Below are 57,167 nucleotides of genomic sequence, written 5' to 3'. Positions count from 1 at the left end.
TGGCGGCCGCCCGTTCGCTCTCGATGCGCCGCTGCTCGGCGAGCTTGCGCGCGGTGATGTCGATGGCGATGCCGGCAAAGCTGCGCCGGCCGGTGCCGATGTTCGCGAATACCTTGCCGCGTGCATTCACCCACGCGTCCTGCCCGGGGCCCTGCGGGATGCGGTATTCGACGTCGTACAGCGTTTCCGTGCGAATCGCGTGGTCGATCGCGGCAAGCACCGCGGGACGGTCGTCGGCATGGATCTTGTCTGTGAAGCGCGCCAGCGCCCTGCCGGAGCCTGCCGTGGCGGCGTCCATCTGGAACAGGCGCGCGAAGCCTTCGTCCACGAACGTCATGCCCGTTTCCAGGTCGACCGACCAGGTGCCGATATTGCCGGATGCTTCCAGCGACAGCGCCAGCCTTTCTTCCGCTTCCTTGTGCCGGGCCAGCGCCAGCACCTTGTCCGTTACCTCGATCACGGTGCACATCAGGCCGCGCACCACGCCCGCCTCGTCGCGAACCGGGCTGAACGAGAACGTGAAGTACGTTTGTTCCGGCACGCCGTTGCGATACAGCGTGGTTCCGTAGTTCTCGAAGAAGAACGACTCCCCGGCAAGCACCCGCGTCACATAGGGGCCCAGATCGCTCCACACCTCGCTCCACACTTCCTCGTATGGCTGGCCGAGCGCGCTGTCGGCCTTCTGGCCGAGCATCGGCAGGTAGGCGTCGTTGTGGAACAGGTGGTTGGCCGCACCCCAGGTCACGAACGTGGGGAACGACGAACCGAGCACGATGCCAAGCGTGGTGCGCAACGCGGATGGCCATTGCGCCAGGGGCCCCAGCGGATGACCGGACCAGTCGCGCGAGCGGATGCGTGCGCCGGTGGCGCCGCCGTTGAGGGTGAAGGCGAAGAGCTGGTCTGTCACTGGAGTGGAGATTTACGGTGGAGCCCGATTCTACTGGACTATGCCGCCTGGGGCCCGCAGTGCTCACTCATCCTTCGCGCCCGCCCCGAACAACCGGTCCTTGGCGGACAGCAGTTTCTGCACCTTGGCCCCCATCCTCATCAGCTGCGCCATCGACTCGGGCGACAGCCGCTGCAGGTCGTCGAACCAGGTATTGGCCATGTCGACGAGTTCGTGCATCTCGCGCATGCGCTGCTGGGCAAACGCATCCTCGGGCGTGCCCGCCTTCACGAGCAGCGATTCGCGCAGCACGGACAGGGTCGGCAGCACCTCGCGCCGGCGCCGCTCGGCGGCGACGACGCGGAAGATTTCCCACACGTCGCCGAGGGACGTGAAGTACTCGCGCCGGTCGCCCGGCAGGCGGCTCTGGCGCACCAGGCCCCAGGCCTGCAATTCCTTCATGCCGATGCTGACGTTGGAACGCGAGATACCGAGCTTTTCACCGATATCGTCGGCATTCATCGGCTGTTCGCTCACGTACAGCAGCGCGTAGATTTGCCCAACCGTGCGGTTGATGCCCCAGCGGCTGCCCATTTCACCGAAATGGCTGACGAAGGTTTGGACGAGTGGGGTCACGTTGTCGACTTTTCGAAGTTTCAGGAAATCCGATTATCTCACGCCGTGCCGGCGCCGGCGGTTGCCTGACAGCTCAGCAATTCCCGAGCACGCGACTGGGGCTTCCTGACAGCAATGAACAATTGCGGCATAATTTCACTGTTTTCTGAAAATTCAAAAGTTTTTGTCATTTCCGAACAGTAGGGAAGTTTGTTATGCGTGCCCGTGCGACTGTCGCTGTACCCCGGCAACCGGCCTTTCCGGGCGCCTCCCGCCATGCCACCTGGACGCTTGGCGCCGCGGCACTGCTGTGGATTCCGCAAGCCGCCCTGCTCGCCTTCGCCGTCCAGCGCCTCGCCGATGGCGCCGGCCTCTCGGCAATGTTCGCGCCGGCCGCCGGCTACCTGCTGCTGGGCCTGGCGCGCGCGAGCGCCGAAGCCTGGGCGGGCCGCAAGCTCCACGCCGCCTCGCGTGAACAAGTGTCGACGCTGCGCGCCTTGGCCGTGCGCGCGCTGGCGACGCGCTCGCCGCTGGACCGCGCCCGCCTTGCTTCGGGCGCCGCCGCCAGCGTGCTGGCCGAGCAGGCCGAGGCCGTGCTGCCATGGCTGCTGCGCTACCAGCCGGCGCGCCAGCGCGTGATGCTGGTGCTGCCGCTGATTGCCCTCGTGGTGGCCACGCAGTCCTGGGCGGCCGCGCTGATCCTCGTTGGCGCCGCCCCCCTGATTCCCCTGTTCATGGCCGTTGTCGGCTGGCGGGCCAGGGCGGCCAGCGCGGCGCAACTGGCCATCGTCGGCGGCATGAACGGCTTCCTGCTCGACCGCCTGCGCGGCCTCTCCACGCTGCGCGCACTGGGCGCCGTCGACGCCACGGCGCGGCGCCTGCGCGCCACGGCCGAAGCGGTGCGGGCGGGGACGATGCGCGTGCTGCGCATCGCCTTCCTTTCCTCCACCGCGCTGGAACTGTTCTCGGCACTCGGCGTGGCCCTCGTGGCCGTGTACGTGGGCTTCCACCTGCTGGGCCAGATCGGCCCGGGCAGCTGGGGCCGGCGTCTCACGCTGCAACAGGGCCTGTTCATCCTGCTGCTGGCGCCCGCCTTCTTCGAACCGCTGCGCGAGCTGGCCGCCGTGTGGCACGACAAGGCGGCCGGCGAGGCCGCTTTCGCGGCACTGCAAGGCGTGGCACGCGATGCCGTGCCGCTGCCTGGCGCGCTGCCGGAAGCAGCGCTGCTGCGCGCCGCGGGTGCACCGTCGCTCGACATCGATACCCTGCACTTCCGGCACGAGGGCGAAGCCGCCTTGTTCGCCGGGCTGTCGCTGCACGTCGCGGCCGGCGAGCACGTGGCGCTGGTGGGCCCCAGCGGCAGCGGCAAGACGACGCTGCTGGCGCTCGTCGCCGGCCTCGTGCCCGCCACCGCCGGCACCGTGCGCATCGGCGGCACGGAACTCGATGGGCACAGCGCGGCCGCCCTGCGCGAACGCATGGCCTGGATCGGCCAGAAGCCGCATGTATTCGCCGGCACGGTGCGCGGCAACGTCGCGCTGCAACGCCCCGGCGTATCGACGGTGGCCGTGAGCGCCGCGATTGCCCGCGCCGGCCTGGGCCACGTACAGCACGCCATGCCGCACGACAGCCTGGGCGAAGGCGGCACCGGCCTGTCCGGCGGCGAACTGGTGCGCCTGGCCCTCGCCCGCGCCGCCGTACAGCCGCATGCCGGCCTGCTGCTGGCCGACGAACCCACGGCCCACCTCGACCGCGACACGGCGGCCGGCGTCATCGATGCCCTGCTGCACCTGGCCCAGGCCCGCACGCTGGTCGTCGCGACGCACGACCTGGCGCTGGCGCGCCGTATCGGCCGCGTGATCGACCTGGCCACCCTGAACATCGCGAAGGAAGCGGCATGAAACACCACGACGTATTCGCCGTATCGGCCCTGTTCGCCCGCAGCGGCGGGCGCCGCCTGGCCTTGGGCGCCTTCCTCGCCACGCTCGTGGTCCTGGCGGGCATGGCGCTGCTCGGCACCTCGGGCTGGTTCATCACGGCGACCGCGCTGGCCGGCCTGGGCGGCGCCGCGGTGCTGTTCAATGTATTCGTGCCCAGCGCCGCGATCCGCCTGCTGGCGCTGGGCCGCACCTTCGGGCGCTATGCCGAGCGGGTCGTCACGCACGACGCCACGCTGGCCGTGCTGGCTGCCCTGCGCGAACGCCTGTTTCGCGGCTGGGCCAGGCCCGCCGCCGCGCGCGCCCTGCTGCGCCGGCCGGCGCGCCTGCTGTTCCGCCTGACGAGCGATATCGATGCCCTCGAATCGCTCTACCTGCGCCTGCTGGTGCCCGTGGTCGCCGCCTGCGGCGCGACCTTGCTGGCCGGACTCGTGCTGGGCGCCCTTGACTGGCGGCTCGGCGCCGCGCTCGCCGCATGGCTGCTGGCGTTCGGCCTCGGCACCGCCTTCGTGGTGGCGCGGCGCGCCCGCCCGGCGGCGCTGCGCCGCGCCCGCGCCCTGGAACGCCTGCGTGAGCACGCCATCGATCTCGTCGCCGGCCAGGCGGACCTGGCAATGGCCGGACGCCTGACCGCGCAGTGCGAACGCCTGCAACATCAGGATCTGCGGCTGGCCCGCGCCGACGATGCGCTGCACCGCCTCGACACCCGCGCCGGCTGGGCCTACGCGGCGGCCGGCCACGCCACCGTCGCCGCCGTGCTGCTGGCGGTCGGCGCCCTGGCGCAGGACGAGGCGCTCGGCGCTCCCGCCGCCGCGCTGGCCCTGCTGATCGCGCTCGCCGCGCTGGAACCGTTCGCGGCGCTGCGCCGTGGCGCCATCGAAGCGGGCCGCAGCTGGCTGGCCGCGCGCCGCGTGGCGCCCCGCCTGCGCGAGGAAACGCAAACCTGCGCGGCCGCCACGGCGTGCACCGATGCGCTGCACCTGGAAGGCGCCACCGTGATCCACCCCGGCCGCGCCACCGCCGCGCTGCATGGCGTCAGCCTGCGCATTGCCGTTGGCGAACGCGTGGCGGTGGTCGGCACCAGCGGCGCCGGAAAGTCGACGCTGCTGGCGCTGGCGGCCGGCGAACTGCGGGCGCAAGCCGGCACGGTGGAAGCACAGCCCTGCACCTGGCTGACGCAGCGCACCGAACTGTTCCAGGACAGCCTGCGCGACAACCTGCTGCTGGCCGCGCCGCTGGCGACCGACGGACAGCTGTGGGACGCCCTGCGCGCCGCCGGCCTGGAACACGATGTGCGCGGCATCGCGCAAGGGCTCGACACGCCGCTGGGCGAAGGCGGCCTGGGCCTGTCCGGCGGCCAGTCGCGCCGCCTGGCGCTGGCCCGGCTGCTGCTGCGCGACGCGCGCTTCTGGCTGCTGGACGAACCGACCGAGGCGCTCGATGGCGCCACGGCCGCCGACGTGCTGGCCCGCCTGGCCGCGCACGCCGACGGCCGCACGGTGCTCGTCGCCACGCACCTGCGGCGCGAAGCGGAGCTGGCCGACCGGCTGCTGGTGGTGCGCGATGGCCACATCGTCGCCGACGTGCGGCGCGGCACACAGGAATTCACCGCGGCGCTTCAGGCGCTGCGCCCGGATTGACCTTACCGATTGACCTGACCTGAAAGGAATCACCATGGATCTCGACGTTGTCGGGCTCTCCCGACTGCAGTTCGCCCTGACGGCGCTGTACCATTTTCTGTTCGTTCCGCTGACGCTCGGCCTGTCGATGCTGCTGGCCATCATGGAAACGGTGTACGTGATGACCGGCCGCACGATCTGGCGCCAGATGACCAAGTTCTGGGGCGTGCTGTTCGGGATTAACTTCGCCATCGGCGTCTCTACCGGCCTCGTGATGGAATTCCAGTTCGGCATGAACTGGAGCTACTACAGCCACTACGTGGGCGACGTGTTCGGCGCTCCGCTGGCCATGGAGGGCTTGATGGCCTTCTTCCTGGAAGCCACCTTCGTGGGCCTGTTCTTCTTCGGCTGGGACAAGCTGACGAAAATCCAGCACCTCGTCGTGACGTGGCTGACCGCCATCGGCACCAATTTCTCGGCGCTGTGGATCCTGATCGCCAACGGATGGATGCAGAACCCGGTCGGCGCCGCCCTCAACCCGCAGACCATGCGCATGGAAGTGACGGACTTCTCCGCCGTGCTGACGAACCCGGTGGCGCAGGCAAAGTTCGTGCACACGGTGTCCGCCGGCTACGTGGTCGCCGCCCTGTTCGTGCTCGGCGTGTCCGCATGGTACCTGCTGAAGGGCCGCCACGTCGAGGTGGCGAAGCGCTCGCTGACCGTGGCGGCGTCGTTCGGCCTGGCCGCCTCGCTGTCCGTCGTCGTGCTGGGCGACGAGAGCGGCTACCTGTCGACCGAACACCAGAAGATGAAACTTGCCGCCATCGAAGCCATGTGGCATACCGAAAAGGCGCCCGCGCCATTCACCGCCTTCGGCTTCCCCGACCAGGAGGCCCGCGAAACGCACTACGCGATCCACATCCCCTTCGTGATGGGCCTGATCGGCACGCGCTCGCTCGATACCGACATCCCCGGCATCCATGAACTGGTGGGCGTGGCCGAGACGCGCATCCGCGAAGGCATCCAGGCCTACGACGCGCTGGAACGGATCCGCGCGCTGGGCGGCAACGCCACGGTGCCGGCCGAGCTGCAGGCGCGCTTCGAGGAGCACAGCGCCGTGCTCGGCTACGCGCTCCTCCTCAAGCGCTATGTGGACGACCCGCGCCTGGCCACCGAGGCGCAGATCAGGCAGGCCGCCAACGATACGGTGCCGCGGGTGGCGCCCCTGTTCTGGTCCTTCCGCGTGATGGTCGGGCTGGGCCTCTTCTTCATCGTGCTGACCGCCACGTTCTTCGTGCTGTCGGCGCGCCGCAAGCTCGATGCCTACCCATGGCTGCTGAAGGTCGCCGTGTGGTCGATCCCCCTGCCCTTCATCGCCGCCGAGGCGGGCTGGATCGTGGCGGAACTGGGCCGCCAGCCCTGGGCCATCGAAGGCGTGCTGCCGACCGCGGTGGCCGTGTCGAACCTGGGCATCCAGACGGTGCTGGGCACGCTGATCGGCTTCGTGGTGCTGTACACGATCCTGCTGGTGGTGGAAATGAAGCTGATGCTGAAAGCAATCCGCAAGGGCCCGGAACCCGAGCTGGCGGCCGCGCAGCGCCCCGCGCCCGCCGTGCCGGCATCCCATGCACAACTGATGACTACGGAGTAACACCATGATTCTTCATACCCTGCTCGACTACGACACGCTGCGCTTCACCTGGTGGATCCTGCTGGGCGTGCTGCTCGTCGCCTTCGCCGTGACCGACGGGTTCGACCTCGGCACCGGCATCCTGCTGCCCTTCGTGGGCAAGACCGACCTGGAACGCCGGGTCGTCATCAACGCCGTCGGCCCCGTGTGGGAAGGCAACCAGGTGTGGCTGGTGCTGGGCGGCGGCGCCATCTTCGCCGCCTGGCCGCAGCTCTACGCCGTGTCGTTCTCCGGCTTTTACCTGGCAATGGCCGCCGTGCTGCTGGCGCTGATCCTGCGCCCCGTCGGCTTCAAGTACCGCAGCAAGCGCGACGACCCGCGCTGGCGCGCCGCCTGGGACTGGGCGTTGTTCGTCGGCGGCTTCGTGCCTTCGCTGATCTTCGGCGTGGCCATGGGCAATGTGCTGCAGGGCGTGCCGTTCCGCCTGACGCCGGACATGCAGATTTTCTATGAAGGCAGCTTCTTCGGCCTGCTGAACCCCTTCGCCCTGCTGTGCGGCCTGGTGTCGGTGGCGATGCTCGTGATGCACGGCGCCGCATGGCTGTCGCTGAAGACCGAAGGCGCCGTGTCGGCCCGGGCGCGCGCCTCGGGTATCGTGGCCGCCCTGGCGACGATCGTGCTGTATGCCGCGGCCGGCGCCATGCTGTGGAGCTTCGTCGACGGCTACCAGGTGACCAGCCACGTCGTCACCACGGGCGCATCGAACCCGCTGTTCAAGACCGTGCAGGCGGCGGCAAGCGGCGCCTGGTTCGCCAACTACGTGAACCATCCCTGGACGCTGGCCGCCCCGGTCGCCGGATTCGCCGGCGCGTTGCTGGCCATGGCCGGCCTGGCGCGGCGCTGGGAACGCGCCACGATGCTCTTCTCCGGGCTGTCGATCGCCGGCATCGTGCTGAGCGTCGGGGCCTCGATGTTCCCGTTCATCCTGCCGTCGTCGCTGCAGCCGCAGGCCAGCCTCACGGTATGGGATTCGTCGTCCAGCCACCTCACGCTGTTCATCATGCTCGTCGGCTCGGCGATCTTCCTGCCGCTCATCGTGGCGTACACAACCTGGGTCTACAAGGTCCTGTGGGGCAAGGTGAACCCGGCCGAGATCAGCGGCGGCCGGCACCACGCCTATTGAGCACCCCTGTCAAACACTGAACTGGAAAGGAATCATCATGTGGTATTTCGCCTGGCTCCTCGGCCTGCCCCTCGCCGCCGCGTTCGCGGTACTGAATGCGATGTGGTTCGAACTGGTCGACGATGCACGGCGGCGGCCGGTCGTGCCCACGTCGCCCGCGCCGCTGGAAGAGGAACCGCGGCGGCGGCAGGCCTGACGCCGCGTCTCAACGGCGCGCTGCCGCCCCGAGCTTGCGCATGAAGCCGTCGACCAGCGCGGCGGTTTCATCGAGCCGCCAGCGACTGGTGCGCGGCGGCGCAGCCGCAGGAAACGCGTCCAATCCGAACCCGGCGCATAATGCCTGAGCATCATTCCCCCCAACGAAAGGAGTCCGCATGAGCAGCATCGAACCCCGTCCTCCCCTGCCCCCGTTCACCCGCGAAAGCGCGATCGAGAAAGTGCGACTGGCCGAAGACGGCTGGAACGCGCGCAACCCCGAAAGGGTCAGCCTTGCCTATACGCCGGACAGCCGCTGGCGCAACCGCGCCGAATTCGTCAACGGGCGAGCCGAGATCGTGCAATTCCTCACGCGCAAATGGGCGAAGGAACTCGATTACCGGCTGATCAAGGAACTGTGGGCGTTCGAAGGCAACCGCATCGCCGTGCGCTACGCCTATGAATGGCACGACGATTCGGGCAACTGGTTCCGCTCCTACGGCAACGAGAACTGGGAGTTCGACGAACAGGGGCTGATGGCGCGGCGCTTCGCGTGCATCAACGACTTGCCGATCCGCGAGGCGGACCGCAAGTTCCATTGGCCGCTGGGCCGGCGGCCGGATGACCATCCGGGGTTGAGCGAGCTGGGGCTGTAGGCACTTCCCCTCCGGCGACGACGCCCGCCGCCACCCCGGACCGGTCGCCTACCGCGGCCGCAGACTCTTCCTCACATACCCCGGCAGGTTGGGATTGCCGAGCAGGCGTTCGATGAAGCGCTCATCGTCCACGGCGGTGATCGGGTCCAGGGACATCGGCCGCACGGGAACCTCGGCTTCCGGCGCCGCCGCACGCAACGCAAAGCCCATCGGCGCGTGCCCTCTGTCGTCGTGGCCGTTGCCGTTCCGCCCATGTCCATTGTGATCGACGCCATGATCGCCATGATCATGATCATGCCCCTCCATGTCGAGCTCCAGTCGCCACTGCGGGGCGGCGCTTGCCGCCATGAGGGCGGCAGGCGGGCGTGCCGATTCCTCGGCGAGCCGCGGCAGGTTCTGCAAGCCGTATGTCAGCTTGCCGACGGCCTCCGCCAGCGACATGCCGCCCATCGCGTCGTCGCCCTCTTCCACCAGGTCGATGTGGTATTCCTTGCCGCCGATGGTGAACGACTCGCTCGTCAGTGGATCGCCCACGGTGAAATCGCCGGCCTCGCCGACGCGGATGCGCCCGTCGATGAGGATGGCGCGGATCGCCGTCTCTTCCGCGTCGACCAGGGCCGTGTACGGGTCGGCGTGCGTGCCTTCGATGACGAGCAGGTCGGCGCGCAGGCCGGCGGCGATGCTGCCCACGTGCCCATTCCAGCTCAGCATGGCGGCCGGCACCGCCGTTACCATTTCCACCAGTTCGCGCGGCGAGAACAGCCCGCCCAGCTTGCGGCTGACGGCGCGCGCCACCTTCAGTTCGCCCAGCAGGTTCTTGCAGCCGCTCGGGCTCCAGTCGGCACCGAGCGCGATGGGCACGCCGCGCGCCTTGGCGGCGGCCACGTCGGCCGTGCGGCCGTACAGCAGCAGGTTGCTGGTGGGCGACCACACCATGCCGGCCGTGCGGGCCATCACGTGGAAGTCGCGCGACTTCAGGCCCACGCAGTGGATGCAGATCATCGACTTGCCCACGGCCCAGCGGCCATCGTGCAGCAGCAGGTCGCGGAAGCGCTGCCGCGCACCGCGATCCGTGCCTTCGCTCAGGTGGTAGAAGAACGGCATGCCGGTCTTCAGCGCCGGCATCAGCTTGGTCGCGATCTCGTCCGGATGGTAATCGAGCGTCTGCCCGGCCGCCACGGGCCAGCCCTGCTCGATCGGCTGCTCGACATTGCGCACCAGGCCCTCGAACAGCTTGCGTGTGCCGTTCGTGGACGACAGCGACATGCCCTGCGCCGTGGTCACGCCGCCGAACAGGCTGCGGCACTCGGCATAGCGGATGATCGCGCGGGTATAGTCCGCATCCGGATGACGGGCCAGCAGGCTGGCCGGCCGCGCCACGTCGGACTGGTAGCTGGCCTCCTCGGTGCGCCACTGGTTGCGGTTCGTGTAGCGCTTCGGTACCTGCCACAGCGGCAGCATATTGTAGGTCAGGTGGTTGTGCAGGTCGATCAGGCCGGGGAAGATCGTGCCCCCCGTTTCCGTCGCCCGGATGCCCTCGAAGCCGGCTGGCAGCGGCTCGCCGGCCGCCAGCACGGCCGCGATCCTGGCGCCGTCGACGCAGACCCGGCCCTGCCGCAGGATCGTTCGCCCGGCATTCATCGTGACGATGTCGCCAGCCAGGATTTTCTTGCCGTGTTGCCGGCTGCCGTTCGGCTGGCCGGGGCCCTCGTGCAGCTCCTTGCCATGCAGCTGCTTGCCATTAAAGTCAATCATCGTGCCCTCCTCACGCTGTTGGCTATGAATAGCGTGCGAGCATTGCACAACATCCCGCCCGAAAAATACCGGAGAATTGTAATTCGATTGTCTTTATTTTGTTGCAATAAGGATCAGCAGCTATCCGATCCGGTAGAAACGCCCGGCATTGGCGCCGAAAACGGCCTGCCGGCCCGCCTCGTCCATATGGGCCAGCAGCGCCTCGCTGGCGGCGGCCCAGCGGCGGTAGTCGGCGGCCAGCTCGAGCACGGGCCAGTCGCTGCCCCACAACACGCGGGCGCTGCCGAACACCTCCAGCACATGCGCCACGCACGGCCGCAGGCGCTCCACCGTCCAGTCCGGCCCCGCTTCGGTGACGACGCCGGACAGCTTGCAGTGCACGTTGGGCAGCGCGGCCAGCGCGGCGATATCGCCGCGCCACCGGGCCGTGTCACCGGTGGCGATCGCCGGCTTGGCGATATGGTCGATCACGATCGGCAGCCCGGCGTGGCGCCGCGCGAAGGCCAGCAGCGCCGGCAGGTGGCGCGGCAGCACCAGCGCATCGAACGCGAGGTGATGCCGCAGCATGGCGGCCACCGCCGGATCGAGCGCGGGATCGGCGATCCACGCTTCGTCCAGTTCCTGCAGCATCGGCCGCAGGCCGCGCAGCTTCGGATGCGCCGCCAGCGCGGCGATACGGCGCGGCGCGTCGCTGGCCTTCAGGTCAGTCCAGCCCACCACGGCGCCGATGCAAGGGTGCCGGTCCGCCAGGCCCAACATGAACCGCGTATCGGCCTCGCTCGGCAGCGACTGCACCAGCACCGTGGCATCGATGCGATGCTCGCGCAGCAGCGGTTCCAGGTCGCCCGGCGCGAAGTCGCGGTAAATCGTCGCCAATTGCGGCGGCGGCCAGGCGCCGTTGCGATCGGCCAGGCGCCAGAAGTGCTGGTGGGCGTCGATCCTCATGCTTCGTCCAGGCGCGGGGCGGCGTGCAGCCGCGGCTGCGGCAACGCCGGTGCCAGCTGGCGGGCCAGGTCGATCACGGGCAGCAGGCGCCGCCGCTTCTTCTGCGCATGGTTCTGCGCGATGCGCCGCACGCTCTGCGGGTTGCCCGTGGTCTGCACCACCGCGATCCGCCCCGGCGCTTCGCCACGCTCGGGCGCTTCGCCGATGAACAGGTCGACGTGCGCCTGGAGGAACCGGCTCGTGCCGAACTGGAGGACGGCGATCGTCATGCGGACGCGCCGGGGCTGGCGAAAGGCATTCGATGCATGGCGTCTCCGCTCGGTTGGCTGCGGTCGAGTGTACTTCATGTATTTTGAACAAACAACCGTTCCCGGTGCTTCACGACCGCCCCGGCCGAGCGCGAAAAGTCACCGATTGTCACGCCCGCGGGCACGCGCGGAAGAACTGCCGCGCTACCACTGGAGTTATCAGAAACGTAATGATAGACTGCCGCCCCTGCCAGCTCATCCATCGCGCGATCCATGGGTTTTATCCGGAACATTTCCTGCACCGCCGCCCTCCTTGCCTTGCCATTTGCAAGCCTTGCGGAGGAAGGAGCGGTGCTTGCCTCCCTGCCCGCCCTGCTGCTCGAACGGCACCAGCTGATTGCAGTGGACGGCAAGCTCGATGAAGAGACATGGGCAAAGGCGCCCGAGTTCGGCACCTTCCACCAGTTCCTGCCGGAGAACGGCAAGCCGCCGCCCGCGGGCTTGCGCACCACCGTGCGCCTGCTGATCGACAACGATGCCCTGATCTTCGGCATACGCGCCTGGGACGGCACGCCCGAAAACATGCGCAGCTCCCTGGCGCGGCGCGACAAGGTGGCGCAGGACCAGGACTTCATCGGCATCTGGCTCGACCCCACGGGCCACGGCCGGGCCGCGCAGTTCGTGCGCGTGAATATCGACGGCGTGCTCTCGGACGGCATGTATCGCGCCGACGAGGACGAGGACGACCTGGGCCCCGATTTTCCCATCGACGCGGCCGTGCGCCGCCTGCCGGACGGCTACACGATGGAAATCCGCTGGCCGCTGTCGAACCTGCGCTTTCCCTACGAAGACGGCAAGACGTGGCGCCTGATGGTCGAGCGCGGCGTGCCGCATGCCGGCGGACTGCGGCTCACCAGCACGCCGCTCAAGACGGGTTCGCTCAGCTACATCGATGCGCTGCAGGAGATCGGCGGCATGGGCGGCACCGTGCAGGCCGTGCGCGACCGGGCCTTCCTGGAGCTCAAGCCCGAGGTCACGGTGCGCGCCAACCGCGACGAGGACGATGCCGGGCGCCGCCGCGGCAACCACGGCAGCGTCGGCCTCGAGATCAATGCGCGCCCGCGCGCGGACTGGGTATTCAATGCCACCCTCAATCCCGATTTCTCGCAGGTCGAGATCGACGAACCGATGCCCACCGGCGCCAGCCGCATCGCGCTGTCGCTGCCGGAAAAACGCGGCTTCTTCCTGGAGAGCGCGGACGTGCTGGGCCTGCCCCTGTCGGCGTTCTACTCGCGCACGATCGCCAGCCCGCAGTGGGGCTTGCGGGCGACGTGGCGCAAGGCCGATGCCGATGCGACCGCGATGAGCCTGCGCGACGAGGAAGGCGGCGTGGTGATGCGCGGGCGCGTGTACGAAACGGCCGAGTACGCGCAGACGCGGCGCCCGCTGGCCAGCCTGGTGCGCGCCCGCTGGCACGGCGAAGGAGCGCTGCTGGGCGCTTTTGCCTCCCGCCGCGATTACGGTGATGCCGGCAGCAACGAAGTGGCCGGCTTCGACGGCCAGTGGCGCGACGGCGGCAACCAGCTGTCGTGGCTGCTGATGCACTCGCGGAACAGCGCCGCCTTCGTCGAGGACCCGCAGCCGCGCACGGTGCGGGTGCCGGCGCGCAGCGGCAGCTACGCGCAGGGACGCTATGTGCACATCAGCGACGACTGGTGGAACGAGGCGAAGCTCGAGGCGATCGGGCCGGGCTTCGTCAACGACAACGGCTTCGTGCCGCAGGCGGGCGTGGTGAAGACCGATATCAACCTGAACCGCCGGCTGGGCGAGAAGACGGTTCCCCTCGGGCCGTTCGGCGACGAACCGCTGAGGCTCTACGAATTCGAGGCACACCTGGGGTTGCACGAAATCCGCACGCTGTCCGACGCGACGCTGGGCCAGCAGGCCAACGAGATCGTGCAGCGCAAGATACAGCCGGGCATCTGGTACCGCACCGGCCGGCAGACCGACCTGTGGGCCAACCTGGGCTTCGACCAGCAGCGCGCCCACCGCAACGGCAAGCTGCACGACACCCCGGCGGTGCACTTCGGCTTCGCCTCCTCGCCGCTGCCGTGGATGCCCGTGCTGAAGGCCGAGGTCACCCTGGGCCGTCAGCTCGACGTGGATGCCGACCGGGTGGGCGGCGGCGGCAATGTCGTCATGGACATGGGCTTGCGGTTTCCCCTCGGCGCGCGGGGCTGGGCGATGGAGTCGGACGTGCGCCTGAACCGCGCATGGATCGATGGCACCCGAGGGCGCCCCGCCTTCGCCGACAACGGCTGGCGCTGGCTCGGCATGCTGCACTTCACGGCCAGCGACTCGCTGCGGCTGCTGGCGCAGAACACGTCGTCGTCGCGGCGCGACGATGGCGTCTCCGGGCTGGCTCCGTGGGCCGAACGGGGCTCGCACCGCTCGGTGCTGTTCCGGCACCTGTGGCGGCACGGGCGTTCGCTGTCGGTGGGCTGGTCGCGCGACCGGGCGAGCGAGGCGAATACCGTCAACACATCGCTGACGGTGAAGATGCAGTGGGAGGTGTAGAGCGCCCGGCAAAGCGACGGCTTCTCCCTGCTCGATCGTGCGCGAAGTGGAAGGCCGCACCGCAATCGTTCGCTCGTCTGTCGCGCTTGCGTTTAGTACCGCACAGAGGGCGACTCCTTAGTCCTTATACTTGGTCAGTGTAGTCCTAAAGCGTGCCCAGCGAAGCGCTTCGGCATCGTTGCTGATCAGATGAGGAAAAGATGGCCAATACCGCCCAGGAAATGCATGCTGCCGAAACCGACCTTGCCGCCGCCGCGCGGCGACTGAAATCGAAATCCTCCGACATGCTCTCTTCTCCCTATGTGCTTGGCGGGGCCGTGCTGGGGATCACCGCCGCGGGCTACGCGCTCGTCAGGCGCAGGAAAGCCGTGCCGTACACCGCGGCACCGAAGCGCAGCGAGGGCCCTGCATCGGAGCGCAGCGACGGCCCTGCATCGGAGCGCAGCAAGGCCCCCCCACGGGAGACCAGCGAGGACTTTGGCGACATCCTGAAACTGGTCGGCGTGCTTGTTTCACTTGCAGCGTCTTTTGCTCCGGCTGGCAAGACCACGAAGGTCGACGCACCCGCGAGCAAGAACGACACGAAGGTTGTTCCGGTGCGTCCGGATGAACACCCATCCGATGTGAAGGTTGAGCAACCAGGCAACACGGCGCCCGTGCGCCCGAGGTTCGAACAAACCTCGGCAAGCTGGGTTGGCAGGCAGTGGCAAATATTCCTGGCCGCGGGCAATGCATGGATCGATGACTACGCACCCAGCATGGGAGCGGCGCTTTCGTATTACATGCTGTTCTCCCTGGCACCTTTGCTGGTCATGGTCATCGCCATCGCCGGCGCGGTGTTTGGGCAGGATGCGGCGCAAGGCGCGATTATCGCGCAGCTCGGAAGCATCATGGGAGAAGAAGGGGCGACTGCAGTGCAAGGCCTGCTCCAGGCCGCGCGTGAACCGTCGACCGGAATTGTTGCAAGCATCGTTGGAGGGTTGCTCCTCCTGCTGGGCGCGACCGCGATGTTCGCCGAACTGCAAACGGATCTGGACCGCATCTGGGAAGTGCCGGAAAAGGATAAACCGTCGGGTATCTGGGGGTGGTTGCGCAGCCGCGTTCTATCCTTCGGGCTGGTATTGGGAGTCGCCTTCATGCTGATGATTTCGCTCGTCGTCAGCGCTGCGCTCGCCGCGGCGGGAGAATGGTTGGGCGGTGCTTCGGGAGCGGAAAGCGTGATAGCGAATGTATTGAATTTCGCTGCCTCACTGGTCATCTTCACGGTGCTGTTTGCGATGATTTACAAGATCATGCCCAGCGCGACGATATCCTGGCACGACGTGTGGATGGGGTCGGCGGTAACAGCGTTGCTCTTCAACGTGGGGAAATCGCTCATCGGCTTGTACCTGGCGAAATCGGACGTGGCCTCCGGCTTTGGCGCAGCCGGCTCGGTTGTGATCCTCGTCGCGTGGTTCTACTATTCAGCCCAGATCTTCCTGTTTGGCGCTGAATACACATGGGTCTACGCAAACAGCAAAGCACGGGGCAAGGGCTGATTTTCCGCATCCGGGCGCTGGCGTGAGGCCGGTTGCGCGCCGGACGTCGCCGGCAACCTGGCCGTGCCCCGACAACCTGACATCGATCCGCGAATGGAGACCCGAATAACATGAACTTGCCCCTGCCCGGCCCTGCCACCACTTTCTCGCTCACCCTGCTCGTCTGCGCGGCCGCTCCAACGGCCGCGCATGCGATGGCCGGTGCCGCGGCCACCGCCAGAGCGCCATTCGAGGTCAAGGCAGTCGGCACATTCAAGAGCCCATGGGCGATGGCCTTCCTGCCCGACGGGAATATGCTGGTGACGCAAAAGGAGGGTTCGATGATCCTGTTCAATCCAGGCACCGGTGCCAAGCGAACGCTGTCCGGCACGCCCGCCGTCAGCAGCAGCGGCCAGGGCGCGCTCATGGACGTCGTGCCCGCTCCCGATTTCGCGGCCAGCAAGCTGCTCTACTTCAGTTACTCCGAACCCGGTCGCGGTGCCGGCAGCCGGGTCGTGCTCGCCACCGCGACACTGGACCAGGCAGCCGGCGCGCTCAGGGATACGAAGGTCATCTTCCGTGCCCAGGATGCATCGACCGGCGGGCACTATTCGGGCCGCATCGCCTTCTCGCCGGACGGCAAGCATCTCTTCTTCACCAGCGGCGACCGCCAGCTTCTCAATCCGGCACAGGACCCCAAGTCGACGCTCGGCAAGGTGCTGCGCCTCGACCTCGACGGCACGCCGGCCGCCGGCAACCCGCTCGCGGCCAGGGGCTTTCATGCCGCCGTCTGGTCCTACGGCCACCGCAATCTGCTGGGCATTGCCTTCGACAGGCAGGGGCGCCTGTGGGAAATGGAGATGGGGCCGCGGCATGGCGACGAGATCAACCTGATCAAGCCTGCCCTCAACTATGGCTGGCCGAGGGCATCGAACGGCAGCCACTATGATGGGCGGGACATTCCCGATCACGCGCCCGGCGACGGCTTCGAGGCGCCGAAAGTGTCCTGGAACCCTGCCATCTCACCGGGCGGCCTCGCCTATTACGATGCGAACCTGTTCCCGCAGTGGAGGAATTCCCTGTTCATCACCGGTCTCTCGGGCCAGTCACTGGATCGCATCGCCCTCGACGGCGAGAACGCTACGAAGGCAGAACATTGGGACATGGGGGAACGCATCCGCGCCGTGCGCACCGGGCCGGATGGCGCGCTATGGCTGCTGGAGGACGGTGGGCGCGGCCGGTTGCTGATGCTGACGCCGAAAAAGTAGTCAACCGTCCCGAATCGGAGATTCCGAGGGAAAGCCCGGCGTTCGCGAACAGTGCCCAAAAAAAAGCCGGCGCTGGGCCGGCTTGAAGTCCATTCTCAGTAGAGAGAGTCTGGAGGAGACAGGTGCATCATCGCACCGCTCGCGCGATAACGCCAATTGATTGTTCCCATACTGCTCATCACCACGGTGAATGGATGAGCGGGTGCACGGTCCGCGTCATGTGCGTGTCATATGCCTGTCATATTCCTGCCCTAGGCTAGCCTTTCGCAGGGTGCCCCGCCGAGGCGGGCCGCCCTCCTCAACCGATGAGGCAAGCCAGCATGAACGCTATCCGCGGTATTCCCGATCTGTTCGCCGGCGCCACGGCCGCGTGGCTGGCGCTGGGCATGGTGGCGGCGGCGGCCGCCTGGCTGTTGCGCGATGGGCTGCGGCTGATCGCCCACCTGCGCGCGGCGGACCAGCTGATCGCGGCGGGCATGCCCGAGCGCGACGCGCTGCGCACGGCTGGCTGCCTGTTCTGGCAAACGCCGTGGTACCGGCGTATCTTCAGGCGCTACCCCGCATTGCGGGCGTGAGCTCCCATGCGCCCGCCCGAAGGAGCTGTTCGGGCGGCGCCGCGCTGAGAGGCCCGCGGCCGCGTCAGACGAGGTTCACGCCCAGCACGAAGGAAATCTTGCCCACGTCCGCCCCCTTGCGTTCGACGGATACCGAGCGCAGGACCGGCACGACGAGCGCACTGCCGGGCTGGTGCACTTCTCCATGATTGAGCAGGTAGCGAAGGTCCGTTTCCGCCACCTGGAAGGGTTCCACCGAATAAGGCATGTCCGCGACAACGCATCCCGCCGACTTCAGCCTTTCCATCACCTGCCTGCACGCCTCGTCCACGGGCGCTTCGGCTACTGCCACATCAAGAACCATATTTCCCATCTTCTACACCTCACCAGCGAGCGACCCGGCGGCGGCTGCACGAAGCTGGCCGCATGGCGCGCGAATCTTCCGGATGGCCACGTCGGAACCGTGGCGATAGCGTTATCACTGCTGCGTTTGGAGCATTACCTGAGGGCCCGAAGTATGACGGATTTATGACAAATTGTAAATACTTTGAAGCAACAGACCGCGCAGTACAGTTTTGGACCGCGCTTCGCCCGTCACAGCCACCCTGCCTTCTTGAACTTGCGGTACAGGTAACCGCACACCAGCGCCATCGTGGCGAGCGCGCACGGGTAACCATACTTCCACTTCAACTCCGGCATGAACTCGAAGTTCATGCCCCACACGCCGGCGAATGCCGTGAATACGGCGAAGATCGCCGCATAGGAGGCGAGCTTCTTGCTGATGTCGTTTTCCTCGATTGCCACCATCGAGAGCGTGACCTGGATCGCCGTGTTGATCGTGTCGCGCACGGCGTCGAGCCGACCGGCGATGCGGAACAGGTGATCGTGCACGTCGCGGAAGTAATCCTGGGTTTCCGCCACCACGGCGGGCACGCGGCCGCCGTGCAGGCGCCCCACCGCATCCATCAGCGGGATCACGGCATGGCGCAGCACCAGCGCCTTGCGCTTCAACTCATACAGCCGTTCGATATTGGCGCGCTGCCCGTTCTTCTGGCTGAAGATCTGGTCCTCGATCGATTCCAGGTCCGATTCGAGCCGGTCGACGATGGGAAAATAACGGTCGACGACGGCATCGACCAGCGCATACAGCACGAAGCCCGCGCCCTTGCCCAGCTGGTGCGGTTCGCGCTCGGCGCGGGCGCGCACGCCGAGGAAGTCCTGGCGCGAATCGCTGCGCACCGACAGCACGTAGTTCGCGCCCGCGAACACGGCCAGCTGGCCGACCTTCAAATCGTCGCCCTCCATTTCCACGATGTGCACCACGACGAAGATGTTCGACCCGTACTCCTCCATCTTGGGCCGCTGGTGGCCGCGCGCGGCATCCTCGATCGCCAGTTCATGCAGGGAAAATTCGTCCTTCATGACCTCGATCTCGTCGACACCGGGGTCGCGCAACGCGACCCACACGAAGGTGTCCTGCTCCTTCAGGTATTCACTGATGTCCTCGACGGGAATGTCGGACAGTTTCTTGCCTTCCTGGTAGGCGACGCAATTGATCAGCATGTTGACTTGCAATGACGGTGGGACAAATGCATGAGCTTACAGCATCCGGGCTGTAGCAAAAATGCATCACCTGCGCGGACGGCGATTGGTAGCGGTTCCATCGCCAATGTTTGCGCTATTCATTTTAAATCAACGCCTTCGAAGCAAGCGCCACCACGATGGTGAGTGTCCATACCCATTTCGGCATCGACAGCCGTGAAAAAGTTATTGGATCGACCAATTGCGCCGGGCTAGATTGCATTCAGCGCGCTGATATTTCAGCTTCCCGCGAGCAGTGCCAACGATTTTCGACAGGCTGATCACGGAATTGATTATGGTAGCGCTTATCACCAGTGTTACAGACCGTGTTTATCAACGCCCTGGAAAGGAGGTCCCGCACCACCCTCTACGCTAACGAAATGCTGTTGTTTATTCCAGTAAAAACACCTGGCACGGTGCGACCGGCCGGTACGGCCCCAGAGGCCAACAATAATGGAGACATGGATGAACAAGAAGTATGCAAGCGCCCATCGGCGTTCGCTGGGTCGCGGGCGCGATGCGCTCGTGCTGAGCGTTATCTCGGGAATCGTCGGCAGCGCATGGGCGCAGGCGCAAGCGGAGCCACCGTCAGGCCCCGTTCCCGCAACCACCAGCAGCGCCGCCACCACGGCGACGCAGGACAAGCCTGTCACGATCACCGTCAGCGGCTATCGCAGCTCGCTGGGCCTGTCCGCTGCCGAAAAGCGCGACAACATCGGCCTGTCGGACACCGTCTTCTCCGAGGACATGGGCAAGTTCCCCGACCCCAACATCGCCGACGCGCTGTCGCGCGTGCCCGGCGTGCAGGTCACGCGCGCCTCGATCGACGGCGAGGGGATGAACATCTCGATCCGCGGCATGGGCCCGGCGTTCACGCGCGTGCTGCTCAACGGCGCGCCGATGGCATCGGCATCGGCCGGCAGCTGGGGCGGCACCATCAGCGCCAACCGCGAAGTGGACATGGACTTCCTGCCCTCGGAGCTGTTCCGCAGCGCCAGCGTCTATAAAAGCCAGATGGCCAGCGTGATCGAGGGCGGCATTGCCGGCACGGTCAACATGCGCAGCGTGCGCCCGTTCGACAAGGCCGGCCTGCGCTCGGCCTTTACCCTGTCGGGCAATTATCGCGACCAGGACGGCAAGTGGGGCAATACCGGCTCGGGCCTCATCAGCAACACGTGGAACAGCAGCACGTTCGGCCGCTTCGGCATCCTGGCCGGTGTGGCATGGGGGAACACCAAGTACAAGACCGACGCGTTCCAGACCGTGGACATGCGCAACCTGCAACTGAAATCGTTCCAGGCCAATGCTTCGGACAAGCCGAACAGCACCGGCGGCGGTTCGCAATCGACGCCCGACACGGTGCCGACCGGCCTGCCGCTCGCTTCCCTGCCCGACTATGCCCGCTCCGTGCTCGTGCCCGGCGCCCAGATCGACCGCAAGATGCTGCTGGCCCTGAACCCCGGCGCCACGCTGCAGCAGATCGACAACGGCCTGATGGGCCGCCTGGGCCGCCACGTGGTCTACCAGGGCGAGCGCAAGCGCGCCGGCGAAGTGATCAGCGTGCAGTGGCAGCCGAACGAGCACTGGGACATCTACCTGGACACGCTGTTCGCCCAGAAGGAAAACAGCATGCTCTCGGAAGGCATGAACGTGGGCACGCGGGCCAACACGCCGATCCCCATCGGCCTGGAATTCGACCGCAGCGACTGCACCATCGGCTGCGTGATCACCAAGGGCACGTTCGCCAACACCTTCTGGTCGCTGGAATTCCGGCCCATGGAAGAAAAGACCGTGTTCCGCAGCTTCAACCCCGGCTTCGAGTGGCGCCCGGCCGACAAATGGACGATCGACGGTCACGTGAACTACACGAAGAGCACGTTCTGGCGGGACATGCCGACGGTGCTGCTGGCCACGCCGTCGGCCAATTCGGTGATCGCCTATGACAACACGACACCGGGGCAGACGCCGACCTACACCGGCAACCTGGATGTGAACGATCCGCGCAACTTCGGCTGGTACCAGGCCGGCCAGGGCCTTTCCGGCCTGCGCATGGACCTGTACGAACGCACCAACACCACCAAGGGGTCGCGCCTGAACGTGGCATGGGGCGACGGCGACCTGACGCTGAAGGTGGGCGGCGCATGGGACGATATCGAACGCCGCTACCGCGGCTACAGCGTGGCCGACGCGTGGATGAACGTCACCTGCGGCAATAACGTCAACGCCCGCCTGTTCGCCCCGAACACCCAGCTGCGCACGCCCGGCTGCGACGGGCGGAGCACACCGGGGCCGATCCCGGACGCCGCCACGGTCTACCCGGGCTACGGCACCGGCGTCACGGCCGGCGGCCCGCCGCTGGCCTACCTGGGTTCCGTGATCCCGAATGCCGCGGTGCCCAATTACGCGCGCCCCAGCAACCACGGCTTCATCACCGTCGACTGGCCGAAGTTCGCGAAGGATACGGACTACCAGTTCTTCCGCGACAATATCTACCAGGGCTTCAACAGCGGCAGCGGCGGTTACATTCGCGAGGTGGTGACCTCGGCCTATGCCGAGGTCACCGGCCGCACCGAGCTGTTCGGGCGCACGCTGCGCTACAACGCCGGCTTGCGGCACGCGCGCACGAAGCAGACGATCGGCGACCTGTCCTACGTGGCCGATCCGCGCAACGCCGGGCTGCAGAACGGCGGGCTGTATCGGAACCTGGATTCGTGGGCTTATGAAACCATCCACTACAGCAATAACCTGCCGTCGGCCACGCTGGCCTACAACATCACGCCGAACACGATCTTCCGGCTGTCCGGTTCGAAATCGCTGACGCGCGCCAATCCGGCCGACCTGCGCCAGACCCGCCTCTCGATCGGCGACCAGGGCGCGCGCCAGGCCAACCTGACCAATCCGAACCTGAAGCCGTTCGCGGCCAACAACCTCGACGTCGGCCTCGAGTACTACTTCAGCCGGGAAGCCTATGTGGCCGCCAGTGCCTTTGCCAAGGACATCACGAGCCGCCCGGGCCGGCGGGTGCTGCTTTACACGCTGGCCGAACTGGATGCCCTGTACGGCGAGATCGGCCTGACCGATGCGCAGCAGCAGGCGGTGACCGCGAGCGGCGGCCGGGCCAATCACGTGGTCGAGGTCACGGAACCCTACAACATCGACAGCAAGCTGAAGGTGCGCGGCGTGGAACTGACGTGGCAGCAGCCGCTCGACATGCTGCCCGTGAAAGGCTTCGGCTTCACCGGCAACTTCACGTACACGAAGCAGACGGACGAGGCGCCGAACGCCCCGCCCGTTGCCGGCGTGCCGCCGCGCACCAACAACTTCACCTTGTACTACGAGCGCAACGGCCTGTCGGCCCGCGTGTCGCGGCAGTACACGGCTTCGCACGTGGTCAACACGAGCACGGGCCTGTCGGTGGAGGGCGGCGCCTACGCGTACACGACGGAGCGCAAGCAGGTGGACCTGTCGGTGGGAATGAACCTGAAGCGCATGTTCGACTTCCGCTACAACACCGACCTCACGCTGTCGGTATGGAACCTGAACAATGCGATCAGCCAGACGTACACGCAGTTTTCCAACGCGATCTACGACGAGTACAAGCCGGGGCGGAGTTACACGATGTCGCTGCGCACCGCGTTCTGACGCGCGGAGGCACGTAACGATTCATGGTCTCGCTCCGGCGAGTTTTGGCGGCCCCGCCACCCGGGGCCGCGTTTTTCTTTTTTGACGACGATGAGATATCCAACGGCATTCCTTGCAGCCCTGTTCCTCGCCAACGCGGCCCACGCGGCGGACAGCGCCACCGCGCGCTTCGAGCGCTTCAGCTATTCGGGCCAAACCCAGGAGCAGGCCAAAGCGCGGCCCGGAGAATACGTGAACCCCATCCTCGCCGGCTACTACCCCGATCCATCGGTGGTGCGCGCCGGCGACGACTACTACGTGGTGGCCTCCTCGTTCACCAACTTCCCCGGCCTGCCCGTGATGCACTCGAAGGACCTCGTCACGTGGACCCAGGTGGGCAATGCCCTCGAGCGGCCCGGCCAGATCGATTTCACCGGCGTGCGCGGCTCGCAAGGCATCTTCGCGCCGGACATCTCGCATCACAAGGGCAAGTTCTACATCATCACAACCTGCGCCAGCTGCCCCGGCGGCGTGGGCAACTTCATCGTCACGGCCGACAACCCGGCCGGGCCATGGTCCAACCCGGTCACGGTGAAAGGCTTGAACGGCATCGACCCGTCGATCTTCTGGGACGGCGACCGCGCCTATGTCGTGCACAACGACGCACCCGAGGGCACGCCCCGCTACGACGGCCACCGCGCGATCTGGATCACCGAGATCGATCCCGTGTCGCTGCAGCGTATCGGCCAGCCGAAGGTGCTGGTCGACGGCGGCGTCGATCCCGCGAAAAAGCCCATCTGGATCGAGGCGCCGCACATCCTGAAGAAGGACGGGTGGTACTACCTGATCTGCGCGGAAGGCGGCACCGCCGACAATCACTCGGAAGTGGTGTTTCGCTCGAAGGACGTGATGGGCCCCTACACGCCCGGCCCCGTCAACCCGATCCTCACGCAGCGCGACCTCGACCCGAAGCGCCCGAATCCGGTCACGACCGCCGGCCACGCCAAGTTCGTGCAGACGCAGAACGGCGAATGGTGGGCGGTGTTCCTGGCTACGCGCCCCTACCCCGGCAATTTCTATAACATCGGCCGCGACACCTTCCTGCTGCCCGTGACGTGGAAGGATGGCTGGCCGATGATCCTCGAACAGGGCAAGACGGTACCCTACGCGCACGCGAAACCGAAGCTGCCCGCGCAGCCGGCGCCGAAGGTGCCGATGAGCGGCGATTTTACCTATGTCGATGAATTCGACGGCCCCCTGTCGCCCGCCTGGATGGGCCTGCGCACGCCGCGCGGCGAGCTGTACGAGATCGCCAAGGGCGAACTGGTGCTGAAGGCCGGGCAGCCGCTGGGCGACCTTTCCGGCGTGCCGGGCTTCGTCGGCCGCCGCCAGCAGCACCACGACGCCACCGTGTCGACCGTCGTGCAGTACGCGCCCGGCCGCGACGGCGAGCGCGCCGGCCTGCTCGCCATGCAGAACGACGGCGCCTGGATCTTCCTCGGCCTGGCGAGCGTGGACGGCAAGCGCGTGGTCGCCCTCTACAAGTCCGAGGGCGGCAAGGAGACCTTGCTCCAGACGGCGGCCGTGCCCGACAATCGGGTGGAGCTCGTGATGGAAATGCGCGGCGGACGCTCGTCGTACCGCTATCGCAGCGGCGGTGAAATGAAGACGCTGAAGGAGGACGTGGACGTGACCTTCCTGTCCACGCAAAAGGCGAAAGGCTTCGTGGGTGTCGTGATCGGCCCCTACGTGCAGGCCGCCCGTTGAAAACAACGACAACCATGGAGATACCAATGAAAGCAATACACCCCTTCGCGCGCGTGGCGCTGGCCTCGCTGTGCGCGGCCGCCCTCGCCCTGCCGGCGGCGGCGCAGGTGAAACCCGGCACCGCACCCGGCTCGAATCCCATCATCCGCGACAAGTTCACGGCCGATCCCGCCCCGCTGGTGGTCGGTGACACGCTGTACCTGTACGTGGGCCACGACGAGGCGCAGCGCGACGAAATGTTCAATATGCGCGAATGGCTCGTCTATTCGACGAAGGACATGAAGACGTGGACCGACCACGGCGCCATCATGAACGTGAAGGATTTCAAGTGGGCCAAGGCCGATGCCTGGGCTTCGCAGGCGATCGAAAAGAACGGCAAGTTTTACTTCTATGCCGCCGTGGAGCACGACGGCACCCACCCCGGCAAGGCCATCGCCGTGGCGGTGGCGGACAAGCCGACCGGCCCCTTCAAGGATGCGCGCGGCTCGGCACTCGTGACGAACGAGATGACCCCGAAGGGCACGCACAGCTGGGAAGACATCGATCCCACCGTGTTCACCGACGACGACGGCACCACCTGGCTCGCCTGGGGCAACCGCCAGTGCTATATCGCCAGGCTGAAACCGAACATGATCGAGATCGACGGGCCGATCCGCGAGATCACGCCGCCGCACTTCGAGGAAGGCCCGTGGCTGCACAAGCGCGGCAAGCTGTACTACCTCACGTATGCCTCGCTGGACCGCAAGACCCAGCGCGACGAGCACGTGTCGTACTCGACGGCGACCAGCCTGGACGGCCCGTGGACCTACCGGGGCCTCCTGACCGGCTCGGGCAAGTACAGCTTCACGATCCACCCCGGCATCGTGCAGTTCAAGGATAACTGGTACCTGTTCCTGCACAATGCCACGCTGGCTGTCGGCGACATGAACGGCGCGATCGGCCGGCGCGCCGTCACCGTCGAGCACCTGCAATACAACCCGGACGGCACGATGAAGCCGGTGGTGCAGACCGAAGCCGGCGTCAGCGCGCCGCCACCGCGACGCTGAGTTCGCGGCAGCGGCATGGGGGCCGCGTCAGGCCCCCTTGCGCTGCAGGTAGCCGTGCATGCCGAGCCAGCGCGCGAAGCCGTCGAACCAGCCGGTGCTGGTGGTGGTCTTCGGATACATGCCGAAGCCATGGCCGCCCTGCTCGTACAGGTGGAACTCCACCGGGCGCTTGGCGGTGCGCCAGCTGTCGATCAGGCCATAGCCGGCGTTGGCGAAGAACGGGTCGTCGGCCGCCAGCGCCACGAACAGCGGCGGCGCGTCGGCCGGCACCGTCACCGGTGCCAGCGGGCCGTAGATATTGGCGATGAAGGCCGGCTTCGCATCCTCGCCATACAGGGTGGTGGCCATCGTCAGCATCGCGCCGGCGGAAAAGCCGGCCATGCCGATGCGGTCAGTGTCGACACCCCATTCCTTGGCGCGGGAGCGCACCAGCCTGAAGGCGGCCCGGGCATCGGCGATCTGCGGCGCCAGTTCCACGGCGGGGTTCTGGTGCAGCCGGGGGCGCGAGGCGCCGGAGAACATCTCGGCCATCGCCTTCTCGAACGCCGGCATGTCGGCTGGCGTCTGCACCAGCCGGTACTTCAGCACGAAGGCGGCCACGCCCTTGTCGGCCAGCGCGCGCGCCACGTCCCACCCTTCGTTGTTCATCGACAGCGTGCGGAACCCGCCGCCCGGCGCGACGATCACGGCGGCCCCGGTTGCCTTGTCCCGCGCGGGCAGGATGGGCGTCAGCGTGGCGACGGTGACGTTGCGGGCAAACGTGCTGCCATACTGCTTGTGCCACGATTCCTGCACCGTGGCGCCGGGCAAGGCGCCCGTGCCCAGCACGATCGCATCCGGCTGCGGCGGCGCCGCGATGGGCGTCATCTTGTCATTCTGCGCCAGTGCCGGCGCGGCAAGCGCATAGACCAGCGCCAGGGCACCGGCAAGCTTGCCGGCGCAAATGCCCATGCGGGTAAGGCCGTGTCTTTCCATGCAAATCTTCGGTTGCATTCGATCTCCTCCTCAGTTCGGAACATGTCCGGGTGGACGATAGTGTCGGCGGCAGCGGTAGCGCAAACATCGCCACGCTTCCGGACGCTATCGTCACATATTCCGCGCGCTGAAGATAGCGCAAACATCGATTCCTGCGGAGATCAGGGCAGGAGCCTGCGTCAGCGGTTCTCCACGCTCGCCACCAGCCCCGGCCGGCCGTTGCGGTCGAACGCGGCAGCCTTGATGATGCCCCGCTCGGCGATCGGCCCGGTCACCGCCTTGCTGGCCCCCGTGGGCGTCGTGCCATCGCTCGTATAGCGCAGGGTCATTCCGGGCAAGACGTGGTTCACGAGCACTTGCCCGCCCTCGACCAGCAGGCCAGGCGGTGCGATACGGTAGTCGACGCCGGCCCGCTCCAGGTCGAGCCGCGGCAGCACGCGCTGGCCAAGCGCATTGACGAAGCCGGACCACGCGGCGCGGTGCAGCGCGGCCGCCGTCGCCGCATCCGACTCGAGGGCCCAGGCGGGATCGGGCGCCCAGGCCCGTTCGGCGACCGCCAGCAGGCGCGGCATCACCAGGTAGTCGATGCGGCGCGGGTCGCGCACCGTTTCCGTGAACAGCGTCGCTTCGAGCCCGCGCACGCGACGCCTGCCGTAGTCCGTCAAGCCATCCTTGCCGGTGCGCGCCTTGTCGCCGGCGTTCTTCAGGTAGTCGAACGGGATGAAGTCGTACACGTCGTCCAATTCCACGTAAGCGCCCCAGTTGACGCCCGGCTCCTCGGGGTTCGGGTTGTGCGCCATGTCCATGTACATCTTCGTCACCGGCGCCAGCACGATGTCGTAGCCGGCGTTGGCCAGGCGGTAGGCCAGGTCCTCGGCGCCTTCGGTGTTGTTCCATACCCAGGCGGTGAAGCCGCGCTGGGTGAACAGCGGGTTCGGGATCAGCTTGTGCTTGCCGTGCAGCGTGGTCTTCCTGGCCGCCATTTCTTCCCAGCCGGAAGCGAGCAGGCCGTGCTTTCGAACGATGCGGTCGACCCGGTCGTAGAAGTAGTCCCACAGGTCGGCGCTCGTCTCGAGCTTTTCGCGGTCCATGCGGGCGCGGCTCGCCGGCGACTTTTCCCAGGCGCCGTCGGGCAATTCGTCGCCGCCCATGTGGATGGTGCGCAGCGGCACGCCGGCGGCGCGGTGCAGCTTCGCGACCTCCCCCACCACGTGGTCGATGAAGGTGAAGCTCGATTCGAGACCGGGGTTGATCACGTGGTCGTCGTACATCTGCGGCGACTTGTAGACCGAGCGGTCGTCGGCATCGTGCAGCAGGTACTTCGACGCGTCCCTGCTTCCGGCCGCCCTCAGGCGCTTGTAGCGCGCCTCCATCGCCTGCACGGCGGCCCGCGCGTGGCCGGGCATCTCGATCTCCGGGATCACGTCGATGTGCCGTGCCGCCGCGTAGCGCAGGATCTCGATGTAGTCGGCGCGGGTATAGTGGCCGGAGCCGTGCGGGTCCGCCGGGTCGGGGCCGGAACCGTAGGCCGGTTGCAGCCGCACGCCGGGCTTCGCGCTGTGGCCGCGCACGGCGCCGATGGCCGTCAGCTCGGGCAGGCCGGCGATCTCGAGGCGCCAGCCCTCGTCGTCCGTCAGGTGGAAATGGAACTTGTTCAGCTTGTAGCGGGCCATCAGGTCCAGCCACTTGAACACGACTTCCTTGCGCTGGAAGTTGCGCGCCACGTCCAGCTGGAAGCCGCGGTAGCCGAACCGTGGCGCGTCGACGATCGCCAGCTCGGGCAGCGCCTGCTCGGCCGCGCCCGGCAGTGGCATCAGGTCGCGCAGCGTTTGCAGGCCATAGAATACGCCGGCCGCGCCGTTGCCGGTGATCGTGACGCCGCTATCGGTGTCGATCGTCAGGCGGTACGCCTCCGCCGACGCCTGGCCTTCCACGCTGCCGATGGCGAGCCTGACCGCGGCGCCACCCGCCGGGAACAGGGAACGCGCCAGCGCCGCTTCGGCGGCCAGGCCCGCCGGTGCGGTCACTTGCACCTGCCCCGCCAGGAGCAGCTTGCCGGGCCCCGCTTGCAACTGGATCGGCGTCGGCAGCACGGGCGGCACGGCCGACGGCGGCAACCGGTCGGCCCGCAGGTTGCGGCGGTACGTGTCGGCCGGCGTGACCACGGGCTTCAGGCCGCTGCTGCCCACCTCCACCTGCTCCGGGCGCGTCACCGGCAGCAGGGCAAAGTCCGGAATGGCCACGGCCTTGTCCGGCGCCGCGTCGTATACCAGATAGGGGCCGGTAGGCGCCTTGTCGAGCTTGACGATCGCGTACGGGTACAGCAAACCCACTTCGAGCGACTGCCCCGGCGCCAGCCCGCCGAAATCCGGCCCCGGCCGCAGGCGGAAATAACCGCCGGCCACCTGCTCGACCACCAGGCCGCCGGTCGTGGCGCCGGGCTCGATGGCATCCATGCTGTTGAAGTACAGCGACCAGCCCCGGGGTGGCAAGGGCTGGCTGTCGTGATTGGCCAGGGTGAGGCGCGCCTGCGTGCGCCCGCGCGGGTTTTCCGCCGTGAACAGATTGCGTTGCAGTTCCCAGCGCAGTTGCAGTCGCTCCGCGCTTGCGTACGCCTCCGCCACGGCCGGCGCGGGCTCCTTCGCGAGCGGCGCGACCTCGAGGGCCGGCACCGGCGGCGCCAGCAATGCCAGCAAAAGCGGCGCGGCGAGCACCCCGCTCCAGGCCCTGTTTCGATCAGCCAAGCTTGTCTCCTTCCAGTTCGATAGTCTTGTCAGCGCCAGCTGCGCAGCTTGTGGCCGTGGGCGGCATACCAGAAGATCAGCAGGTAGCACGGCAGCAGCAGCCAGTAGGCCGCGCGCGGGGTGGCCAGGTCCGACAGGTGGCCATACAGCAGCGGCAGCACGGCCCCGCCGCAGATCGCCATGATCAATACCGCCGACCCGCTCGCCGTGTGGCGCCCCAGGCCCTGCAGGGCCAGCGGCCAGATGGCAGGCCAGACCATCGCGTTGGCCAGGCCGAGCAGCGCCAAGCACATCACCGAATCCGGCACCGGCGCAATGCCGGCCCACCCCAGCAGCGCCTGCGAAATGCCGTCGGCCCGTGTGGAACCGGTGACGACGCCGATGGTGAACAGCACGCCGGCCAGGGCCGACAGCAACAGCGCGCGCTGCTGCGACAGCCAGCGGGGAATCGCGACCACGCCGACCAGGTAGCCGAGCACCATGCACACCATCGTGTACGAGGTGAGCACGCCGAAATTGGCCACGCTCAGCTCATGGCCATACAGGCCGATCGTATCGGCCGCGATCACCTCCACGCCCACGTAGGCGAACAGCGCCAGCGCGCCCAGCACCAGCTGCGGGAATTGCAGCACGTCGGGGCCCCGTACGGCGGCCCCCCGTACGGCGGCACCCGGTTCATCGCCCTCGGGCGGGATGTCGCGCAGGCTGGAGAAATGAATGAAGACCATGATGGCGAACAGCAGGCCCGCCATGCAGCCGTACGGGAAGGCGAGCCGCCGGCCCAGCGCGGCACGGGTGGCCGCGTCGAGCGAGGCCAGTGCCGTGTGCGAGAAATCGTCGATATCGGCCAGCATCAGCGACGCGAAGATGAGCGGCACGATCACGCCGGCGCCCTTGTTGAACAGGCCCATGATGCTGATGCGCATGGCGGCGCTGTCGCGCGGGCCGATGCACACGATATACGGGTTGATGGCCGTCTGCATCAACGTCATGCCGGTGGCCAGGGTGAACAGCGCGGCCAGGAACAGCTCATAGCGCGTGCTCTGCGCCGCCGGGATGAACAGCAGCGCGCCCAGGCCCATGACGCCCAGCCCGATCGTCATGCCGTTCTTGTAGCCCGTGCGCCGCAGCACCGCCGCCGCCGGCAGCGCCATCACGGTATAGGCGATGTAGAACGCGAAGGTGACCCACAGCGCCTGGAAGTTGTTCAAGCCGCAGACGATCTTCAGGAACGGCACCAGCGAGCCGTTGAGCCACGTGACGAAGCCGAGGATGAAGAACAACAGACCGACGAACAGCATGCCGACCACCACGTCCCGCGTGGCGTGGCTTGCCGGGCTTCCGGGTTCCTTGACGCTCATTTCCATGGCGCGCCCGCGGATGCATCCGGAACGGCTGGGTGAAGCGTGATCGGTTGGCGCATGCGACTCCCCTGTGTTGTCGGTAAGGCATGCTAGCAGTCGGTTGCTTCGATGGCCAGTAGCAAGTGGTATTACCCCATTCGTACTGTCGCGATACCGATTTGGTTATTCCAGGTTCATCAAATGTTATTGGCGCCGGCGCCGCCAGCGATGGCACACTCGCCGCACAATAACTATTCGAGATGCCATGCCCTATCGTGCCCTCCCCGTGCTCGCCGCCTTCATTTTCTCGCTGCCGGCCGCTGCCGCCCCCGTCTTCGACAACCCGCTGGTGCCGCAGCGCGCCGACCCGCACGTGACGCTGCAGGCCGACGGCCATTACTACCTGGCCGCCACCGTGCCCGAATACGACCGCATCGAGGTGCGCCGTGCCCGCGACCTGAATGGCCTTGGCAAGGCCGAGGCGAAGGTCCTCTGGCGCGCGCCGGCAAACGGCCCGATGAGCCGGAACATCTGGGCGCCGGAAATGCACCGGATCGACGGCAAGTGGTATGTGTACTTCACCGCGGGCAGTTCCGAAGCGCCCCTCGATATCCGCCTGTACGTGCTGGAGAACGCGTCCGCCGACCCGCTGGAGGGTACGTGGAAGGAACGCGGGCAATTGAAGACGGGCTGGGAAATCTTCGCGCTCGATGCCACGACCTTCGCCCATGGCGGCAAGCGCTACCTGCTGTGGACGCAGCGCCCGCCCACGGCCGACAAGCACATGACCGGCGTGTACATCGCCGAAATGGACACGCCGCTGTCGATCAGGGGCCCGGCCACCCTGCTCACCGTGCCAGAGTACGACTGGGAAAAAGTGAAGTTCGACGTCAACGAGGCGCCGGCCGTGCTGGTGAAGAATGGCCGCGTGTTCGTCACGTATTCGGCCAGCGCGACGGACGCCAATTACGCGCTGGGCATGCTGACGGCCGATGCCGGCGGCAACCTGCTCGATGCGCGCTCGTGGACGAAGTCGTCGCAGCCGGTGTTCAGGAGCAGCAAGCGTACGGGCCAGTACGGCCCTGGGCACAACTCGTTCACCACCACACCCGACGGCAAGACCGACATCCTGGTCTACCATGCGCGCAGCTATGAGCAGATTCCGGGGGATTCGCTGAACGACCCGAACCGGCATACGCGTGCGCAGGCGATCAAATGGCGCGCCGACGGTACGCCTGACTTCGGGGAACCGGTGGCGGACAAGTGATCGCCGATGCATGGCCGGTCGATCGTGCAAGCACCCCGGACCATCCGGCAATCGCCTGGCGCGGCTGGTGATGCAAGATGGTGCCCTGCTCTTTCAATTCGGGAGGATCACGGCATGTCGACCAATACGACTTGCATCCATGAAGCGGCGACGAACCGCCGCCGCTTCGCCCTCGGCCTGCTGGCGGTGGCGGGCGCCGGTGTCGCCGCCGATGCACAGCCATTCAACGCACAGGCCAACCGCCGCTTCATCGACGCCGCCTTCGGCCGCTGGGCGGCCGGCGGCACGGGCTTCTTCAACGAGGTGCTGCGCGAGGATGCCGTGTGGACGATCATCGGCAGCGGCCCGTCCGCCGGCACTTACCACGGTCGCCAGGACTTCATCGATCGCGCCATCGCTCCATTTGCCGCCCGCATGGCCACGCCGGTCAGGCCCGTTTCGCGGATGGTGTGGGCCGACGGGGAGCATGTGATCGCGCGCTGGGATGGCGAGGGCGTGGCCGGCGATGGGCGGCCATACCGGAACAGCTATGTATGGATTTTCCGCATGCGCGACGGTCGTGCTGCCGAGGTGACGGCTTTCCTGGACCTTGCGCTGTACGATGAGGTGCTGCGGCGCGTGCCGGCGCGGCCTGCAAGCCCGCCGCGCAGTCAGGGGCGTGACTGAACAGGCACCGCCATCAATCGGTTCGCATACTGGAGGTGTATATGAAACGTGCTGTCGTAGTTTCGGCGGCAGCCGTCCTGCTGCTGATGCTGGCATTCGCATACTTCAGGGGCGGGAACGCCCCTTCGCCACGTGCGGCCGACACGGCGGCGGATGCCGACCAGCTGCCCATCGGCGCCGCCCGGATGCTCGACGACGGCACCATCGTGATGGACCTCTACATGAGGCACGGGGAAGCGGTGGGCCACGGCCAGGCCACCTACCGGAAGGATCATCCCGAGTATGCCCGCGTCCTGAAGCATCTCGGGGGCCTGCGGCCGGGGGAGGAAAAACTCGTCCCGCCCTTCCCGGACGAATAAGGTGGGCTGGATCACGCGTGGGTGGCAAGGCGCCGCTATCTTACCGCCGGCCCCGCCCCTGCCCCACCGCCGCCCGTGCTTCCTCCGCCAGGGCGAGGAAATTGTCGACCATCGCCGACGGCTCCGCTTCCCGCGACGCCAGCGCCAGGTTCGTCACCACCTTCGCATCCGCGATATCCAGATACACCACACCCTCGGCGCGGATCTGGCTGACCGACGCCGGCACGATCGACACGCCGAATTCGGCGGACACCAGGTTCACCACCGACGACAGCTGGGGCGCCTGCTGCCCCGCCACGGGCTCGAAGCCGGCCTGGCGGCAGGCGTTGTAGATCTCGTCGTGCAGCATTGGGCTTTCCTCGCGCGGGATCAGCACGAAGGATTCGTGCGCCAGCGACGTCAGGGGGATGCGCCGGCTCTTCGCCAGCGGGTGGCCGGCCGGCAGGACCACCTTCATCGGTTCGCTGGCGATCTGGTACAGGGCGATGCCGGCGAACGAGTGCGTGCCGGGGCGCATGAGCGCCAGGTCGAGGCGCCCTTCTTCCAGCAACGCAAGGAGCTGGGTCGTGGTGCCCTCCGTCAGCGTGAGCGCCACGCCGGGGTAGGTGCTGCGGAAGGCACGGATCAGCGCGCGCACGATCGGGTGGAAGGCGGCGGAAGCCGTCAAGCCCAGGTGCAGATGCCCTGTCTCGCCGCGGCCGGCGCGTTGCGCGTTTGATACAGCTTGCTGGGCATCGTTCAGCAGGCGCTTCGCGTCGACGAGCAGCGCCTTGCCGGCCTCGGTGAGCGACACGCCGTGGCCCGTGCGATGGAACAGCGGCACGTCCAGCTCCCGCTCCAGCGTGAGGATTTGCTGGCTCAGCGGCGGTTGGCCGATGCCCAGCCTTTCCGCCGCACGGGTCACATTGCCCTCCTCGGCCACGGCCACGAAATAGCGCAAACGCCTTAATTCCATTACAACACTCCGAGCTGGTATCTGATTATCGTCTGGATTCCAAACGTTCTATATATTGGACAGTATATCGCCATCCGCCGATAATGCGTGGCTTGCAACCCGCGTTGGCTGTAGGGAAGCACAGATTTGCTCATGGCGGCGATCTCAGCCCTGAGAAAACGCGCCCAGCTGCGTCACAAATGCCCCGCCATACCTCGGTATGACGGGAAATTTGCTCCTTGCTGAGCACGTTTTTCAGGACTGATCTCATCCACCAGCTGTAAATCAGTGCTTCCCTAGGAATGGTCGCGCGCGGGCCTAGAAAAACAATCCAGGTGAGAGAGGTCTCCAATGGCTGTACAAGAAACCCATAGAAAAGCGCGACGAGAGTTCCGCAACATCCACGTTACCGAGCTGTCGAACTACCGGATGCCGTTCTCGGCCATCGTGTCGATCCTGCACCGCATCAGCGGCCTGCTGCTGTTCGTGCTGCTGCCCTTCATCCTGTACCTGCTGCAGGAAAGCATCCGCTCCGAAATCTCCTTCGCCCACTTCCAGGGCATCGCCTCGCACCCGTTCTCGAAACTGGTGATCCTGGCGCTGGTCTGGGGCTATATGCACCACTTCTGCGCCGGCATCCGCCACCTGGTGATGGATACGCACATCGGCCTGGACAAGGATTCGGCCCGCCAGACGTCCGTCGCCGTGCTGGTCATCAGCCTGGCCGTGACGTTCCTGGTCGCCCTGAAACTGTTCGGAGTGTTCTAAATGAAAAACAATATCGGACCGAAGCGCATCGTCGTCGGCGCCCACTACGGCCTGGGCGAATTCCTGGCCCAGCGCGCCACCGCCGTGGTGATGGTGGTGTACACCCTCGTGCTGCTGATTGCCTTTTTGACCGGTTCCAACTTCAGCTATGAAGGCTGGGCCGGCCTGTTCGCCAAGACGTGGTTCAAGCTGTTCACCCTGGCCACCCTGATCGGCCTGTTCTATCACGCGTGGGTCGGCGTCGTCTCCGTCTATCAGGACTACATCAAGAACGTGGGCGTTCGCTTCCTCATCCAAACCGCGTCGGCCATGTGGCTGATCGCGTGCGCCGTGTGGTCGGTGCAGATACTCTGGAGTGTGTAAATCGTGGCAGCAATCAAATCTTCCCTCCCTGTCCGCCGCTTCGACGCGGTGATCGTCGGCGCCGGCGGTTCCGGCATGCGCGCCTCCCTGCAACTGGCGGAAGCTGGCCTGAACGTGGCCGTGCTGTCGAAGGTATTCCCGACCCGCTCGCACACCGTGGCGGCGCAGGGCGGCATTGGCGCATCGCTGGGCAATATGGCCGAGGACAACTGGTTCTGGCACATGTTCGACACCGTGAAGGGTGGCGACTACCTGGGCGACCAGGACGCGATCGAATTCATGTGCCGCGAGGCACCGAAGGTCGTCTACGAGCTCGAACACTTCGGCATGCCGTTCGACCGCAACCCCGACGGCACGATCTACCAGCGCCCGTTCGGCGGCCACACCGCGAACTTCGGCGAGAAGGCCGTGCAGCGCGCCTGCGCCGCGGCCGACCGTACCGGCCATGCGCTGCTGCACACGCTGTACCAGCGTAATGTGCGTGCGCGTACCCACTTCTTCGTCGAGTGGATGGCGCTGGACCTGATCCGCGACGCCGAAGGCGACGTGATCGGCGTGGTCGCGCTCGAAATGGAAACGGGCGACGTGATGATCCTGCAGGCGAAGACGACGATCTTCGCCACCGGCGGTGCCGGCCGGATCTTCGCAGCATCGACCAACGCGTTCATCAACACCGGCGACGGCATGGGCATGGCGGCACGCGCCGGCCTGCCGCTGCAGGACATGGAGTTCTGGCAGTTCCACCCGACCGGCGTGGCCGGCGCGGGCGTCCTGATCACCGAAGGCGTGCGCGGCGAAGGCGGCATCCTGATCAACTCGCAGGGCGAACGCTTCATGGAGCGCTATGCGCCGACCTTGAAGGACCTGGCGCCGCGCGACTTCGTGTCCCGCTCGATGGACCAGGAAATCAAGGAAGGCCGCGGCGTGGGCCCGAACAAGGACCACGTGCTGCTCGACCTGCGCCACATCGGCAAGGAGACGATCGAGAAGCGCCTGCCGTCGATCCTGGAAATCGGCCACAAGTTCGCCAACGTCGACGCGACGAAGGAACCGATCCCTGTCGTGCCGACCATCCACTACCAGATGGGCGGTATCCCGACGAACATCCACGGCCAGGTCGTGGTGCCAAGCGGCGACGGTTCGCAGAAAGTGGTCAACGGCCTGTACGCGATCGGCGAATGCGCCTGCGTGTCGGTGCACGGCGCGAACCGCCTGGGCACGAACTCGCTGCTGGACCTGGTGGTGTTCGGCCGCGCGGCCGGCAACCACGTGGTGGCATCGAACCTCAAGCAGAAGGAACACAAGGACCTGCCGAAGGATGCCGGCGACTTTGCGATGGACCGTCTGAACCGCCTCGAAACGTCGACCGGCGGCGAGCGCGTGCAGGGCGTGGCGAACGACATCCGCGCCACGATGCAGAAATACTGCGGCGTGTTCCGTACCGACGACCTGCTCAAGCAAGGTTTCGACGAGATCATGAAGCTGGACGAACGCCGCAAGCACGTGTCGTTCAAGGACAAGTCCAAGGTGTTCAACACCGCCCGCGTCGAAGCGCTGGAACTGGACAACCTGATCGAGACGGCCAAGGCGACCATCACGTCGGCCGTGGCGCGCAAGGAATCGCGCGGCGCGCACGCGCACAGCGACTTCCCGAACCGCGACGACGAAAACTGGATGAAGCACACGCTGTGGTTCTCCGAAGGCTGCCGCCTGGAGTACAAGCCAGTCGTCACCAAGCCGCTGACGGTGGAAACCTTCAAGCCAAAAGCACGTACTTTCTAAGCAAGGGCCTTACAACATGGCACGCACTCTCAAATTCAAGATCTACCGCTACGATCCGGACAAGGATGAAAAGCCGTACATGCAAGACCTGACGGTCGAGCTGAAGGACACCGACAAGATGCTGCTGGACGCGATCCAGCGCATCAAGTCCGACGTGGACGATTCGCTGGCCCTGCGCCGCTCGTGCCGTGAAGGCGTGTGCGGTTCCGACGCGATGAACGTGAACGGCAAGAACCGCCTGGCTTGCACGACGAACCTCAATGAGCTGACCGAACCGATCATCCTGCGCCCGCTGCCTGGCCTGCCCGTGATCCGCGACCTGATCGTGGACATGACGCAATTCTTCAAGCAATATGATTCGATCAAGCCGTTCCTGATCAACGACTCGATTCCGCCGGAGAAGGAACGCCTGCAGACCCCGGCCGAGCGCGAAGAGCTCGACGGCTTGTACGAATGTATCCTGTGCGCCTGCTGCTCCACGTCCTGCCCGTCGTTCTGGTGGAACCCGGACAAGTTCGTGGGCCCGGCTGGCCTCTTGCAAGCCTACCGCTTCATCGCCGACTCGCGCGACGAAGCTACAGCTGCGCGCCTGGATAACCTGGAAGATCCGTACCGCCTGTTCCGCTGCCACTCGATCATGAATTGCGTGGACGTCTGCCCGAAGGGCCTCAACCCGAACAAGGCCATCGGCAAGATCAAGGAACTGATGGTTCGCCGGGCGATCTGATCGTTTCCCGCATTACCCGAAAGCCGGTGCCCTGCACCGGCTTTTTTCATTTCGACGGCACGGATCAACACGTTGATCGAATGCCGTCCACCGGATGCGCACCACGGCGCGAGCGGCTACACTCGGCCGTCGATTGCCCCGGAGACGATATGAAGACCCGCCCCCTCGCCCTGGCGCCCATGCTGGCCGCGCTGGCACTGCCCGCCCTCGCCGGCGAGCTCACCATGCCCCACATGCCGCTGCACGACCCTTACGTGGTCGCCGACCAGGCCAGCAAGACCTATTACCTGTACACGTCGAACGTGCCCTCGGTGAGCGGCGAATGCGGCACCGGCATCATGGCCTACACGAGCCGCGACCTGAAGACATGGGCGAAGCCGAAGGTCGTGTTCAAGCTGCCGGCAGGCGGCTGGGCCAATGGCGGCGCCTGGGCGCCGGAGGTGCACACGTGGCGCGGCAAGTACTACCTGTTCACCACCCTGCACAACGAAGGCGCCGCACTGGACAAACCGTCCGACTCCGGCTGGCCGGCCTACCGGCGCGGCACCGTGATGGCGGTGGCCGATACGCCGGATGGGCCGTTCACCGTGGCCAACGGCGGCGAGCCAGTGGCACCGCGGGACCTGATGACGCTGGACGGCACGCTGTACGTGGACAAGCAAGGCAACCCGTCCTACGTATACGCGCATGAATGGATACAGACAGGTGACGGCACGATCGAGGCGCTGCCGCTGACGAAGAACCTGAAGCCGGCCGGCCCGCCGGCGCTGCTGTTCAAGGCATCGAGCGCGCCCTGGTCGAACGGCCAGCGTCCGGTGGCACCGAACGGCACGCCCGCGAAGACGAATGTGTACGTGACCGACGGCCCGCAACTGTATGCGTCGAACGATGGCAGCCTGCTGATGCTGTGGTCCAGCTACGACAGGAATGGCTACGTGCAATCGGTGGCCCGCTCGCCATCCGGCAAGCTGGCCGGACCTTGGGAACAGCTGGAGCCGATCGTGCGGCGCGATTCCGGGCACGGCATGCTGTTCGACACCTTCGATGGCAAGCGCATGCTGGTCGTGCACCGGCCGTTCAAGAACGCGCGCGGCAAGTTGTACGAAGTGCGCGATGCCGGCGGCCGGATCGAGATTCTGAACCAGCGCGTGGACCTGGATGGAGACCACGTGATGGCCGCGTCTGCGCCGCCGGAGCGGGACCATTGCGGGCCGCCGGCTGCCTAAGAGCGCCTAACAAAACCCCCATGGCTGCGTTGCAGCGTCTCGCCGTACAGGTGTACTGTCTTCAACGCCGCGCCTTGCCCTGCGGGTTTTGTTAGGCGCTCTAAGCCCTGCGCGTTGGCGTTACGCAGGGCCCGGCGCTTCGTGGCCCTGTGCCGTCTCCGGCCGCAGCACGAGGCGCAACCGCACCACGTCGTCGTCGCGGGTCACCTCGAAGCCGGAGGCGCGTGCCAGCGCCAGCATGCGCACATTGTCCGGCAATGCCGTGCCGACGACCTCCGCCAGGCCGCTGGCGCGGAAATGGTCGAGCATCGCCTGGCGCAGCGGCAGGCCGCCCTCGCCCGGCGCGTCCAGCCCGGCGGAGAACACGACCGCCGCACGGGTGCCGGCGCGCCGTCGCGCATGCTACCGACGACGCCTCGATCAGTTCTTCCCTTCGATCGCCGCCAGCTTCGCCCGCAGCGTCGCCGCCGACAGCATGCCGATATGCGTGTCGGCCAGCCGCCCCCGCTCGTCATAGAAGAACGTGGTCGGCAGGGCCAGCGAACCGACGCTCTGGCCGAGCGCCTTCGGCTGGTCGAGCAGCGAATGGTCCAGCTGCAGGCCGGCACGCCCCAGGTAGGCGGCGACCGTGCCGGCCGCCTCGCCCTGGTTGACGAACACGAAGGCGACTTCGGGATGATCGCGCTGCGCCTGCGCGAGCACCGGCATCTCATGGCGGCACGGCGGGCACCACGTGGCCCACAGGTTGACGACCAGCGGCTTGCGCGCCGCCACCTGCGCCAGCGTTGCGGCGCTGCCGTCCATCGCCGTCAGCGCCACGGCCGGAACGGCTTGCTGCTCGCCCATCGTGGCGACGGAAGAAGCGCCGGACATGAACCACGCCAGGGAGCCTGCAATCACGCTTGCCGCCAACGGCTCGGCCAGCGCCCGCTTGCGCGTCACCCGCCAGGCTCCGTACAGCGCCGCCCCCACGAGGCCCGGCCACATCATGAAGCCCTGGTCGCGGATGTCGAGGATGGACAGCGGTTCCCTGGCGTACTGGTCGAACCAGGCCGCCACGAAGGCCAGCCGGGCCACTACCAGGCAGACCAACAGCATGTCGGCCAGCACGCCCGCCGCGTTCACGCCCTTGCGCCGGCCATGCCAGTGGCCGATCGCGAGCGCGACGAGAAACGACAGCGCGAACAGCAGGTGTACGGCGTTGAAGACCAGCGGTCCCAGGGTGATGTTCATGGCGGCGTGCGGGCGTTGGAGGCGGGCCACAGCATACACGAGGGTTGGCCCGAATGCGTCGACATCTGGCCCTCGTCCGGCTCGTGAGGGCCGGGCCGCCCGGCGAGAATGCCGCAACGGGGTGATGGGCACCCCGCCAACCACAGAATATCGAGGCAAGCACCATGAGCAAGCAAGCATTGATCGTCGTCGATCTCCAGAACGAATACCTGCCGACCGGGAAACTGCCCCTCGCCGGCATCGACACTGCCCTGGCCAACGCAGCCCGCGCCATCGCGGCCGCCCGCGAACGGAGCGAACTGGTGATCCATGTGCGGCATGAAGCCTCCCAGCCGGGCGCGCCATTCTTCGTGCCGGGCACGGACGGCGTGCGGATCCACGCCGATGTAGCGCCGCAAGGGGATGAAACCGTCATCGTCAAGAACCATCCGAACGCCTTCCTGGAGACGGACCTGAAGCGCGTGCTCGACGAGCGCGGCATCGAGGCGGTGACGATCGTGGGCGCGATGAGCCATATGTGCATCGACGCGGCCGCGCGCGCCGCTTCCGACTTCGGCTACCGCACCACGGTGCTGCACGACGCCTGCGCCACGCGCGACCTGGAGTTCGGCGGCCAGGTCGTGCCCGCCGCGCAGGTGCATGCGGCACAGATGGCGGCACTGGCATTCGCCTACGCAACCGTCGCTTCCACCACGGAATACCTCGCCCACTAGGGCGAGCCTCCAGGGCCGGGCAGCAGGGTCCGCACGGCCAAGATGCCCGGCATCGGCGGCGCGCAGCCGCCGATGCCGGGCCATCAAACGGCACACGGGGGACGGCTTTTGGGCCAGAATTGCAACCGGAGGAGTACGGATGGCGCTGGAAATCGAGCGCAACAAGGGCAAGGACAGCAGCGGCTGTCCGGTTGCCATGCCTCTACGTGAAGAGTCACAAGGAGCAACGAACGATGACCAAGTACCTCATTTCCTTTCCCGCCGATGCGATGAACGTCCCCGCCGCGGACATGCCCGCCGTCCGCGAGGCATCGCACGCCGTGATCCGCGAAGCCAAGGCCGCCGGCGTCTACGTCTTCGGCGGCGGCATCAATGCCGCGGTCGCGCCCGCGATGGTCGCGGCGGACGGCAGCTGTACCAACGAAACCTATCCGCGGACCAGGGAGTTCGACGGCGGCTTCTGCGTGCTCGAACTCCCTTCGAGGGAAGCGGCGGTGCAGTGGGCCGCGAAGCTGGCCGCATCCTGCCGCTGCGCGCAAGAGCTGCGCGAGTTCCACCACGACCCGGAAAGCTGACCTGGCGGGCGGCTTCAGTCCCGCCCGATCAGGTGCCGGAACGTCGGCTCGATATTATTTGCGTGCAGGAAGCGCACGATATCCTCCAGCGTTGCATCCTTCAGCAGGAGGTCGGGCGGCACCCCGTCCACGGCTGGCGTGGAGCGCGGCGCCGGCTGCACGCTTGGCGGCTGAACCGATGGCGGCTGCACCGGTTCGCGCTCCAGCACGTCCAGCGCCTGCTGGAGCTGCGCCGGCGTGATCGATCGCAGGTCCTGCAGCAGCGCGGCCTGGGCGGCGGCCGGCGGCGCGATCTCCAGCGCCGGTTCGTCGGCGAACGCCGCGCCCATGCCGGGGTGGATGAAGGCGGCCCATTTGCCGGTTGCCGGGTGGAGGCGCGGCGGCAGCTCCAGCGGCGCGCGCACGCCCTGCTCCGGCAGTTTCGCGTCACTGAAATAGGCCGCGCGCAGCAACGCGAGGAAGCGCTGCGCCCGGTCCACCGGCACCGGCTGCGCGAACGACAGCCAGAGCCGGAAGCCGGTCGCGCCGGACACGCTCACGGCCGGCGCGGGGAGGCCGAGTTCCGCCTGCAAGGCGTTGGCCACCTCGCACAGGCGCTCCCATTGCCGGGCGCCGTCGCCCTCCCCTTTCAGTTCGAATGGAATGACGATGGCGCGCACGCCGCCCTCCCGCACTGCATCGGCGGTGCCCGGTTCGGCCGGCGGCGGCGCGCCCACCGGCAAGTACAGGCGGACCAGTTGTTGCATCAGTTCTTGCATGGCGTTGCTTCTCCTCGTCAGGCCCGCATTATCGCGCCTTCGCCGCCGGCACGGAAGATGGCGCGCGCCGCGCCCGGCAGCTCGACATTACAATCGGTCGATCCCATCACGAGAGCCGCCATGCCTTTCCGCCTTGCCACCCTTGCCTTCCTGCTCGCGCCCGCGCTGCTTGCCGCGGGCGCATCCGCCCAGACCGTCGTGAAGATCGGCACCGCCGCGCCGCTGTCCGGCCCCACGGCGCACCAGGGAAAGGACGTGGAAAACGGCGCACGCATGGCGATCGACGACCTGAACGCCCAGGGCATCGTCATCGCCGGCAGGAAGGTCACGTGGGTGCTGATGCCGGAAGACGATGGCGGCGACCCGAAGGCCGGCACGGCCGTCGCCCAGAAGCTCGTCGACGCGAAGGTGGCCGCCGTGGTCGGCCACCACAATTCGGGCACCACGGTGCCGGCCTCGAAGATCTATGCCCGCGCCGGCATCCCGCAGATCTCGCCGGCCGCCACTACGCCTGTCTACACGAACCAGGGGTTCAGGACGGCATTTCGCGTGGTGGCCAACGACGGCCTGATCGGCCGCACGCTGGCCACGTACACGCTGCGCACGCTCAAGGCCAGGCGGATCGCCATCATCGACGACCGCACGGCATTCGGCCAGGGCCTCGCGGACGAATTCGCCAAGAGCGTGCGCGCGGCCGGTGGGCAAGCCGCGATCGTCAGCCGCCAATTCACCAACGACAAGGCGGTGGACTTCAACGCGATCCTCACACAGATCCGCGCGAAAAAGCCGGACGCGATCTTCTTCGGCGGCATGGACGCGGTGGCCGGCCCGATGCTCAAGCAGATGAAGACGCTGGGTATCGGAGCGAAATTCGTGTCCGGAGACGGCATCTGCTCCGAGCGCTTGCCCGTGCTCGCCGGCGACGCGCTGGCCGACGACCAGGTGGTATGCGTGGTGGCCGGCGGCATCGACGGCCCCCAGGAAGCGAGCCACGCCGCCTTCACGGAGCGTTACCGCGAGCGCTTCGAGCTGCCGGTCGAAACCTATGCCCCCTATGCCTACGACGCCGTGATGACGTTCGCCGCCGCGATGCGGCAGGCGCAATCGACCTTGCCCGCGCAATTCCTGCCGGCGCTCGCGAAGGTGCGCCATGAGGGCATCACGGGCACGATCGCCTTCGATGCGAAGGGCGACCTGCGCGACGCGGCCATGACCTTGTTCACTTATCGCCAAGGCAAGAAAACGAAACTGCAGGTGGTGCGCGGCCGTTGATGCACTAATTTGGTGCCCTGAAACAACGCCCTGTATTGTCCGGTAACTTCGTTCATGCTACCGTTGATCCTCGGGCTGGCCGGTCGCACCTCCGGGCGCGACGCGGCCATATTCAAGGCAGTCATGACGACAGGTGGAGGCAGCATGCGCGCGGCGGGCTCGCACTTCGGTGCGCAAGGCATGCATTACCTCACCGTGGCAATGATCGTGCTGACGGCCGCCCTGCTGTGGTGGCACCGGTACGGCATGGTGCGCGTACTGGAACTGTCGGCGGACAGCGGCCATGCGATCGAGGCGCGCGACGACCGCGGCGATGGCGGCATCTCGCGCGCCGAGCTGGCACGGCGCGACGGCCTGGACCTTACCTGCACGCTGGCGAAAGGCGCGTACGCCTGGCCCTACTGCGGCTACCACATCCTGCTCGGCGAGGGGGAATCCGGCGTCGATCTCTCGGTGTACGACCGCGTGACGATCGAACTCGACCACACCGGTCCCGGCGAGCACTCGCTGCGCGGCTATATCCGCAACTTCGAGCGCGGCTTCTCGACGGTGGCGGACTACCGCACGCAAAAGGTGAACGAGATCGAATTCACGCTCCCGGAGAGCGGCGCCATCACCATTCCGCTCGGCCTGTATCGCAGTGCCGCGTGGTGGAATTCCGCACAGCACGTGCCCCTGTTGCGCACCGGCGCAAATATCGACAATGCGACGGCCGTGGAACTGTACACCGGCAGCCTGAGCGAGATGGGCACGCATCGCCTGCGCCTGAAGGCGGTCCGCTTCGAGGGCAAATGGATCAGCGAGCGGGAGCTGGCGCTGGGTTTGCTGGGGGCCTGGTGCGTGTATGGTGCGCTGTGGCTTTCGCTCGGCATGATCCAGTACCGGCACCAGTTGCGGCGCGAGAAGGCGCGCGTGGCAACGCTCACCGTGATCAACCGCGCCTTGCAGCTCGAATCGCGCCAACTGGCCGACCAGGTGATCCGCGACCCGCTGACGGGTGCGCTGAACCGGCAAGGCTTGCGCGACGCGCTGGTGGCCGACGAGGAAAGTGGTGCGCACGGACAGTTCGACGCCGTGCTGTTCATCGACCTCGATCACTTCAAGACCATCAACGACACGTGGGGCCATGAGACGGGCGACCAGGTGCTCAGGCAGTTCGCCGCCACGGCAAAGGCCGTGATCCGCGATGCGGACAAGCTGGTGCGCTGGGGCGGCGAGGAATTCCTGATCCTGTGCGCCGGCATCGGGGCCGGCAACGCGGCGGCGCTGGCGCAGCAGCTGTGCGACCGGCTGCCGCTGCTCGCCTGGCCGCAAGGCTTGCATGTGACTGTATCGATCGGCGTGGCCGACATTGCAGGCACGGCGGACATCGGCGCGGCGATCCGGCGCGCCGACGCGGCGTTGTACGTGGCCAAGCGCAATGGCCGGAACCGCGTGGAGCGGGCGACGGGCGAACCTGCGCCCGCCTGACGACCGGCTCAGGACTGTCCGGCGGCGCTCCGTACCGCCTCGATCAATTCGCTGCCGGAGACCGGCTTGTTCATCACCCGCACGCCCGCCAGCCCGGCCGCCACCTCGCCCGCGTAGGCCGTTACGAGCAGCGCCGGCACGCCGGGGCGGTTGCTGCGGAACCAGCCGATCAGCGCGTCGCCGGGCATGCCGGGCATGCGCTGGTCGGTGACGAGCACGTCGACGCGGCCGGCATGCGCGGCTGCAATGGCTTCGTCGCCCGTGCCGGCCGTGCGCACCGCGTAGCCGGCGCGCGCCAGGTACTTGCCGAACACATAGCGCACCGCCTCGTCGTCGTCCACCACCAGCACGTGCACCATGCGCTAGCCCTCGTGCTGGAAGCCGGCAGCCGCGCTCCTGCGCATATCCACTTTCAAGGCGAGGCGGATGCGTTCGGCCAGTTCGGTGAGGCGGTAGGGCTTGGCCAGGATCGGGAACGCCGGCGCGTCGCTCACGGCCGTCGGCAGCTGGTCGATATAGCCGGTGGCCAGCAGCACCGGCACGTCCGGCTGGCGCTGGCGCACGCGCTCGGCCAGTTGCAGGCCGTTCATCCCGCCCGGCATGATGATGTCGGTGAACAGCAGGTCGATCTCGCCGTAGCGGTCCATCAGCTCGATCGCCGTCTCGCCGCTTGAGGCGCCGAGCACACGGTAGCCGCTGCCGCGCAGGTGGTTCTCGGCCAGCTCGCGCACCTCGTCGCTGTCGTCCACCACGAGGATGGTGCGCTTGCCCAGGATGGCTTCGGGCGTCCATCGGGCCGCGCCCTGCCCCTTGCGCTCGGCGAGGATTTCCAGCCCCGACTGGGCCGCCTGCGGGAAGATCATGCGGATCGTGGTGCCCCGCTGCGGCGCGCTCTCGATCTCCAGCCGGCCGTGCGACTGCTGCACGAAGCCGTGCACCATCGCCAGCCCCAGGCCCGTGCCCGGGCCCTTGGTGGTGAAGAACGGTTCCGTGGCCCGCGCCGCCACCTCGGGCGACATGCCCTCGCCCTCGTCGATGATGCACAGCACCACGTAGCGGCCCGGCTCCAGCCGGTGCCGCTCGATGCGCTCGGCGTCATCGAGGATCGAGGTGGCGATGGCCACCTTGCCGCCGCCGGGCATCGCGTCGCGCGCGTTGATCAACACGTTCAACAGCGCCATTTCCATGTGCGTGGGGTCGAGCGTGCAGGATGGCAGGCCCGGTTTCAGGTCCAGGTGCAGGTCCACCTTTTCCCCCAGCGTGCGCACCAGCATTTCGCTGAACTCCACCACGAGGGAATTGAGGTTCAGCCGCTTCGGCTCCAGCCGCTGCTTGCGCGCGAACGTGAGCAGCTGCTGCGTGAGCTTGCCCGCCTTCTCGGTGGCCAGCCGGGCACGGTCGACGGCCTGCTCCACGGTGGCAGGATTGTCCAGCGCCCCGGCAGCCAGTTCGAGATTGCCGCCGATAACCTGCAGCAAGTTGTTGAAGTCGTGCGCCAGGCCGGCCGTCAGCTGGCCGATCGCCTCCATTTTTTGCGCCTGCAGGTACGATTGTTCGGACACGCGGCGCCGCGTGATATCCATCTGCGAAGCGAAGAAATACAGCAGCTTGCCGCCTTCGTCGAACACGGGGCCGATGTACAGGCCATTCCAGAACGGACGACCGTCGGCCTTGTAGTTCAGGACGTCGACGGCCACGGCCCGCTGCTCGCGCAGCGCGATGCGGATCTCCTCGATGGTGTTCGGGTCGGTCTGCTCGCCTTGCAGGAAGCGGCAGTTGCGGCCCAACACCTCTTCCTCCTTGTACAGCGTAAGGTCGAGGAAAGCCCGGTTGACGAAGGCGATCGGATTGTCCGGCTGGTTCGGGTCCGTGACGACCATCGGCATGCGCGTCATCTCGATGGCGGCGAAGAAGATATTGCCGCGCTCGTCGAAGCCCGGCTTCGAGATATGCCCGGCCTGCCAGTGCCGCATGCCGGGCTCGCCCAGCGGGTTGAAGCTGCTGCCCTCGACCGAGCCCGCGCTGGGCACGCCCGAGCTCTGGCCCTGGCCGCTCTTTTCATCGTGCGGCAACTGCTCCCGCTCGTCCTTCGTATTACCGATCGTCATCCAGCCTCCATGAACCAGCGAAGACCGGACCGAGCATGGCGCTGGACTTCGGGCGGATTATAGCGAAGCCGGCGCACGTTTGGCGGACGGATCGCCGAGCCCTAGGCATGGACCCAGTACCGGCTCGTGTCCCCGAAGCCCCATTTGCCCGCTTCTTCCCGCGCAGCGATCTCTTCGCCCAGGCCGGGCAGCGACAGGTCCACCTCCTCGGGCGGAATATACCCCATCGAGCGGGCCGAATAGAATACCTTGACGATGGGCTTGAGCAGTGACTTGCTGTTGTCCACCACCACGCCGAGACGACTCGATTTCAGGCGCAGCAGCGTGCCCACCGGATAGATACCCATGCATTTCACGAAGGCCGCGAACACCATCGGGTCGAACTGCCCTTCCTTCGTCCATTCGGCCATGCGCCGCAGCGATTCGGCCGGGCACCAGCCGGCCTTGTAGGGCCGGTTCGACGTGATCGCGTCGTACACGTCGCAGACGGCACCCATGCGCGCGTGAACGCTGATTTGCTGGCCGCCCAGCCGGTGCGGGTAACCCCTGCCGTCGAAGCGCTCGTGATGATGCAGGCAAACATCGCGCGCGATCGCCGGCACGTCCGGCCAGCCGGCCAGCGCCTCGAAGCCGGCCACGGGGTGGCGCTTCACCTGTTCGAATTCCTCGTCGGTGAGGCGCCCGGGCTTGTTCAATATCGCGGCCGGCACGGCCACCTTGCCCAGGTCGTGCAGCAGGCCGGCCAGCCCGCAGTCGCGCACCTCGGCATCGGGCAAGCCCAGTTGCCGGGCCAGCGCGATCATCATGGCGCACACCGCCACCGAGTGCAGGTAAGTATAGTCGTCGGCCTGCTTCAGGCGCACCAGGTTGATCAGCGCTCCCTGGTTGCGCATGACGGAGGCGGCAACATCCTCCACCAGCGTCACCGCGGCCGCCACATCGCCCAGCCGGCCCATGCGCGCCTCGTTAAACATCGTCATCATGGCATCCTTGCCGCGCATGATCACCTTGGTGGCGCGCTGCATCTCGTCGCGCGTCGACACGCACTGCACGGGCGCGAACCGGAATGGCGCCGGTGCCTCGGGCGCGGCCGGCCGCGCCGGCGCGACCGGCTCGGCCGGCTCCGCGACATCCAGGCCGCGGGCGGTATCGATCCAGATCTCCCGGATGCGCGCGGCGCGCATCTTCGCCATCACATCGGCAGAATCGACAGGGAACGCGTTCTGCCAGAACGGCGAATCGAGCCACGACGCGCCCACCTTGTGGACATACATCCCCTTGCGGACCTGTTCGGGAGTGATCTTCTTGAGCATGGCTGCACCTGGAATAACGGCACTGAATTGACGAAATTAACGATCTACCCAACAATTCTCCCTTCGAAGTTTCCACATGTCAATTAAATTGCCGACCAATCGCCGCAGGTGTCGTCAAATTGCTCAATACCCGGCGCTCCGATCGCCAGCCCAGGCTGCCGGAGCCAGTCGATGTACGGTGCGCCCGTGCCCACCTGACCGAGCCGGTGGGGCTGGCCGCTCCAGGAACCATGGCGCGCTCGACCAGGCGCGCAACGGCGCGGCGCGGGCGTTCAGCCGGCGCCGGCCAGCTCTTCGGCGTCGACGATGCGGTAGCTGCCCTGCCGCTCGCCATCGGCCACCTCGACGAAGTCCGCCTTGCCCCGGCCCGGCTGAGCCAGCGTGAACAGCCGCCCGGCGCCGGCGGGCACCAATGACCGCACCGCGTCGACCACGCAGGCCGCGTGAGCCGCGCCGTGGCGCACGATCATCAGGTGCCCTTGGCCGCCGCCCCGCCGCCGGTCCACGACGGCGATCGCCCGGCCCTGCCACGGCATCGTGGCGGGCGCCGCCTCTTCGGCCCCGGTGAACGGCAGCACCTGCTCGACGGCGGCGGCGGCGATCGCCAGGGTGGCACCGGCATCGAACAGCAGCAGGGGCGCGGCATTGCCGGCGCGCGTGTCGCGCCGCGCGCCCGGCTGCCCGCCGGCGCAGCTCAACGCCGTTTCCGGGTAGCGCGCGAACAGCGGCTCGACCGCCACGAACACCAGCGCCTCGCCCGCTTCGTCATACACGGTCGGCACCGCGGCGCCGGGCTCGGGCGGCGCCAGCGGGCGCATGTCGCGCACGCCGTCGATGGCCAGGCCGAGCAGCCGCCCCGCGTCCTCGACGACGGCCAGCAGCGGCCGCGCGGCCGGGCTTCCCTGGCCGGTCGCCGCCAACGCGTCCACCACGGGCACGTGGCGCCCGCGCCACGCGCAGAACGCCGTGGTGCCCGGGCCGATCCGTTCGAGCGCCGGCAACGGCTCCACCGCGGCCAGGCGCATGGTGGGCAGCGCCAGCAGAACCTTCCCGGCGCGCAGCACGGCGCAATTCACGCGCTCCACCACCGCCGCAGGCAACGCCTCTTCGCCGGCCACATCGCCGCCGGGTTCATCGGCGCCGGCATCGATCCAGGCGCGGGCGAGCGCCATCAGCCGACCCGTCTCCAGCACGCCGAGCAGCGCGCCGGTGGACGGTACCGTGACCATCGCCTGGAAGACCTCGTCGGGACCGTCGTCGTGATGCAGGCGCGCGAGCGCGCCGGCCGGCACGTCGGCAAAACCGTCGATCGCATCGACGAGCATGCCGAGCCGGCGGCCGCCTTCGCGCAGCACGAGGATGCGCCGCACCGCGCCGGGAGGCCCCGCGCCGGGAGGCGCCACGCCGACGTCCACCCAGCGCGCCAGGTCGACCACGGGCAACGGCGCGCCATCGCAATCGGCCACCCCGGCCAGGGCGCCGGCGCGGCGCGGCAGCGGCGCCAGCGCCGCCGGCAGCGGCAATGCCTGCGCCACGGCTGCCACGTCGATGCCCACGGCGGTGCCGCCCACCACCACGATGGCCAGCCGCACGCTGCGGGACCGTCCTTCCATGTCAGCGCTCCGTCGCCACGCGTTCCAGTTCGGCCAGCAGCGCCGATACGCTTGCCGTCGAAGCGGTTTGCGCCTGCGTGGTGTCGTGGATGCGCGCGATCGATTCGGAAGTCTTTTCCACCGACCGCACGATGCGGTCGAACGCCCCTTCCACGTCGCCGTTCAGGCGCGTGCCCTCGTCGACCCGGCTGACCGTCTGCGCGATCATCTTGCCGATCTCGCGCGCGGCCAGCGCCGACTTCTCGGCCAGCTTGCGCACTTCATTGGCCACCACCGAGAAACCGGTGCCGTGCTCGCCCGCGCGCGCCGCCTCGATCGCCGCATTGAAGGCCAGCAGGTGCGTCTGGCTGGCGATATCGCTGATGGTGTCGATGATGTCGCGCACGTCGGCCGACGATTGCTGGATCGCCAGCATCGCTTCCTTCGAGCGGGCCAGCAGCGTGCTGCCGGCACCCGCCTCCGTCTGCGTCTGGCCGGCCAGCATCGAGGAATGCTGGGCCGATTGCGCCACGGCGCCGATCGATTGCGTCAGTTCGGCCAGCACGCCGGTGATGTCGGAGAGGCGCCGCGCCACCTGTTCCTCGCGGTACACCTGGGCCGTCACGTCCATCGCGAACTTCACGACCTTGTAGGGCTTGCCACTGCTGTCCAGGATGGGGTTGTAGGTGGCCTGGATCCAGATCTCGGCGCCGTGCTTGCCATGGCGGCGGAAGCGGCCCGACTGGAACTTGCCCTGCGCCAGGTCGGCCCAGAAGTTGCGGTACTCGGCGCTCTTCACCAGTTCGCCGGCGCAGAACATGCTGTGGTGCTGGCCGACCACTTCGTCCTCCACGTAGCCCAGCGTGCGCAGGAAGTTCTCGTTTACCGTCAGCACGTTGCCGCGCATGTCGAATTCGATCACGGCCTGCGAGCGGCCGATCGCATCGAGCTTGCCGCGAATGTCTTCCGACATGCGCTTCTGGCTGGTGATGTCGGAGGCATACTTGACCACCTTCAGCGGCTTGCCGTCGGCATCGAAGATCGGGTTGTACGACGCCAGGATCCATACCGGCTTGCCGCTCTTGGTGACGCGGCGGTACTCGCCCGCGTTGAACTCGCCGCGCGCCAGACGCTCCCAGAACGCCATGTACTCGGGCGAATGGGCGAAACCGGGTTCGCAGAACATGCGGTGATGCTGGCCGCGCACCTCGTCGAGGCTGTAGCCCATCACTTCCAGGAAGTTCTCGTTGGCGTCGATGACCTTGCCGCACAGGTCGAACTCGATCACCGCCTGCACCCGGTTCACCGCGCGGATCTTGCCCTCGAAGTCGGCATTGCGGATTTTCTCCTGCGTGACATCGCTGGCGAACTTGACCACCTTGAACGGCTTGCCGGCCGCGTCGAAGATCGGGTTGTAGGTCGCCTGGATCCAGACGGCGCGGCCGTCCTTGGCGACACGCTTGAATTCACCGGAGTGGAAGTTGCCGCTGGCCAGGTGCTTCCAGAACGCGTGGTACTCGTGCGAGGCGGCATAGGCCGGCTCGCAGAACATGGCGTGCTGGCGCCCGGCCACCTCGTCGAGCGAGTAGCCCAGCGTGCCGAGGAAATTCTCGTTGGCGTGCAGGATGCGGCCCGTCAGGTCGAACTCGATCACGGCCTGCGCCCGGTCGAGCGCCGTCATCTTGCCCTTGAAGTCGGCATTGCGCAGCGTCGACGCGGTGACGTCGGTGGCGATCATGGCCACCTTCACGGCCTTGCCGTCGGCGCCGGGAACGGGAACGAACATGCCCTGCAGCCAGATCGCATGGCCATCCTTGTGCGCGATGCGATACAGGCCACCCGTGGAATCGCCGCCCACGATGCCATCCCAAAAGGCGGCGTATTCGGGCGACGCGGCATGCTCCACCGTGAGGAACATGCGGTGGTGGCGGCCCACGACCTCGGCCAGCGTATAGCCGGTCACGCCGAGGAACTTGCCGTTGGCGTGGCGGATGATGCCTTCGGGGTCGAATTCGATCAGGGTCTGCGTGCGGTCGATCGCCTCCAGGACGGCGCACGCGGTATCCACGCGCGCGTCGTCCGCTCTGGCGCCAAGGTAACCGGCGGGAATCTGGTTCGTCATGTGATGGTCTCTTGGAATAGTCGGTGCGTACGGCACGGAATCGCCGTAAGTGTATCCGCACAGCAATACAAATCAGCCGAAACATTCCTTTTGTTCAAAAAGGGGCGTTGCAGCCGCGCATCAGCTTGATGGAGGAACCATCCGGGACGACGGGCCACGGCCCGCGCACCAGGGCTGCATGGTTCGTACACCTGTCTTTTTTCTCGATTGCTCACCGGTTTAATAAGGCAACTTCGCCGTACATATGTCATCGCGTCGTCACAAAGACTTCGTAGCATGGCCGTTTTTCCAATCCGCGAAGGAATTCATGAAACACCGTCTGATCGCCGGCGCCTGCCTTGCCCTGTGCGCGGCTCCCGCATTCGCCCTGAACATCGTGCTGTCCAATGACGACGGCCTTACCAGCAACCTGAAGGCGCTCTACGAAGAGCTGAAGGTGGCCGGTCATTCCGTCATCGTGTCGGTGCCGTGCACCGGCCAGAGCGGGCGCGGCGCCGCCATCGTGATGTACAGCACCACCGTCATCGTTTCGGACAACGACAAGACGCAGATCGACGCGGAAGGCGGTTGCCACAACGGCGCGGCGCCGCTGGGCGCGCCGGCCGTTGGCCCGTTCACGAAGAGCGGCTACACGAACGGCGACTACCACTACGTGCACGGCACGCCCGTGATGGCGGTGATGTACGGCCTGGACGTGCTGGCGCCGGCGCGCTGGGGCAAGGCACCCGACCTGGTTCTCTCCGGGCCGAACGAAGGCCAGAACGTGGGCCGCCTGGTGATCAGTTCGGGCACGGTCAGCAACGCGCAGTTCGCCGCCGGCCGAGGCTTGCCCGCGATCGCCCTCAGCGCGGGCACCGATACGGTGGACAACGCGGGCCTGGCCAACGCGCATTCGCGCACCGTCGCGCAGCTGTCGATGAAATTGCTGGCCGCCCTGCAGGCCAAGGCCGGCACGGGCCCCCTGCTGCCCGCCGGCGTGGCCCTGAACGTCAACTTCCCCGACGCGCCCACGGCCGGCGCGGCGTGGGCCTTCACGCGCCACGGCACCTACGACACGTACCGCCTGAAATTCAGCAGCGCGGCGCCGTGGGGCTTGTCCGGCGCGGCACCGGCCGCGGCGACGGCCGACCAGGCCGAGGACGAGGCACTCGTCTACAGGAAGAAGGTGGCCGTGACGGCCATGCAGGTGGGCTACGACCAGCGCCCGGCCGCCCAGCAGTGGCTGCGCCTGCGCATGCGTGACATGTTCGGCCAGTGAGGCGCGCCATGCGGAACATGAACACCCTCCCCGCCATCGCCCTGGCGCTGCTGCTCGCGGCATGCGGCAGCAGCGATGAAACGGATGCGCCCGCCGTGCAGGTGACGGAACTGGGAACGGGCGTGTACGCCGTCGCCACCGGCGACGCCGGCAACCCCGTCGAAGGCAAGTACTACGCGGCCGCGGACGGCAGCCGCCTGCTGGTCCTCAACGACACGGACCAGCAGGCCAGCGCCATCTACCGGCGCGCGGCCGGCGCCGGCTGGCAGGTGTCGCCCGCCACGGCAGGCACGGCTGTCGACCTCCTGGCCAGCAATGCCGTCTCCTCGACGGTGCTCGACGGCGCATCCATCGCCGGCCGCTACGCCGTGCGCCTCGCGACGGGGGCCGCCGCAACGCTGTCGATCAGTGCGAACGGCGACATCGTGCCTGGCGACACGGCGTGCAAGCTGTCCGGCAAGCTGGCCGTCACGCCATTGCCGAACGCGCTGAAGCTCGAACTCGGCACCGCGGGTTGCGGCGACCTGCCGGCGCTGGCCGACGGCTACCTGGTGGTCGACCGCGACTACTCGCCCGCCGTGTTCCGGCTGGTGGCCACCGGCGCCAAGGCCCCGGTCGACCTGTGGGCATACGCCCGGTAAGGTATCACCGCCCCACCCACCGGGCGGCGGCGGCGAACGCCGCCGCCACCGCCGCGTCGGTCCGCTCACCCGGCGGTCCGGCAATCGTCAGGCCGGTCAACCCGAGCGACATCACTTGCGCGCACAAGGCATCGACGCCGCTTGCCCCCGGCAGGTACTTTTGCAGTACCTTGGCCAGGTTGGCGCCGCGCCGGCTGCGCATGTGCGCCAGGCGTGGCACGAGCGGCGGCATGCGCCGCGCGGCCAGCGCCACGGCAAGGTTGGCGCGCGCCAGGTCGAGCCGTGCACCGTCGCCGGCGGTGCGCCGGCGTTCCACGTCATCGAGGCTCTCCGCCTCCACTGCCGACAGCACATGCGCCGTGATCGATTCCAGGCCCGCCACCACGAGGTCGTGCTGCGTGGGGAAACGGTAGCTGAGGGTCGTGTGGGCAACGCCCGCATCGGCGGCCACCGCGCGGTGCGTCACGGCGCCCACGCCCTGCATCGCCAGGCGAATGCCGCACGCGCGGGCGGCATCGGCCACCCACGCGGGCGCCGTCCCGCGGTCGGTCGCGGGCACTTCCGCGTGCCGCATGCGCTCACCGAGCCGGTCGAACAGGATGCCGTCCGCCGCATCCGCCGCCCGCGCCGCGCCGCCGGCGAACACGCGTTGCAGGCCGAGGCGGCGCAGCAGCCGGTAGGACGGGTCGCCGTCCAGCGCCAGGCCATAAAAACCCTCGGCCAGCATGTAGCCGTGCCACCAGCCGGTCTCGATCAACGGCGCGGGAATGGCGGCGCGCCGGCCGAAGTCGTCCCAGAAGGCGCGGCATTGCGCTGTCCAATCCGCCAGCGCGGGGCGGATGGTTTGATCCCAGGTGCCGGCATGCAGCAGTTCGAAATAGAGCGTGGCGTTGTCACGCTGCCGCGTCGCCTGCTCGTCGAGGAAGGCTTCGGCAACGCTGGCGGCCAGTTGGCCCGGCAGACTGCCGATCGGTGCGAGCAGCGTGCGCCAGCCTTTCGCGCCCGTTGCTTCCTGCGCGCTGCCCGCGCGGCAGATGGCCGCAACCAGGTCGCCGCGGTTGCCATAGTGGTTGGTGAGCACGGTGACCGATACGCCGAGGCGCTCCGCCAGCGGGCGCAATGTCAGGCCCTGCAAGCCCTCGGCGGCAATGATGGCGCAGGCGGCTGCCAGCAGCGCATCGGCTGCCGGCGTCTTGCGCGATGGTGTCTTGGCAGGGACCGGCTGGGGCAAGGGGTGCTCGCGGGTGGTGGGAAATTTTGCGATTGTAGAGCAAGCCGGCCGGGCACTACGGCTCAGCCATTCGCAATGATGAGATAATGACATCACCTATTGCCATTGTTTTCAGCCACCCGCCATGCTCATCCCTCCCCCGCCCGCCTTGATCGATGCCGTGCAGCCGGACGTCCGCTACCAGGAACTGTTCGAGCAGGCGCCCGTCAGCATCCAGATCCTGGCGCCGGACGGGCGCACGCTGCGGGTCAACAAGGCGTGGAAGGAACTCTGGCAGATCCGGGACGGCACGCCGCTGCAGGCGCATATCTTCAGCGCCGGCTACAACGTATTGACGGACCCGCAGCTGATCGCCAGCGGCATCGTGCGCTACCTGGAACGGGCGCTGGCCGGCGAATCGGTGGTGATCCCGGCCCTGCGCTACGACGTGAGCGCGCTCGCCGGCAGTGGGCCAGCGCGCTGGGTCACGGCGCGCGCGCATCCGATCAAGGACGCCGCGGGGCGGATCATGGAAGTCATGCTGATGCACGAGGATATCAGCGAGCGGGTCGAGGCCGAACGGGCGATGCGCGACCAGGACCGGCGCAAGGATGAATTCCTGGCGATGCTGGCGCACGAGCTGCGCAACCCGCTGGCACCCATCTCGGCGGCGGCCGACATGCTCAAGCTCGGTGCCGGGTCCAAAGAGCAGGTGCGCAAGGCCAGCGAGGTGATCGGACGGCAGGTGCGCCACCTCACTTCCCTCGTCGACGACCTGCTCGACGTCTCGCGCGTCACGCGCGGCCTGATCGAACTGCATCGCGCCGAGGTCGACGTGACGGCGGTCGTCGCCAGCGCCGTCGAGCAGTCGCGGCCTCTCATCGAGGCGCGCGGCCATCGCTTCAGCGTGGAAGCCGATGCGCAGGGCGCCACCCTCTCCGGCGATTTCAACCGTCTCGTGCAGGTGGTGGTCAATTTGCTCAACAACGCGTGCAAGTACACGCCGCGCGGCGGGCGCATCGTGCTGGCGGTGGTCCGCTCGGGCGGGAACGTCACGATCACCGTGCGCGATGACGGCATCGGCCTCGACGGCGCACTGCTGCCACACGTGTTCGAGCTGTTCACGCAGGCCGAGCGCACGCCCGACCGCAGCCAGGGCGGGCTGGGGATCGGGCTGGCGCTGGTGAAGAATATCGTGACGATGCACGGCGGCACCGTCACGGCGCACAGCGACGGGCCGGGCATGGGCTGCGAATTCGCCGTCACGCTCGGCCTGTGCTGATCGCGCGAGAAACCCGCCTTACCTGGCGTTCTTGCGCTTGCGGCGCAGTGCGAAGCCCGTCACGGCCAGGCCGCCCAGCAGCATGGCGTAGGTGCCCGGTTCCGGGATCGGTGACACGTCGCGTGCGAACAGCGTGAGGTTCGAGAAGTCGGGATTGTTGTTGCCGTTCTGGCCCACGGTCCACAGGATTTCCCAGTCGCCTTCCAGCGTCTGGCCTGCGCCGATCGTCTGGTCGTCGAACAGCCATGCGCCGCCCTGGTTGCCGGCGTGGACCGCGAACACCAGGTCCAGCGTCAGCGCCGTGCCGGTCGTGTTCGTCACGGTCCAGCTGCCGTCGGAGCCCGCATCGCCCGAGAAAGTGAAGGCCAGCTGGCCGGCATTGCCGAAGCTGCCGCCCGCTTCATACTTGTCCAGCAGTTGCCAGTCGCCGACGCCGTAGCTGGCGAAGTCGCTCTCGAAGCCGCTCGTGTCGCCGTTCGGTCCCGATTGCGGATTCCAGCCTTGCTCATAAGCGAAGGCGTCGGCCGGTTCCCCGGCGAGCGTGACATCGGCGGCGCTGGCGCTGCCGATGGCGGCATGGGCATTGACGGCGAAAGCGAGGGTGGCCGCTGCGGCGGCGAGCGTCTTGACCAACATTTTCATGTGTATTCCCCGTATGGATGAATTGCCGGCATCTCCGGCACGAGTTGTCTTTCGTGACAATATTGATAAGACTACCATTCGGATGCCGGGTTAAGCCAGCAATATTTTCGCATTAGCTCATGCTAAAACATTGTTTTCAAAGGGAATTTTTGTTTTACCTGGACAATTGATATTTCATTGGTAGCGGATTTCCGGCGATATCACTTTGCAATTCGCAGGATAGC

Annotated in this window: 50 protein-coding genes and 1 pseudogene (2 of these 51 running past the window's edge); 28 read left to right on the top strand and 23 right to left on the bottom strand. The window is 67.2% G+C overall.

Annotated elements, in window-relative coordinates:
* Together V6Z91_RS20100 and V6Z91_RS20095 are read right to left on the bottom strand one after the other, a co-directional pair.
* A protein-coding gene (locus V6Z91_RS20100) for an ATP-binding protein (RefSeq protein ID WP_338760234.1) crosses the window boundary here: on the bottom strand, positions 1-907 show its start. The gene continues 1,097 nt to the left of window position 1, outside the view; 907 of the gene's 2,004 nt are visible here — the first part of the coding sequence; its start codon is at positions 905-907; its stop codon lies off the left edge, out of view.
* A 63-nt stretch (positions 908-970) separates the two neighbouring features.
* Positions 971-1,522, bottom strand: coding sequence for a GbsR/MarR family transcriptional regulator (locus V6Z91_RS20095; protein WP_338760231.1), 552 nt, complete (start codon positions 1,520-1,522; stop codon positions 971-973).
* Positions 1,523-1,716: 194 nt separating this feature from the next.
* Between V6Z91_RS20095 and cydD the strand changes: the two genes are divergently transcribed.
* The 6 genes from cydD to V6Z91_RS20065 all read left to right on the top strand — a co-directional run bounded on the left by cydD (position 1,717) and on the right by V6Z91_RS20065 (position 8,721).
* The gene (gene cydD / locus V6Z91_RS20090; protein ID WP_338760227.1) at positions 1,717-3,402 is read left to right on the top strand and encodes a thiol reductant ABC exporter subunit CydD; all 1,686 of its coding nucleotides are present in this window, start codon (positions 1,717-1,719) and stop codon (positions 3,400-3,402) included.
* Complete coding sequence (gene cydC, locus V6Z91_RS20085) at positions 3,399-5,078, top strand: thiol reductant ABC exporter subunit CydC (RefSeq protein WP_338760225.1); 1,680 nt, start codon at positions 3,399-3,401, stop codon at positions 5,076-5,078. The genes cydD and cydC overlap by 4 nt, the downstream gene beginning before the upstream one ends.
* A 34-nt stretch (positions 5,079-5,112) precedes the next feature.
* On the top strand, positions 5,113-6,708 hold the full coding sequence (locus V6Z91_RS20080) for a cytochrome ubiquinol oxidase subunit I (RefSeq protein WP_338760223.1): 1,596 nt from the start codon (positions 5,113-5,115) through the stop codon (positions 6,706-6,708).
* Positions 6,709-6,712: 4 nt separating this feature from the next.
* Positions 6,713-7,870 (top strand): cytochrome d ubiquinol oxidase subunit II, encoded by a 1,158-nt coding sequence (cydB, locus tag V6Z91_RS20075; RefSeq protein WP_338760221.1) that lies wholly within the window; start codon positions 6,713-6,715, stop codon positions 7,868-7,870.
* Positions 7,871-7,907: 37 nt separating this feature from the next.
* Positions 7,908-8,066: a cytochrome bd-I oxidase subunit CydX gene (cydX, locus tag V6Z91_RS20070; RefSeq protein WP_338760218.1), complete on the top strand. Its 159-nt coding sequence runs from the start codon at positions 7,908-7,910 to the stop codon at positions 8,064-8,066.
* Between the two features lie 178 nt (positions 8,067-8,244).
* Positions 8,245-8,721, top strand: a complete 477-nt coding sequence (locus V6Z91_RS20065; protein WP_338760215.1) for a nuclear transport factor 2 family protein — start codon at positions 8,245-8,247, stop codon at positions 8,719-8,721.
* Between the two features lie 48 nt (positions 8,722-8,769).
* Here V6Z91_RS20065 and V6Z91_RS20060 read toward each other — a convergent pair whose 3' ends face one another.
* The 4 genes and pseudogenes from V6Z91_RS20060 to V6Z91_RS20045 form a co-directional block, all read right to left on the bottom strand.
* The gene (locus V6Z91_RS20060; RefSeq protein WP_338760212.1) at positions 8,770-10,476 is read right to left on the bottom strand and encodes an amidohydrolase family protein; all 1,707 of its coding nucleotides are present in this window, start codon (positions 10,474-10,476) and stop codon (positions 8,770-8,772) included.
* Between the two features lie 120 nt (positions 10,477-10,596).
* Positions 10,597-11,421 carry an amidohydrolase family protein gene (locus V6Z91_RS20055; RefSeq protein WP_338760209.1) on the bottom strand — a complete coding sequence of 275 codons (825 nt, stop codon included), beginning with the start codon at positions 11,419-11,421 and terminating at the stop codon, positions 10,597-10,599.
* 119 nt (positions 11,422-11,540) lie between these two features.
* A pseudogene (locus V6Z91_RS20050) lies at positions 11,541-11,690 on the bottom strand (mannitol dehydrogenase family protein); the annotation flags it as partial.
* 74 nt (positions 11,691-11,764) lie between these two features.
* A complete protein-coding gene (locus V6Z91_RS20045; RefSeq protein ID WP_338760206.1) occupies positions 11,765-11,944 on the bottom strand; it encodes a hypothetical protein in 180 nt (59 codons plus the stop codon).
* Positions 11,945-12,020: 76 nt separating this feature from the next.
* Between V6Z91_RS20045 and V6Z91_RS20040 the strand changes: the two genes are divergently transcribed.
* From V6Z91_RS20040 to V6Z91_RS20025, 4 genes are all read left to right on the top strand, one after another.
* A complete protein-coding gene (locus V6Z91_RS20040) occupies positions 12,021-14,246 on the top strand; it encodes a hypothetical protein (protein WP_338760203.1) in 2,226 nt (741 codons plus the stop codon).
* A 200-nt stretch (positions 14,247-14,446) separates the two neighbouring features.
* Positions 14,447-15,784, top strand: a complete 1,338-nt coding sequence (locus V6Z91_RS20035; protein ID WP_338760200.1) for a YihY/virulence factor BrkB family protein — start codon at positions 14,447-14,449, stop codon at positions 15,782-15,784.
* Between the two features lie 110 nt (positions 15,785-15,894).
* A complete protein-coding gene (locus V6Z91_RS20030; RefSeq protein WP_338760197.1) occupies positions 15,895-17,031 on the top strand; it encodes a PQQ-dependent sugar dehydrogenase in 1,137 nt (378 codons plus the stop codon).
* A gap of 320 nt (positions 17,032-17,351) precedes the next feature.
* A complete protein-coding gene (locus V6Z91_RS20025) occupies positions 17,352-17,606 on the top strand; it encodes a hypothetical protein (RefSeq protein WP_338760194.1) in 255 nt (84 codons plus the stop codon).
* Positions 17,607-17,670: 64 nt separating this feature from the next.
* Here the strand turns inward: V6Z91_RS20025 and V6Z91_RS20020 are convergent, their stop codons facing one another.
* Complete coding sequence (locus V6Z91_RS20020) at positions 17,671-17,949, bottom strand: hypothetical protein (RefSeq protein ID WP_338760191.1); 279 nt, start codon at positions 17,947-17,949, stop codon at positions 17,671-17,673.
* A gap of 230 nt (positions 17,950-18,179) precedes the next feature.
* Positions 18,180-19,148 carry a magnesium/cobalt transporter CorA gene (gene corA / locus V6Z91_RS20015; protein ID WP_338760188.1) on the bottom strand — a complete coding sequence of 323 codons (969 nt, stop codon included), beginning with the start codon at positions 19,146-19,148 and terminating at the stop codon, positions 18,180-18,182.
* A 483-nt stretch (positions 19,149-19,631) separates the two neighbouring features.
* Between corA and V6Z91_RS20010 the strand changes: the two genes are divergently transcribed.
* The 3 genes from V6Z91_RS20010 (at position 19,632) to V6Z91_RS20000 (ending at position 25,600) form a co-directional block, all read left to right on the top strand.
* A complete protein-coding gene (locus V6Z91_RS20010) occupies positions 19,632-22,808 on the top strand; it encodes a TonB-dependent receptor (protein WP_338760185.1) in 3,177 nt (1,058 codons plus the stop codon).
* Between the two features lie 90 nt (positions 22,809-22,898).
* Positions 22,899-24,554: a glycoside hydrolase family 43 protein gene (locus tag V6Z91_RS20005; RefSeq protein ID WP_338760182.1), complete on the top strand. Its 1,656-nt coding sequence runs from the start codon at positions 22,899-22,901 to the stop codon at positions 24,552-24,554.
* A 26-nt stretch (positions 24,555-24,580) separates the two neighbouring features.
* On the top strand, positions 24,581-25,600 hold the full coding sequence (locus tag V6Z91_RS20000; RefSeq protein WP_338760179.1) for a glycoside hydrolase family 43 protein: 1,020 nt from the start codon (positions 24,581-24,583) through the stop codon (positions 25,598-25,600).
* 27 nt (positions 25,601-25,627) lie between these two features.
* On the opposite strand, the gene V6Z91_RS19995 is transcribed toward V6Z91_RS20000, so the two are convergent.
* The 3 genes from V6Z91_RS19995 to V6Z91_RS19985 all read right to left on the bottom strand — a co-directional run bounded on the left by V6Z91_RS19995 (position 25,628) and on the right by V6Z91_RS19985 (position 30,686).
* The gene (locus V6Z91_RS19995) at positions 25,628-26,593 is read right to left on the bottom strand and encodes an alpha/beta hydrolase (RefSeq protein ID WP_338760177.1); all 966 of its coding nucleotides are present in this window, start codon (positions 26,591-26,593) and stop codon (positions 25,628-25,630) included.
* A gap of 161 nt (positions 26,594-26,754) precedes the next feature.
* A complete protein-coding gene (locus V6Z91_RS19990; RefSeq protein ID WP_338760174.1) occupies positions 26,755-29,319 on the bottom strand; it encodes a family 20 glycosylhydrolase in 2,565 nt (854 codons plus the stop codon).
* Positions 29,320-29,348: 29 nt separating this feature from the next.
* On the bottom strand, positions 29,349-30,686 hold the full coding sequence (locus V6Z91_RS19985; RefSeq protein WP_338760171.1) for a sugar MFS transporter: 1,338 nt from the start codon (positions 30,684-30,686) through the stop codon (positions 29,349-29,351).
* Positions 30,687-30,927: 241 nt separating this feature from the next.
* Between V6Z91_RS19985 and V6Z91_RS19980 the strand changes: the two genes are divergently transcribed.
* The 3 genes from V6Z91_RS19980 (at position 30,928) to V6Z91_RS19970 (ending at position 32,954) form a co-directional block, all read left to right on the top strand.
* On the top strand, positions 30,928-31,929 hold the full coding sequence (locus V6Z91_RS19980) for a glycoside hydrolase family 43 protein (RefSeq protein ID WP_338760168.1): 1,002 nt from the start codon (positions 30,928-30,930) through the stop codon (positions 31,927-31,929).
* Between the two features lie 114 nt (positions 31,930-32,043).
* Entirely contained in the window at positions 32,044-32,595 is a 552-nt protein-coding gene (locus V6Z91_RS19975; RefSeq protein WP_338760165.1) for a nuclear transport factor 2 family protein, read from the top strand.
* Positions 32,596-32,636: 41 nt separating this feature from the next.
* Complete coding sequence (locus V6Z91_RS19970; protein ID WP_338760162.1) at positions 32,637-32,954, top strand: hypothetical protein; 318 nt, start codon at positions 32,637-32,639, stop codon at positions 32,952-32,954.
* A gap of 40 nt (positions 32,955-32,994) precedes the next feature.
* Here the strand turns inward: V6Z91_RS19970 and V6Z91_RS19965 are convergent, their stop codons facing one another.
* Positions 32,995-33,909, bottom strand: coding sequence for a LysR family transcriptional regulator (locus V6Z91_RS19965; protein ID WP_338760159.1), 915 nt, complete (start codon positions 33,907-33,909; stop codon positions 32,995-32,997).
* Between the two features lie 330 nt (positions 33,910-34,239).
* Between V6Z91_RS19965 and sdhC the strand changes: the two genes are divergently transcribed.
* From sdhC to V6Z91_RS19940, 5 genes are all read left to right on the top strand, one after another.
* Entirely contained in the window at positions 34,240-34,656 is a 417-nt protein-coding gene (sdhC, locus tag V6Z91_RS19960; RefSeq protein ID WP_338760156.1) for a succinate dehydrogenase, cytochrome b556 subunit, read from the top strand.
* Positions 34,657-35,019 carry a succinate dehydrogenase, hydrophobic membrane anchor protein gene (gene sdhD / locus V6Z91_RS19955; protein ID WP_338760152.1) on the top strand — a complete coding sequence of 121 codons (363 nt, stop codon included), beginning with the start codon at positions 34,657-34,659 and terminating at the stop codon, positions 35,017-35,019. It begins immediately after the preceding gene.
* Between the two features lie 3 nt (positions 35,020-35,022).
* Positions 35,023-36,801, top strand: coding sequence for a succinate dehydrogenase flavoprotein subunit (gene sdhA / locus V6Z91_RS19950; protein ID WP_338760150.1), 1,779 nt, complete (start codon positions 35,023-35,025; stop codon positions 36,799-36,801).
* 16 nt (positions 36,802-36,817) lie between these two features.
* Positions 36,818-37,528, top strand: coding sequence for a succinate dehydrogenase iron-sulfur subunit (locus tag V6Z91_RS19945; RefSeq protein WP_338760147.1), 711 nt, complete (start codon positions 36,818-36,820; stop codon positions 37,526-37,528).
* A 149-nt stretch (positions 37,529-37,677) separates the two neighbouring features.
* Positions 37,678-38,754, top strand: coding sequence for a glycoside hydrolase family 43 protein (locus tag V6Z91_RS19940; protein WP_338760144.1), 1,077 nt, complete (start codon positions 37,678-37,680; stop codon positions 38,752-38,754).
* A 120-nt stretch (positions 38,755-38,874) separates the two neighbouring features.
* On the opposite strand, the gene V6Z91_RS19935 is transcribed toward V6Z91_RS19940, so the two are convergent.
* On the bottom strand, positions 38,875-39,120 hold the full coding sequence (locus V6Z91_RS19935; protein WP_338760141.1) for a hypothetical protein: 246 nt from the start codon (positions 39,118-39,120) through the stop codon (positions 38,875-38,877).
* Positions 39,121-39,174: 54 nt separating this feature from the next.
* A complete protein-coding gene (locus V6Z91_RS19930; protein ID WP_338760138.1) occupies positions 39,175-39,987 on the bottom strand; it encodes a TlpA disulfide reductase family protein in 813 nt (270 codons plus the stop codon).
* A 164-nt stretch (positions 39,988-40,151) separates the two neighbouring features.
* Between V6Z91_RS19930 and V6Z91_RS19925 the strand changes: the two genes are divergently transcribed.
* Together V6Z91_RS19925 and V6Z91_RS19920 are read left to right on the top strand one after the other, a co-directional pair.
* Positions 40,152-40,700, top strand: a complete 549-nt coding sequence (locus V6Z91_RS19925) for a cysteine hydrolase family protein (protein ID WP_338760135.1) — start codon at positions 40,152-40,154, stop codon at positions 40,698-40,700.
* Positions 40,701-40,933: 233 nt separating this feature from the next.
* The gene (locus tag V6Z91_RS19920; protein ID WP_338760132.1) at positions 40,934-41,275 is read left to right on the top strand and encodes a YciI family protein; all 342 of its coding nucleotides are present in this window, start codon (positions 40,934-40,936) and stop codon (positions 41,273-41,275) included.
* A 14-nt stretch (positions 41,276-41,289) separates the two neighbouring features.
* On the opposite strand, the gene V6Z91_RS19915 is transcribed toward V6Z91_RS19920, so the two are convergent.
* Entirely contained in the window at positions 41,290-42,033 is a 744-nt protein-coding gene (locus V6Z91_RS19915) for a hypothetical protein (RefSeq protein WP_338760129.1), read from the bottom strand.
* A 120-nt stretch (positions 42,034-42,153) separates the two neighbouring features.
* Between V6Z91_RS19915 and V6Z91_RS19910 the strand changes: the two genes are divergently transcribed.
* Complete coding sequence (locus tag V6Z91_RS19910) at positions 42,154-43,305, top strand: branched-chain amino acid ABC transporter substrate-binding protein (RefSeq protein ID WP_338760126.1); 1,152 nt, start codon at positions 42,154-42,156, stop codon at positions 43,303-43,305.
* A 123-nt stretch (positions 43,306-43,428) separates the two neighbouring features.
* The gene (locus V6Z91_RS19905; RefSeq protein WP_338760123.1) at positions 43,429-44,775 is read left to right on the top strand and encodes a GGDEF domain-containing protein; all 1,347 of its coding nucleotides are present in this window, start codon (positions 43,429-43,431) and stop codon (positions 44,773-44,775) included.
* 8 nt (positions 44,776-44,783) lie between these two features.
* On the opposite strand, the gene V6Z91_RS19900 is transcribed toward V6Z91_RS19905, so the two are convergent.
* The 5 genes from V6Z91_RS19900 to V6Z91_RS19880 all read right to left on the bottom strand — a co-directional run bounded on the left by V6Z91_RS19900 (position 44,784) and on the right by V6Z91_RS19880 (position 51,910).
* Positions 44,784-45,134, bottom strand: a complete 351-nt coding sequence (locus V6Z91_RS19900) for a response regulator (protein ID WP_338760121.1) — start codon at positions 45,132-45,134, stop codon at positions 44,784-44,786.
* A gap of 3 nt (positions 45,135-45,137) precedes the next feature.
* Positions 45,138-46,883 (bottom strand): histidine kinase famiy protein, encoded by a 1,746-nt coding sequence (locus tag V6Z91_RS19895; RefSeq protein ID WP_338760118.1) that lies wholly within the window; start codon positions 46,881-46,883, stop codon positions 45,138-45,140.
* 101 nt (positions 46,884-46,984) lie between these two features.
* Positions 46,985-48,196 carry an HD-GYP domain-containing protein gene (locus V6Z91_RS19890; protein ID WP_338760115.1) on the bottom strand — a complete coding sequence of 404 codons (1,212 nt, stop codon included), beginning with the start codon at positions 48,194-48,196 and terminating at the stop codon, positions 46,985-46,987.
* Positions 48,197-48,468: 272 nt separating this feature from the next.
* Positions 48,469-49,809 carry a chemotaxis protein CheW gene (locus tag V6Z91_RS19885; protein WP_338760112.1) on the bottom strand — a complete coding sequence of 447 codons (1,341 nt, stop codon included), beginning with the start codon at positions 49,807-49,809 and terminating at the stop codon, positions 48,469-48,471.
* 1 nt (position 49,810) lies between these two features.
* Positions 49,811-51,910, bottom strand: coding sequence for a PAS domain-containing methyl-accepting chemotaxis protein (locus tag V6Z91_RS19880; RefSeq protein ID WP_338760109.1), 2,100 nt, complete (start codon positions 51,908-51,910; stop codon positions 49,811-49,813).
* 307 nt (positions 51,911-52,217) lie between these two features.
* On the opposite strand from V6Z91_RS19880, the gene V6Z91_RS19875 reads away from it, so the two are divergent.
* Together V6Z91_RS19875 and V6Z91_RS19870 are read left to right on the top strand one after the other, a co-directional pair.
* On the top strand, positions 52,218-53,168 hold the full coding sequence (locus V6Z91_RS19875) for a 5'/3'-nucleotidase SurE (RefSeq protein WP_338760106.1): 951 nt from the start codon (positions 52,218-52,220) through the stop codon (positions 53,166-53,168).
* A gap of 17 nt (positions 53,169-53,185) precedes the next feature.
* A complete protein-coding gene (locus V6Z91_RS19870; protein ID WP_338760102.1) occupies positions 53,186-53,809 on the top strand; it encodes a hypothetical protein in 624 nt (207 codons plus the stop codon).
* Between the two features lie 4 nt (positions 53,810-53,813).
* On the opposite strand, the gene V6Z91_RS19865 is transcribed toward V6Z91_RS19870, so the two are convergent.
* A complete protein-coding gene (locus V6Z91_RS19865; protein ID WP_338760099.1) occupies positions 53,814-55,040 on the bottom strand; it encodes a TetR family transcriptional regulator in 1,227 nt (408 codons plus the stop codon).
* Between the two features lie 124 nt (positions 55,041-55,164).
* Here V6Z91_RS19865 and V6Z91_RS19860 point away from each other — a divergent pair, with 124 nt between their 5' ends.
* Positions 55,165-56,301, top strand: a complete 1,137-nt coding sequence (locus tag V6Z91_RS19860) for an ATP-binding protein (protein ID WP_338760096.1) — start codon at positions 55,165-55,167, stop codon at positions 56,299-56,301.
* A gap of 18 nt (positions 56,302-56,319) precedes the next feature.
* Here V6Z91_RS19860 and V6Z91_RS19855 read toward each other — a convergent pair whose 3' ends face one another.
* Positions 56,320-56,943, bottom strand: a complete 624-nt coding sequence (locus V6Z91_RS19855) for a PEP-CTERM sorting domain-containing protein (RefSeq protein ID WP_338760093.1) — start codon at positions 56,941-56,943, stop codon at positions 56,320-56,322.
* 200 nt (positions 56,944-57,143) lie between these two features.
* Positions 57,144-57,167 carry the final stretch of a VWA domain-containing protein gene (locus tag V6Z91_RS19850; RefSeq protein WP_338760090.1) on the bottom strand. The gene runs 1,311 nt beyond the window's last position, so only the last 24 of its 1,335 coding nucleotides appear in the window; its start codon lies off the right edge, out of view — the gene reads right to left on this strand; the stop codon is at positions 57,144-57,146.

Source organism: Massilia sp. METH4, assembly GCF_037094685.1.
In the GTDB taxonomy this organism is placed as follows: domain Bacteria; phylum Pseudomonadota; class Gammaproteobacteria; order Burkholderiales; family Burkholderiaceae_D; genus Rugamonas.
The sequence above is the reverse complement of the archived record's forward strand: the minus strand, read 5'-3'. Positions and strand labels throughout refer to the sequence as shown.

Coding starts and splice junctions, on each gene's coding strand:
- V6Z91_RS19875 (WP_338760106.1), top strand. CDS start 52,218: ATGAAACACCGTCTGATCGCCGGCGCCTGCCTTGCCCTGTGCGCGGCT.
- cydB (WP_338760221.1), top strand. CDS start 6,713: ATGATTCTTCATACCCTGCTCGACTACGACACGCTGCGCTTCACCTGG.
- sdhD (WP_338760152.1), top strand. CDS start 34,657: ATGAAAAACAATATCGGACCGAAGCGCATCGTCGTCGGCGCCCACTAC.
- V6Z91_RS19965 (WP_338760159.1), bottom strand. CDS start 33,909: ATGGAATTAAGGCGTTTGCGCTATTTCGTGGCCGTGGCCGAGGAGGGC.
- V6Z91_RS19905 (WP_338760123.1), top strand. CDS start 43,429: ATGACGACAGGTGGAGGCAGCATGCGCGCGGCGGGCTCGCACTTCGGT.
- V6Z91_RS19890 (WP_338760115.1), bottom strand. CDS start 48,196: ATGCTCAAGAAGATCACTCCCGAACAGGTCCGCAAGGGGATGTATGTC.
- V6Z91_RS19940 (WP_338760144.1), top strand. CDS start 37,678: ATGAAGACCCGCCCCCTCGCCCTGGCGCCCATGCTGGCCGCGCTGGCA.
- V6Z91_RS19915 (WP_338760129.1), bottom strand. CDS start 42,033: ATGCAAGAACTGATGCAACAACTGGTCCGCCTGTACTTGCCGGTGGGC.
- V6Z91_RS19895 (WP_338760118.1), bottom strand. CDS start 46,883: ATGACGATCGGTAATACGAAGGACGAGCGGGAGCAGTTGCCGCACGAT.
- corA (WP_338760188.1), bottom strand. CDS start 19,148: ATGCTGATCAATTGCGTCGCCTACCAGGAAGGCAAGAAACTGTCCGAC.
- V6Z91_RS19880 (WP_338760109.1), bottom strand. CDS start 51,910: ATGACGAACCAGATTCCCGCCGGTTACCTTGGCGCCAGAGCGGACGAC.
- V6Z91_RS19860 (WP_338760096.1), top strand. CDS start 55,165: ATGCTCATCCCTCCCCCGCCCGCCTTGATCGATGCCGTGCAGCCGGAC.
- V6Z91_RS19925 (WP_338760135.1), top strand. CDS start 40,152: ATGAGCAAGCAAGCATTGATCGTCGTCGATCTCCAGAACGAATACCTG.
- V6Z91_RS19900 (WP_338760121.1), bottom strand. CDS start 45,134: ATGGTGCACGTGCTGGTGGTGGACGACGACGAGGCGGTGCGCTATGTG.
- cydD (WP_338760227.1), top strand. CDS start 1,717: ATGCGTGCCCGTGCGACTGTCGCTGTACCCCGGCAACCGGCCTTTCCG.
- V6Z91_RS19870 (WP_338760102.1), top strand. CDS start 53,186: ATGAACACCCTCCCCGCCATCGCCCTGGCGCTGCTGCTCGCGGCATGC.
- sdhC (WP_338760156.1), top strand. CDS start 34,240: ATGGCTGTACAAGAAACCCATAGAAAAGCGCGACGAGAGTTCCGCAAC.
- V6Z91_RS19930 (WP_338760138.1), bottom strand. CDS start 39,987: ATGAACATCACCCTGGGACCGCTGGTCTTCAACGCCGTACACCTGCTG.
- V6Z91_RS20065 (WP_338760215.1), top strand. CDS start 8,245: ATGAGCAGCATCGAACCCCGTCCTCCCCTGCCCCCGTTCACCCGCGAA.
- V6Z91_RS19995 (WP_338760177.1), bottom strand. CDS start 26,593: ATGCAACCGAAGATTTGCATGGAAAGACACGGCCTTACCCGCATGGGC.
- cydX (WP_338760218.1), top strand. CDS start 7,908: ATGTGGTATTTCGCCTGGCTCCTCGGCCTGCCCCTCGCCGCCGCGTTC.
- V6Z91_RS20010 (WP_338760185.1), top strand. CDS start 19,632: ATGAACAAGAAGTATGCAAGCGCCCATCGGCGTTCGCTGGGTCGCGGG.
- V6Z91_RS20005 (WP_338760182.1), top strand. CDS start 22,899: ATGAGATATCCAACGGCATTCCTTGCAGCCCTGTTCCTCGCCAACGCG.
- V6Z91_RS20080 (WP_338760223.1), top strand. CDS start 5,113: ATGGATCTCGACGTTGTCGGGCTCTCCCGACTGCAGTTCGCCCTGACG.
- V6Z91_RS19970 (WP_338760162.1), top strand. CDS start 32,637: ATGAAACGTGCTGTCGTAGTTTCGGCGGCAGCCGTCCTGCTGCTGATG.
- V6Z91_RS20035 (WP_338760200.1), top strand. CDS start 14,447: ATGGCCAATACCGCCCAGGAAATGCATGCTGCCGAAACCGACCTTGCC.
- V6Z91_RS19980 (WP_338760168.1), top strand. CDS start 30,928: ATGCCCTATCGTGCCCTCCCCGTGCTCGCCGCCTTCATTTTCTCGCTG.
- V6Z91_RS20060 (WP_338760212.1), bottom strand. CDS start 10,476: ATGATTGACTTTAATGGCAAGCAGCTGCATGGCAAGGAGCTGCACGAG.
- V6Z91_RS19920 (WP_338760132.1), top strand. CDS start 40,934: ATGACCAAGTACCTCATTTCCTTTCCCGCCGATGCGATGAACGTCCCC.
- V6Z91_RS20025 (WP_338760194.1), top strand. CDS start 17,352: ATGAACGCTATCCGCGGTATTCCCGATCTGTTCGCCGGCGCCACGGCC.
- V6Z91_RS20045 (WP_338760206.1), bottom strand. CDS start 11,944: ATGGATCGCGCGATGGATGAGCTGGCAGGGGCGGCAGTCTATCATTAC.
- V6Z91_RS20020 (WP_338760191.1), bottom strand. CDS start 17,949: ATGGTTCTTGATGTGGCAGTAGCCGAAGCGCCCGTGGACGAGGCGTGC.
- V6Z91_RS19885 (WP_338760112.1), bottom strand. CDS start 49,809: ATGGAAGGACGGTCCCGCAGCGTGCGGCTGGCCATCGTGGTGGTGGGC.
- cydC (WP_338760225.1), top strand. CDS start 3,399: ATGAAACACCACGACGTATTCGCCGTATCGGCCCTGTTCGCCCGCAGC.
- V6Z91_RS19910 (WP_338760126.1), top strand. CDS start 42,154: ATGCCTTTCCGCCTTGCCACCCTTGCCTTCCTGCTCGCGCCCGCGCTG.
- V6Z91_RS19975 (WP_338760165.1), top strand. CDS start 32,044: ATGTCGACCAATACGACTTGCATCCATGAAGCGGCGACGAACCGCCGC.
- V6Z91_RS19855 (WP_338760093.1), bottom strand. CDS start 56,943: ATGAAAATGTTGGTCAAGACGCTCGCCGCCGCAGCGGCCACCCTCGCT.
- V6Z91_RS20055 (WP_338760209.1), bottom strand. CDS start 11,421: ATGAGGATCGACGCCCACCAGCACTTCTGGCGCCTGGCCGATCGCAAC.
- V6Z91_RS19985 (WP_338760171.1), bottom strand. CDS start 30,686: ATGGAAATGAGCGTCAAGGAACCCGGAAGCCCGGCAAGCCACGCCACG.
- V6Z91_RS20030 (WP_338760197.1), top strand. CDS start 15,895: ATGAACTTGCCCCTGCCCGGCCCTGCCACCACTTTCTCGCTCACCCTG.
- V6Z91_RS19945 (WP_338760147.1), top strand. CDS start 36,818: ATGGCACGCACTCTCAAATTCAAGATCTACCGCTACGATCCGGACAAG.
- V6Z91_RS20000 (WP_338760179.1), top strand. CDS start 24,581: ATGAAAGCAATACACCCCTTCGCGCGCGTGGCGCTGGCCTCGCTGTGC.